This window comes from Myxococcus sp. AS-1-15, from assembly GCF_020037055.1.
GTDB classification, from domain to species: Bacteria; Myxococcota; Myxococcia; order Myxococcales; family Myxococcaceae; genus Myxococcus; species Myxococcus fulvus.
The window spans coordinates 111,713-169,383 of record NZ_JAIQDF010000003.1 but is presented as its reverse complement, the minus strand read 5'-3'; the positions used below and the strand labels follow the sequence as shown (position 1 = coordinate 169,383).

The window sequence follows — 57,671 nt, the reverse complement described above, 5'->3', positions numbered from 1 at the left end:
GTGGAACCGTGGGCCAGCGCACGCTGCGGGAAGAAGGGGCGGGCGCGCGCGCGGCAGGACGATTAGGGTAGGGGAGCCATGAACGTCCCCTTCGTCATCGAGACCACGCACCGCGGCGAGCGGGCGTACGACCTGTACAGCCGGCTCCTCAAGGACCGCATCATCATGCTGGGCACGCCCGTCAACGATGACGTGGCCAACATCATCGTCGCCCAGCTGCTCTTCCTCGAGTCCGAGGACCCCGACAAGGGCATCAACCTCTACATCAACTCGCCCGGTGGCTCCGTCACCGCCGGCCTGGCCATCTACGACACCATGCAGTACGTGAAGTGTCCGGTGTCCACCATCTGCGTGGGACAGGCCGCCTCCATGGGCGCGCTGCTCCTGCTCGCCGGCGCCAAGGGCAAGCGCTACGCCCTGCCCAACAGCCGCATCATGATTCACCAGCCGCTCGGCGGCGCCCAGGGCCAGGCCACCGACATCGACATCCAGGCCAAGGAAATCCTCCGCCTGCGCAGCTACATCAACGGCCTCATCGTCAAGCACACCGGCCACACCATCGAGCGCATCGAGAAGGACACCGAGCGCGACTACTTCATGAGCGCCGAGGACGCGCGCCAGTACGGCCTCATCGACGAAGTGGTGGAGAAGCAGCGCCTCATCTCCCCGACGCCGTCGAACAAGTAATCCGTCCCCGCACCCCCGCTCCTCATGGCGGAGCGGGGGCGCCTGGAGACGTCGCGCGGGATTCCCGACGCCCCTGGAGGCGCAGGTTCCGCGCTGGTGCTCCGAGCAGGCGCAAGACTCGCGCGCCTCCGAAGTCGCTCTCCAGGGATGCGGGTGGCACGTCCCATGCTCAACTTGTGGACATGTCCAGGCTCAGCTCGCGCCCCCTCCCTCGACTCCTGCTGATCGCCGCCTTCCTGGCCGGAGCGGGCTGTGTCGGGCCCACCGGCCGGCCGCCCCAGCCTCCCAGCTCGGCCTCCGTGCAAGCGGAGCTGGGCGAGCGTGACGTCATCCAGGCCGGCGAGGAATACGCCCGCAACAACAGCCTGGTGCTCTCCGAGGCCGGCGAGGCCGTGGAGATACGCCCCAACTACTGGCGCATCCGCTTCGGCCTCAAGGACCAGCCGGGCCGCGGCATCGAGCTGGAGTTCGACGAGGTGGCCCGGCGCGTGACGCGCACCCAGGAGATTGAAATCCTCCCGGGCTCCACCGTGTCGCCCGACAACGTGCCCGGACGGGGCGCGGATGTCCCGGCCGGGGGGCAGGGGCGCGGTCCCGTCCCCTGACTCAGGGCAGCGCGGTGATGCGGTCCAGCGCGGGCGCCGCCAGGGGGCTCGACTGGGAGCTGTGCGCTTTCAGGTAGGCCTCCAGCGCGTCACTGTCGATGGCGCCGCCCAGGCGGTTCGTCCCCTGCGTGAGCACCACGAAGCCATCCCCGCCGCCCGCGAGGAAGTTGTTCACCGTCACGCGGTAGGTCGCCGCTGCATCCAACGGCTCGCCGTCGAGGCGGATGGACGCCGGGTCGATGCGGCTGCCGATGGGCGCCGACGCGCTGAACGCGTACGTGAACCCCGCCGAGGGGTGGAGGATGCGGGTGACGACGTTGGGGCCCACCTGCTGCCACTGTCGCTCCAGCAGCTCCTCGATTTGCGCGCCCGTCAGCGTCAGGGTGACCAGGCTGTTGCCGAAGGGCTGCGTGGTGAAGGCCTCGCCGAAGGTGACCTCGCCCTGGGCGATGTCCGCGCGCACGCCGCCCGGGTTCATGAAGGCCACCCGCGCTCCGCCCAGGTTCGCCGCCCGCGTCGCCGCGAGCTGCGAGTCCGCGATGACGAAGCCCAGCGTGGACTGCCCCGCCGGGTCCGCCTGGGTGAAGGGCGTCTTGAGCGTCTCGGCCACCCAGCCGATGACCCGGTTGGCCAGGGGCGTGGCGAGCTGCTGGTAGCGCGTCACCAGCTCCTTCACCGGCCCGTCCTCCTTCACGTCGCGCGTGACGATGAGGTTGTTCGCCTTGGCCTCCACCACGTCGCCGGTCGCCTTGCTCAAGGTCAGGTCGATGTCGGTGACGAGCCGCCCCGCCGACGCGGCGCTCGTGACGACCTTGCCGTCGATGACGCAGTTGTAGGCCTGGTGCGTGTGGCCGGTGACGATGACGTCCACCGCGTCGTCGAGTCCCTTCGCGATGGCCACGATGGGCCCGGAGATTCCGCCGCCCTCGCCCTTGCCCCGGCACTCGTTGATGAGCGAGCCCGGCGCGGGCACGCCGCCCTCGTGCACCACGACGATGATGGCCTCCACGCCCTGCTGGCGCAGCTGGGGCACCAGCGCGTTCACCGTCTCCACCTCGTCCTGGAAGGCGAGGCCCGCGACGCCCGTGGGCGTGACGATTTGAGGTGTGCTCTCCAGCGTCATGCCGATGAAGGCGACCTTCACGCCCTCGAACTCGCGCACGTCGTAGCGGGGGAACAGCGTGCGGTCCGCGCCCGTGGCCACGTTGGCCGCCAGGAACTTGAACCGCGCGCCCCCGAAGGCGTCCCCGTCCTGACAGCCGTCCTGGGGATGGCAGCCGCCCGCCTGCATGCGCAAAAGCTCCGTGCTGCCCTCATCGAACTCGTGGTTGCCCACCGCGACCAGGTCCAGGCCGATGAGGTTCATCGCCTCGATGGTGGGCTCGTCGTGGAAGAGCCCTGACAGCAGCGGGGAGGCGCCGATGAGGTCTCCTGCCGCCACCACCACCGTGTTGGGGTTGGTGGCCCGGAGGTCCGCCAGGTGCTTCGCGAAGTACGACGCGCCGCCCGCGCTCACGCGCACCGGACCGCCGTCGGCGTCCACGCCCGTCTGAATCTGCCCGTTGCTGCCCCCGGGCGGCTCGAGCTGCCCGTGGAAGTCGTTGAACGCGAGGACCTGCACGCTCACCGTCTCGGAGCCCGCGTCCGCCGTGGGACGCTGGGCGCGCGCTGCGCCTTGGCAGCCTCCGTGGGCGAACAGGAGCACGCCGGTGAGGAAGGCTCCGGCGAGGAGGAAGACGCCGGGGCGCGCGCCCAGGCGCGGGGTGGACCGTGACATGAGGAGGGGGCTCTCGAGGGTCAGGACAGGGGCGGGAACCTACTCCGCCCGGCGCACCCTGGCGCGTCTTCGTGGAGGCCGCTCGAGGCCCGTGGCGCGCGGGGGACAGGGACACGGCCCCGTCCCCCGGAGCGACGCTACGGCAGCCGGGTGACGCGATTGAGCGCCGGGGCGGGGAGCGGGTTCGCCGCGCTGCTGCGCGCCTTCAGGTAGGTCTCCATCGCGTCGACGTCCATGGCGCCAGTCAGCCGGTTCGTCCCCTCGGTGAACACCGAGAAGCCATCACTCCCACTCGCGATGTAGTTGTTCGCGGTGACGCGGTAGTTCGCCGCCGGGTCCACCGTCACGCCGTTGATCCGGATGGACGCCGGGTCGACGCGGCTCCCGACGGGCGCCGACGCGCTGAACGAATAGGTGAAGCCCGCCGACGGAAGCAGCATGAGGGTGGCTCCCGACGGCCGCCACTGTTGCTCCAACACCCCATCGATTTGCGCGCCCGTCAGCGTCATGGTGACCAGGCTGTTGCCGAACGGCTGCGCGGTGAAGGCCTCGCCGTAGGTGACCTCGCCCTGGGCGATGTCCGCGCGCACGCCGCCCGGGTTCATGAAGGCCACGTGCGCCCCACCCAGGTTCGCGGGCTTCGTCGTCTCCAGCTGCGAGTCCGCGATGACGAGGCCCAGGGTGGACTGGCCCAAGGAGTCCGACTGGTTCCTGAGCGTCTGCGCCACCCAGCCGATGACCCGGTTGGCCAGGGGCGTGGCGAGCTCCTGGTACTTCGTCACCAGCTCCTTCACCGCGCCGACCTCCTGCACGTCGCGCGTGACGATGACGTTGTTCGCTCGCGCCGCCACGACGTCGCCCGTCGCCTTGCTCAACGTCAGGTCGATGTCCGTGACGAGCTGCCCCATCGACGAGGCGCTCGTGACGACCTTGCCATCGATGACGCAGTTGTAGGCCTGGTGCGTGTGGCCGCTGACGACGACATCCACCGCGTCGTTGAGTCCCTTGACCAGGCCCACGATGGCACCTGAGATGAGGCCGTCCGCACCCGCGCCCTTGCAATCGTTCACCAGGGAGCCCGGGGTCGCGACGCCGCCCTGGTGCACCACCACGATGATGGCTTCGATGCCCTGCTGCCGCAGCTCCGGCACCAGCGCGTTCACCGTCTGCACTTCGTCCTTGAAGGTGAGCCCCTCCACGCCCGAGGCAATGACGCTTGCCGGCGTTTCCTCCAACGTCATGCCGATGAAGGCGACCTTCACGCCCTCGAACTCGCGGATGTCGTAGCGGGGGAACAGCGTGCGGTCCACGCCCGTGGCCACGTTGGCCGCCAGGAACTTGAACTTCGCGCCCGCGAAGCCATCCCCGTCCAGGCAGCCATCCACCGGGTGGCAGCCGCCCGCCTGCATGCGCAAAAGCTCCGTGCTGCCCTCGTCGAACTCGTGGTTGCCCACCGCGACCAGGTCCAGGCCGATGAGGTTCATCGCCTCGATGGTGGGCTCGTCGTGGAAGAGCCCCGACAGCAGCGGGGAGGCGCCGATGAGGTCTCCTGCCGCCACCACCACCGTGTTGGGATTGGTGGCCCGGAGGGCCGCGATGTGCCGGGCGAAGTACGTCACGCCGCCCGCGTTCACCCGCACCGGTCCACCGTCGGGGGCCACGCCCGCCAGAACCTGGCCCGAGGGCTGCTCGAGCTGCCCGTGGAAGTCATTGAAGGCCAGGATCTGCATGCTCACCGTGGTGGGGCCTGAGTCCGGCGCCCCCGCGTCGGGCCTCCCCGCGTCGGGGCTCCCCGCGTCAGGCGTTCCCGCGTCGGGAGCCCCCGCGTCGGGCGTCCCCGCGTCCGTGCCCGCATCCGGGGGCGGCTGCTGGACGGGGTGCTGCACGCAGCGCTGTTCCTCGCAGGCCCACTCCTTGCCCTCGTCCGGTGCGCCGTTGTCGTAGCGGCAGTCGGTGGCGTTCCGGCAATCGCGCTCATCACCTCCGCAGCCGCCATGGACGAAGAGGAGCATGCCGGTGAGGAACGCTCCGGCGAGCAGGAAGGGGCTGGGGCGCGCTCCCAGAAGGGACGAGCGCGGTGTGGCTTGAGGCATCGAGAGAACTCCAACGCACGGGGGCGGTGAAACCTACCCCGGTTCGTGGATGGATGGCTCGACTTCACGGCGGAACGGTGGAACCCGTGTCTCGACACGGGGTTGCTGCTGTGGCCCTGCTTCAAGGAACGGGCGGCGGCGCTTCGCAGCCGCACAGCAGCAGCTCCGCGGGGCCTCCGGTGCGCCCCACCAGGATGGCCACCTGGCCATGGGCGCGACCGAAGCGCTCCGCCTCCGAGCGAGGCAGGCCCGGGACGAAGAGGCTCTGCTCGGACCAGCTCCCGTCCTCGGCCTCGCCGATGGCGGGGGCGATGACGAAGCCGCCCGCGACCAACTGGGAAATCAGCCGTTCCTGGGCTCGCTGGTTCTCGTCCCTGCCGCGAGGCCTTGAGCCTGGATTCCACGCGGTCAGGAACGCCCATTCGCGGTGGCCGCGCGCGGTCAGCTCCGCGTCGAGCGCGGGGTGGAGCCGGCCGACTCGCAGCACCTGCTCCACGCCTCCGGTGGAGGCATGAGGACGAATGACGTAGCGCGTGGCCCGGTATGCCCCCAACAGCCGCTCCTGGTCGAGCTGTCTCATTCCCGCATTCTCGCGTCGGGGCCGCCTCCGTGTCAGCCCCCCGGGCCTCTTCAACGTGAGCCGCGGTGTGTCACATGTCTTCCCCGACACGTGTCTTGAATCACGCAGTGGGCGGAGCGCTCTCGGGGACGCGCGCCGCGAGGGTGGGGGCCAGGTCCGGCCGGGGCGACGCTCCGGGAGCGCGGGCGGCCCGGTCCGCCTTCCGCTAACGTGCGGTGCGTCAGACGCGTGGAGCGCTCCGACGGGAGGCACGAAGATGGATTCGCTGGATGCTCGGTTGGAGCGACTGGAGCGCCGCTGCCGGCGGCTGCAGGGACTGACCTTCTCGGCGCTCGCGGTGGCGGGGCTCGGGCTGGGCGTGGCCGCGCTGAAGCCCGCGCCGGTGCTGGGCGGCGGAGAGCTGGTGGCCTCGCGTCTGGTGCTCAACGATGCGCACGGACAGCGGCGCGCGTCGCTCGGACTGGATGACGCCGGCACCACGGGCCTGGTGCTGCATGACCAGGCGGGGCGTCCGCGCGCGCTCCTCGGCGTGGCCCAGGACGGCTCGCCCCGGCTGCGCTTCTCCACCGCGGAGGGCGAGTCCCTCGCCGAGCTCACCGTCTACTCGGACGAGGCCCCGCGCCTCACCCTGTCCAAGCCAGGGGGCGTGGACCTGTTCGCGGTGGGCCTCCAGGTGGATGGCTCCTCGCGCCTGGAGCTGGCGGACGCGGATGGCCGACCCCGCGCGATTCTCGGCGCGGATGAGCACGGCTCCCCGGGCCTGCTGCTGGTGGACCGCCGGGGCCAGCCGCGCGTGGAGCTGCGCGTGAGCCCCTCCGAGGGCGCCAGCCTCCGCGTGGAGGGCCGCGACGGCGAGGTCTTCCAGGCGCCCGCCGTCCTTCAGTGAGCCGCCGCCCCGCTACGGCTGGGGCGGGACGACGCGGTAGCCGCGCTGGAGCAGGGGCGTGAGTCGGTCGGAGATGTCCCACGACTCGACCACCTTCCCGTCGCGCATCCGGTACAGCGAGTGCCCGGCGAGCGCGAGCGGCCGGGGCTTGCCCGCGTCGTCCAGGTTCAGCGGGTCCGTGCCGGCGGCCTTCCAGTGCACCAGCACCAGGTCCTGGTCCGCCACCACGTGGAGGATGTCGAAGCGCAGGTCCGGGAACGTCTGGAAGGTGGCCTCGGCCTGCTGGAGCACCACGGCCGGGCCCACCACGTCCTTGGGCGCGCCCTGAGAGTGGTCCACGTAGTCCTCGGCGAACAGCTCCGGGACGCGGTCCAGCTTGCGCAGGTTGTAGAGCTCCTCGGTGAGCAGCCGGGCCCGTTGACGGTTCTGCTCCTCCTGCTGTGCGGCGCGCTCCACCGGAGACACGGACGCACACGCGGACAACATTCCAAGAACGCAGAGCCACAGCGTCGTGGTGGTTTTCATGGCCCGGGAAGCTGGGCAGCCTCGCCCAGCCCGTCAGCCCCCCAGGGCCCCCAATTGTTCAGCGGGCGTCACGCCGACAGATGCCCCAGTCCGATGGGCGCCGCGATGCACGTGTCCGGAATCCCGAAGGCATCCACCAGCGCCACCGCGTCCGGCCGCAGCTCCGTGCACAGCTTCACGATTTCCTTGCGGATGGCCAGCGCCTTGCCGCCCTCCATGAGGCTGTTCTCCTGGAACCAGCCGCTCGCGGCCTCCAGGCAGGACAGGCCGTAGAGGTCGCACAGCCGCCCGAGCACCACCTTGAGGCCCGGGTCCTGGACCGTGTTCACCCCGTGGATGAACTGCTCGAGCACCACGCGCTCGATGTGCGCGTGCGCCAGGGCGACCAGGTGCGCCTGGACCTGGTTGAAGGCGGCGAAGGCCTCCACACCCGCCGTCAGCCGCTTGCGGATGCGCCGCGCCACCGAGGCGAGCAGGTCCTCCTCGCGGTAGCGCAGGAAGCGCAGCTGGAAGTCGTCGTCGCGCAGGTGCTCGCTGCCCGTGCGCCGCACGGCGATGGGGTTCTTGTCCGCCATGGCCGTGGCCTTGTCCGCGATGAGCTTGAGCACCGCGTAGACCCGGTCGTCCTCGAAGCGCTGGCGGTAGTCCGTCAGCAGGCTCTTGGCGACCAGCTGCATCAGCACCGTGTTGTCGCCCTCGAAGGTGGTGAAGATGTCGGTGTCGTCCTTCAGCGCCGACAGCCGGTTGGCCTCCAGGTAGCCCTGGCCGCCGCACGCCTCGCGCGCCTCCTGGAGCACCGCCGTGCAGTTCCAGGACGCATACGCCTTGAGGCCCGCCGCCAGCGCCTCCACCTCCATGGAGTCCTCCTCGGTGCGCTTCACGTAGCGCTCCACCAGGTGCTCCAGCGCGAAGTCGAGCGCGTACGTCTTCGCCAGCGGCTTGAGCAGCCGCAGCTGGTGCGTCTGGTGGTCGAGCAGCCGCACCTCGGGCGCGCCCGGCGGGCCGAACTGGCGGCGCAGGTCCCCGTAGCGCACCGCGATGGTCAGCCCGCTCTTGGCCGCGCTCAAGGACGCGCACGCCACGCTCACCCGGCCCGCCACCAGCGTGCCCAGCATGGTGAAGAACCTGCGCCCGTCGCTGGAGATGGAGCTGGTGTACTCGCCCTCGGCACTGACCTGTCCGAAGCGGTCCAGCAGGTTCTCCCGGGGCACGCGCACGTGGTCGAACCAGATGCGGCCGTTGTCCACGCCGTTGAGGCCCATCTTCCGGCCGCAGTCCTCGATGCGCACGCCGGGCAGCACCTGGCCGCGCTCGTCGCGCAGCGGCACCAGCAGCGCGTGCACGCCCAGCCCCTTGCCGCCGACCTCCAGCTGCGCGAACACCGTGGCGATGCGCCCGTGGCGCGCGGCGTTGCCGATCCACTCCTTGCGCGCGCCCTCGGACGGGGTGTGCACGATGAAGTCGCCGGCCTCCGCGTCGTAGCGCGCCACCGTCTCCACGTCGCGCACGTTGGAGCCGTGGCCCAGCTCGCTCATGGCGAAGCAGCCGGGCAATTCCAGCGTGGCGACCTTGGGCAGGTACTCGCGGTGGTGCTTCTGGGTGCCGAGAAAGAGGATGCTCGCGCCGAACAGGCCGAAGTGCACGCCCGCCTTCACCACGAGGCTCAGGTCGAAGAGGGCGAGCGTCTCGAACGAGGCGATGAAGGCGCCCAGGTCCGCGCCGGCCTCGTCGCCCTCCGGGAACGCGATGCGGCCCAGGCCCTGGTCGGCCAGCTGCTTGAGCCAGGCGAAGACCTGCTCGCGCTGCTTGTCAGTGTCGAGCGTGCGCTGATAGCGGAAGGTCGGGTCCTCCAGCCACTTGCGCACCTGGGAGCGGATCTCCGGGTACTTGCGGTCCAGCACCGCGCGCAGCGCCTCGGGGGCGAAGGAGGTGGGCTCGGTGGGGCCGATGCGGCGTGGCTCGTGCGCGGCGGAGGGCACCAGGGCGCGGACGGCCTCGCGTCCGGAGACGCCCAGCACGGCCTCCAGCGAGGCCAAGGCGCGCACCAGCTCCGGCATGCTCGAGGGCAGCTCCTTCGAGTCCGCGACGAGCTCTGTCAGCTTCGCGCCCAGCTCGGAGAGGCTCTCCTGGGGGCTGAGCCTCAGGCGCTCGGCGGAGGCGCGGATGTGCTCGCGCACCAGGGCCAGCTCGTTGGAGCTGGGTGGCATCAGCGGATCCAACCAGCGGGCGAGCACGGTGTTGGAGCGCAGGTCCAACCACGGCTGGGCGCGCGCGGCGGTGCCCAGCATCCGAATCTCCGCGGGCGTCAGCTCACCGTCCGTCCAGGCCACGTACAGCAGGGGGACCAGGGGGGCCAGGCGGGGCAGCGACAGCAACTCCTTCGCGGTTGGACGAATCTCTTCCACCATCAGTCGGCTCTCCAGCAAGCGAGGGAAGAGGCCCAGTGTGGCCAGCCCGGTGCCGGGCGGCAATGGGAGAGAGCACCTGCCTGTCGGGCAGGCGGCCAGGCCCTGCATGCCGGGGCCGGAAAGTGTCCCTAGCTTGCCACGTCATGGACGAGCCCCAGGACCTCTCGGAGACGGAGATTCTTCCCCAGCCCGGCGCCCACGGCTTCGATGCGGGGAGCGAGCGCGGCAAGCACGAGATGAAGGGGCCCTTCGAGCTGCCTCCAGGGCCTCAGGGCTTCTCGTTCTCTCTTTATCAGTCCACCGGCGCGGCGCTCATGACGGGCCACCGCCTGGAGCTCCTGGACAACGGCGCGGTGTTCGACCGCATGGTGGAGGACATCCGCGCGGCGCGGGAGAGCGTCCACATCCTGGTCTACATCTGGCGGCCCTGCGACGTGTCGGACCGCATCATCGACGCGCTGGTGGACCGCGCCCACGCGGGTGTGGCGTGCCGCGTGGTGGTGGACCCGGTGGGCAGCGAGGAGCTGAGTGGGGACAAGGACTTCGACCAGAAGGTGGAGAAGGTGCTCTCGGCCGCGGGCGTGGAGGTGCACTACTACCGGCTGCTCGCGGGCAAGGTGATGGGGCGGCTGCTGGGGCGCTCGCACCAGAAGCTGGTCATCATCGACGGGCGCATCGCGTACACGGGTGGCTTCGGCTTCTGGAAGGTGTGGGAGGGAGACGGGCTGTCGCCGGAGGAGTGGCGCGACACCAGCGTGCGTGTCGAGGGGCCGGCCGCGCGCGACATGCAGCTCTCCTTCTCGCGCTACTGGCAGGAGTCGGGCGGTGGGCTGCTGCCACCGGACACCTTCCCGGAGCCGATGCTGGTGGGGGACGCCGAGGCGTGCTTCGTGGAGAGCGCGGGCAAGCTGGGCATCACCGACGCGGAGCGGATGGTGCGCATGGTCATCGCCGCCGCGCGCGAGCGCCTGTGGATCGCCAACGCGTACTTCTCACCGCCCAACGAAATCCTGGAGCAGCTGGAGGAGAAGTGTCGCCAGGGCGTGGAGATTCGCGTGTTGGGGCCGGGGCCCGTGCATGACGTGAAGCTCATCCGCGCCTCGCAGCGCTCCACCTATGAGCGACTGCTCGACGCGGGGGTGCGCATCTACGAGTACCAGCCGTCGATGATGCACGCGAAGACGATGATCGTGGACGACTGGCTCGCGGTGGTGGGCTCGACGAACATGGACTCGCTGTCGCTCAACAAGCTGGGCGAGGGCTCGCTCATCATCCACGACAAGGAGTTCGTCCGGAAGATGGAGCGGTGCTGGGCCAAGGACCTGCGCGTGTCCAAGGAGATCTCGCTGGAGAACGGCGGTCGCACCAACCCGTGGCGGCGACTGGCTCGCCGGGCCACGCAGCTGGTGGGGCACGACCGGTAATCGTCAGCGAGGGTTCGTCACGCCGACCTGCCGGCAGGCGCTGAGCACCGGGCACGTGGAGCACCTGGGGCGCGAGCCCGTGCACACGTGCTTGCCGAAGGGTACCAGCAGGCGGTTGAGCTCCACCCAGTACCTGCGCGGGAGCTGGGTCTCGAGCGCGGTCATGGTCGCCTCGGGCGTGGTGGCCTTCACGTAGCCCCAGCGGTTCGTCACACGGTGCACGTGGATGTCCACGCTGATGGCCTCGTGCCCGCAGGCGATGCCGAGCGCCAGGTGCGCGCACTTGGGGCCCACGCCCTTGAAGGACTGGAGGACCCGGGCATCGCAGGGCAGGGTGCCCGCGAACTCGTCCCGCGTGCGCACGGCGATGGCGTGGAGTTGATGGGCCTTGGCTTCGTGGAAGGTGACGGGGCGGATGAGTGCGTCGATGGCGGCGGTGCCCAGGCGCGCGAGGGCCTTGGGTGTGGAGGCGCGCTCGAGCAGCCGGAGCGCCGCGGGCAGGCTGACTTCATCCAGGGTGCGGATGGAGAGGATGCAGGCGACGAGCTGCTCGAAGAGGCTGTCGTGGCCCCGGGCGGACAGCGCGAACATCGCCGCGTCCGCGAAGTCGCGCACCGTGTGACGTACGCGCGCGAGCACGTCGTCGATGTCGAAGGGGGCCTTGTCCGGGCGGGGCGCGGGCTCGGAGACCACGGCTGCTTCGGGCCGTGCCCTCGCGGTCCTCGCGCTCGTCGGTGACGGTGCCCTGCGGCGTCCGGGAGGCTTGGGTCCTCTTCCCGCCATTCAGTCCCCCTCCTTGTCCGAGAAGATGGGGACAGGGAGGAGCACTGACCCGAAGGGGCTCAGGGGACGGTGGCAGGGCAGGGGGGCGGGGGCGCTTCAGCTCGCGGGCTTCGTGAGGTCCAGCGCGTACCAGTGGTCGCAGCCGAAGTGGCCCGTGCTTCCCAGGGGGGCGCAGAGTGGCTCGAAGCCGAGGCGGCGGTAGAGCTTCTGCGCCTGTGTCATGGAGGCGAGCGTCTCCAGGTAGCAGCGCTGGAAGCCTGCCTCGCGCGCGAAGTCGAGACAGCGGCGCAGCATGCGCTCGCCCGCTCCCAGGCCACGCGCCTCGGGGAGGAAGTACATCTTGCGCAGCTCGCACACGCCCGGGTCTCCGCCCTCCAGCGGGGCGATGCCGCCGCCACCGATGACGCGGCCCGCGCGCTCCACCACGAAGTACGCGTGGCGCGGGCGCGCGTAGGCGGTGCTCATGGTGTCAACCTCGGGGTCGTGGATGGCGAAGCCGGGACCATCGGCTCCGAACTCGGGCATCACCGCGCGGATGACGCCCGCCACGGCGGCATCATCCGTGGGTCGGATGGGACGCAGGGTCAGCTCGTCGTTGCTCATGGGGGCGGACGCTCCCACGGAATGCGAGGTGGGGCCAGGGGGACTCCGGGCGTGACGGGTGCGTCGGAGTGCGTGCACCCGTTGTGCACCTGCCTGCACAGGTGCCACCCGGACGACGCACCTGGAATGAGGGGGCGGCTTTCCACGCGCTGGATATCCCAGGCATTCTGGGTGGCATGTCCGTTGTAGAGGGGGAGCTTCATGTACTGCCCTGATTGCCGACAGGAGCGCCTGGGTCAGTTCCACCAGTGCGCACTCTGTGGCACGGCGATGACCTCGCGGCCTCGTTCCGAGCTGGACGCGGAGCTCGCTCACGTCCACTTCCTCCTGTCCGAGCTGGCGCGCTGGGATGCCACCGAGGTTCCCCCCAACGTCCGTCGCTTCCTGTCCGAGCGCTACGAGCGTCAGGCCCGAATCCTCCTCTCCGTGCTCGCCGAGTCGCCGGCGCCGGTGACGGCGAGTCGGGTGGAGCCGCCGCGCACGGAGGACGGCGCCGCGGCGGCTGGCGGCAAAGCGCCTTCGCGCCCCGGTGAGTGGCCCGCGGTGGTTCCCGATGTGGATGGGGTGCACGCGGGGGCCACGGTGCTGCCCGTGACGGGCTTCGTGCAGGGAGCGGAGACGGTTGCCGCGGAGGCCGCGTGGCGGTCGAGCGAGGCCGTGACGCGCGATGCCGCGGAGCCGTTCGTGCGGGGCGCGGGAGATTCCGCGGCGAGCGGCGCTTCGGTGATTCGAGAGGCGGGCGGAGCGTGGGGCGCGGAGGCGTCCTCGCAGCGCTCGGGCGAGGCGGTGATTCGGGAGGCGGGCGGAGCGTGGGGCGCGGAGGCGTCCTCGCAGCGCTCGGGCGAGGCGGTGACTCGGGAGGCGGACGGAGCTTGGGGCGCGGAGGCGTCCGTGGCGAGTGGCGCCTCGGTGCTTCAGGATGCCCACGGCGCAAGGGGTGTCACGTCTGGCGCTGATGTGGCCGCGGAGCATCCGCAGGCGGGTCTGTCGTGGCGCGAGGGTGATTCTGTTCCTGGCGCGGACGCGTCGGTGGCGGGTGGTGCCTCGGTGGTGCGCGATGCTCACGGTGTGTGCGAGGTCACGCCGGGCTCGGAGCGTCCGAAGACGGGCCTGCCGTGGGGCGAGGGTGAGTACGTACCTCGTCCGGATGCCTCCGTGACGCGAGATGCGAGCGGCACGTGGAGCTCGGGTGAATCCGCGTCGCGTGCCGATGATGGGCACGCGTCGAGCACATCGGCGGCGTTGCGTACGGAAGGTGCTTCCTCTGCTTCGAGAGACGAGGCGAAGCGTGAGGCCGAGCGCGCCGCGAGGGCGGCATCGACGCGACGTCCAGGCGCTCGCGCGTCGCCGCATGCTCGCGTGTCCGGAGCGGGCGCCGAGGCGCATCCGCTCCCCGAGGACGCTTCCGCGCCGTCGTTCGAGGCGCCGCAGCCTGGGGGCCCGACGGCCCGGTTCGTCGAGCAGGCCTCGTCGTGGAATCGCGTGTGGAAGCCGTTCCTCTACGAAAGCATCATGTGGTTCGTCGGGGCCTTCCTCGTCCTCTCGGGCCTGCTCTACTTCGTGTTCGAGCGTTGGGCCGGGATGAGCTCCGTCAGTCGCTCGGTGGCCATCTTCCTGGCCACGGCGGGGGCCTCCGCGTTCTTCTCCATCATGGGCGCGGTCCTCGGGCGGCGCGAGGCCCTGCGCGGTCCGGGGCGCATCCTCGGGGTCATCGGCTCGGCGGCGGCTCCCCTCGCGGGCATTGCCTTGTCGCCCACCGGGTTCGGCGACGGCAACCTGGGGCCGTGGTGGCTCACTCCGGCGCTGCTGGTCTGGGCGGGAGTCTCGGCCTGGTTCGTGCGCAAGCCCGCGGAGGCCTTCGATGCCCCCTCGCGTCCCTTCGTCCAGGCCTCGCTCGTCGCCAGCATCTTGATGATGGGACTGGCTCCGCTGGCCGCGAGGCTCGGGGGCGCCGCGCTGTGGCTCAACCTCCTGCCGTGCGTGCTCTTCTTCCTGCTGTCCTCGCGCACCCCTTCGAGTCCTCGAGAAGGGAGCGCGCTGGCCTTCGCGCTCGCCGCGCCGCTGTACCTGCTCATCGCCTACGCGGTGCGCCTGCACCTGGCGCTCGTCCACGCGGGGGCTCCGCCCGACGCGGGCCTCTATGCGCCCTTCGTCGCGTTCCTGCTCGCCTCCGCCCATCGCTTCCGTGCCCTGCCCGCCGAGCGCGCGACGGACACGCTGTCGCTGGGCGTGGTCTCCCTCCAGGCGATGTGCCTGGTCGCCGCCATCGGTGCCCCGCCGCCCACGTTCTTCGTCACCGCCGCCGTCATCACCTGGACGCTGCTGTCGCTGGCGAGCGGCGCCCTCCATCGCCTGCCATGGGTGTATCCCGCCTATGCCGCGCTCTACTTCTCGTATGCCACCAGCGGCCAGCTGGTGCCGGGGCCGCTGAAGCGGCTGCTCGACACGCTCAAGGCCTCGCTCGGCTATCCCGTCGCGGAGCGGCTGCCCGTGCAGTACGGCGCGCTGACGGCGCTGCCCTTCGTGCTCGCGGGCGTGGTGCTCGCGGTGTCGCGGCTGTGGCGCGGTGAGCGCACCGGACAGGCGCGCGACGTCGCCTTCGCGGAGGTGCTGCTGCGCTGCACGGCCGTGGCCGGCGTCCTCTTCTCCTTCCACGGAATCGCCGGTCCCGACGCGCGCCCGGCCCTCTGGAGCGTGCTCGGCATGTCGGTGGTGTGTCTGGGCACCGGCCTGCTCGTGGACCGCTTCTACCTGAAGGTCGTCGGCGCGCTGCTGATGCTGGTGGTGCCGCCGCTGGCCATCCAGGTCCTCTCGGTCGAGGCCGCGTCCGTGGTGGCCGGATTGCTGGCGCTCGGACTGTCGGGCGTGTCCCTGGTGTGCACCGCGCGCACGCGGACACTGGTGGCCCCCGTGGGGGGATTGCTGGCCACGGCCGGCTTCCTGATGGGGCTGTTCAGCGACTTCGGCTTCACGCCGATGGCGGGCGCGGTGCTGTGTGGCGCGAGCATGCTCGTCATCGCGTGGAGCCTGCGCAACGCGTACGTCGTGGCCTACGCCGTCCTGCTGGCGGCCGCCCTGGTGCCGAAGCTCGCGCTCCAGGTGTCCGTCACGGCGATGGCCTTCTCGCTGGTCTTCGTCGCGCTGGCGCTCGCCGTCGTCGCCGAGCGGGGCCGGCTGCTGCGGCAGCTGAGCGGGGTGGCGGTCTTCTACGCGCTCTTCGGCTTCCTGGCGGGAATCATCGGCACCGTGAGTGGCCTGGGCGTGGTGATGCTCCTGTCGGCCGGAGCCATCGCCGTGGTGTCTCGCACGCTCCCCCTCGCGCGGCCCCTGGCGGTGTTCATCGCGGCCTTCGCGCTGCTGCCGGACCTGGGGCGCTCGTTCTCACCCTGGGGCGGGCTGATGACGCCGGCGATGTCCATGGGGGCGTTCATCCTCTGGGCCCTGGGGTCTTCACTGAGCGCGGCGCGCTGGGGGCGCAGCCCGAGCACCACTGTCGCGGCGCTCGTGGCGTGGACCTTCCCCTTCCTCGCGGTCGCGGAGGCGAAGTCCTGGCAGGAGAACACCTTCATCCTCGCCACGGCCTTCGCCGCGCTGCTCACCGCGAGGGCCATGCCCGCCGCGCTCAGCGTCGGCGTGGCCGCGCTGTATGCCGCCATCGGCCTGTACGCCACGGGGCCCATGGCGCTGCTGGGCCTGGCCACGGTGCTCGCCGTCCTCGCGGTGCTCGAGGAGGTCCCCGCGGTGCTGCGGGTGGGCGCGGGGGGCCGCCGCTTCGCGATGGTGGCGACGGTGGCCTCCGCGCTGGTGATGGTCCCCACGGTGGTGCGCTGGGACGATGCGCCCCCCGCCTGGATGGTCCTGGGCGCCATGGCGCTGCCGCTATTGTGGACGCGCGCCACGCGTCAGCCCTTCTTCGCGTGCCTCGGTGTGCCCTTCGCCTTCGTGGGCTTCCTGGCGATGGGTGGGGATACGCCCACGTGGGCCTTTGCGCTGCCGCTCTTGTCGCTGGCCGTGACGCGGGCGGTGGAGCATGTGCCCGGCTTCAGCACCCTGTTGCTGCGCTCGAACGAGGTGGCGGTCCGCAACCGGCTGTCGCTGGGCATGCAGGTCAGCCTCGCGCTGCTCACGCCGATGGTGCTGCTGACGTCGTGGATGGGGCCGCTGCCGGTGTACTTCCTCACGGCCTCGCTGGCGCTGATGCCCGGGCCCATGCCGTTCCTGCGCGTGTGCGGCGCCTCACTGCTGCTCATCACCGTTCCCGAGGCGCGGCCCATCGTCACGGTCCTCCTGCTGGCGCTCGCGCTGGCCGAGCACCACGTGGCGCCGAGGCTCTGGGCCTTCTTCCGCAGTCCGCCGGACGCGCAGCTGCGTCAGGTCTCCGTCATCACCGCGCTGGTCATCGCTGCGCTGCCCGTGCTGGAGGACCCGTCACCGTCGAGGCTCGCGGGCCTCGCGGGTGTGGTGGCCGCGTCCGCGTTCCTCCTGTCCCTGCGCTGGCTGTTGGTGCCGGCGCTCCTGGGACTCGCGCTCGCGTGCGTGGGGCAGACGGAGACACGCCACTTCCTGGAGTGGCGGCCCGAGGCGGGGCTGCCCATCGTCGCGCTGGCGCTGGGCGCCGCCGTGCTGTCCGCCTTCTGTCAGTCGGGGAGCGTGCAGCGCTCGCTCAACAAGGGGGTGGGGCGGTTGATGCCCGGCCTGGGCGGCACGTGGAGCGAGCCCCTGTGGGCAGGGAGCACGGGTGTATTGGGGCTGCTGCTCCTGGCGAGGCTCGCGGCCACGGGGCCTGGAGCGCTCGCGCCGCACGTGGCGCTGGGGGCCGGAGTGACGTCGCTGGTGTTGATGGCGACGCGCGAGCGGTGGATGGCGAATGTGGCCACGGTGCTGCTCGGGTTGTCGCTGGTGGCGGCGGTGCCCTTCGTGTGGGTGCCCGCCGCTGTCAGTGGCGCGGGGCTGGCGCTGTGCGTGGCGGGCATGTTCCTGGATGCGCGAGGGGTGCGCGTGGGCGCGGCCCTGCACCATGGCGGTTGGGTGCTGGCGCTGATGTCGTTGTCGGGGCTGCGCGACCTGCGGCACATCGGGACGCCGCTGTGCTTCGTGTTCGGTCTGGGGGCGGCGTGGGCGGTGGTGTGGCGCCGGAGCGAGCGCGAGGCGGCGGGCTGGCTGGCGTCGCTCGTGGCGGCGCATGGCGTGATGATGCACCTGGGCGCGGTGTTCTCCACGGGGCGTGGCTCGGAGTTCATCCTCCCGTACCTGGGCGCGCTCAGCGGGCTGCTCGCCGCGCTCGCCCTGTTCGTGGCGGGCCGGGAGGTGCGTCGGGGCGTGGGGCTGGGCTTCACCGTCGTGGCGCTGATGGAGGTGATGTTCGGCCTGGGGTTGCTGGGGCCGCAAGGGGACGCGCTGCGCGAGGCGCTCGTCGCGTGCGGAGCGCTGGCGGTGCTGCTCGTCGCGCTGGTGCGCCATGCCTCCAGGGAGGAGGACGAGCCCGCCGCGTTCCTGGCGCAGGCGGTGCTCGCGCTGGGGTACCTGTCCATGCGGATGCTCGGCATGGGAGCGCAGCCGAACTCCGGAGACAGCCTGGCGGCGCTGGTGGGCGGCGCGCTCTTCACGGGCCTGTACTTCTTCGTGCAGCGCGAGGGCTCGGGGCTCACGGTCTTCCGGAGGCCCGCCTTGTGGGGCGCGTACCTGTTCCCGATGGCGGGCCTGCTCTCCGCGCCGTGGGGCGAGCCGCTCCAGGTGGCCGCGCTGCTGGTGGGACACGCCGCGCACTTCGCCGCGCTGGCCTCGCATCCGACGCGCAGGGGCTCGGCCTCGCTCGCGTCGGTGGTGGCCTTCAACGTCGCGCTCTTCCTGGTGTGGCAGGGCACGGGGCACGGCGAGCCGCAGTTCTACGTCATCCCCGCGGGCCTCTCGCTGCTCGCGCTGCTGCGCGTGTTCCGGGGCGCCATCGAGCAGGACACGTATGCGCGGCTGCGCGCGGTGGCCGTCACCGTCATCTACGTGGCCGGCGCGTGGAAGCCGCTGATGTTCGACGACGGTGGGGCGATGCTCCTGTGCGTGTTCCTCTGCGTGGTGGGCGTGGGCTTCGGCATCGCGTTGCGCATCCGCTCCTACGTGTACCTGGGCACCGCGTTCCTGGTGACGTGTGTGGCGGCGAACCTGGTGCGCTTCGGCATGAGGGACCACCGCGTCGCGGCCGCCTCGCTGTTCATCATGGGCCTGTTCGTCATCGGCTCCATGGTGATGCTCAGCGCCCACCGTGCCGCACTCCTCCAGAGGTACACGCGGGTCCGCGCACTGCTGTCCACCTGGGAGGGGTGACACTTCGAGTTCTTGGCGACGGGCCCCACCTGTGGGATTGAATGCGGCCGCCTTTGTTGGAGGGTCGTCGGTTGTCCAGTCCTCGCCTGCTCGCCATCGTTCCGCTGTGTGCCCTCATCGGCTGCGCCACCGTGAAGTCCCGCGACGTCGGGACCGCTCCGGAGGTGATGCCTTCTTCAGTGCCGGAGTCCACCGGGGAGGGCACCCAGGTGCCCGCGTCCGACACGACTCCGGCAGTGGCCCCCGAGGCTGCGTCCGCGAGCGAGATGGTGGCACCGGTGGTCGCGGAGGCACCTCGCGGCGAGCGTGCGCCGGCCGTCGTCGCCACCGTGATGTCCGAGGAGAAGGCCCGGCCGCTGGTGACGGGGGTCATCTCCGCCGCGCTGGAGGCCGTCGCGCTGGTCACGAGTCCGGCGACGGACTCCGCGGGGTTCTGGGAGGCGTACCGCACGCCGATGCAGCTGGCGCGGCTCATCGTGTCGCGCTCGATGCAGCTCGTCGGTGAGCGCAACCTGGGGCGCGTGAGCCGGGGGATGCCGAACGACTGCTCGGGCTTCGTGCGGCTGGCGTATCTCTCCGCGGGCATTGATTTGGTGGCGCACGGCTTCCTCGCCGGGGAGAACGCCGTCTCGGCCATCTTCCGCCGCGCGACGCAGGGGGGCCGGCTGCACCAGCACGCGCCGCGTCCGGGCGACCTCGTCTTCTTCCGCGAGACGTATGACCGCAACCGCGATGGTCGCCGCAATGATGGGATGACCCACATCGGCGTGGTGGAGGCGATTGGAGAAGACGGCACCGTCACCTTCATCCACCGAGGCAGCAAGGGCGTGGCCCGCAGCCGCATGAACCTGGCCCATCCGGACAAGCACCAGCTCTCCCAGGGGGGCCCCGTGGTGAACGACTTCCTGCGCCCGGCGAGCAAGGGCTCTCGCGCCTATGTCACGGGGGAGCTCTTCGTCTCCTACGCGTCTCCCGAGGGGCTGTAGATTTCCAGTCGACATCCCGCACCCTGCGTGGCTTTGAAGCTCCGCGAGGTTGTTGCGTCATGTCGGGCATGAGAATCGCCCTGCTTGTCGGTGGTCTGTTGCTCGCCTCGGGCTGTGTCGTGCACTCGCGCTCCGAGCCGCGTCCCGGTCCCTCGCGGCCTCCGCCGCGCCCGTCCTCCATGTCCTACAAGGAGGCCGTGGACCGGGGCTTCGGGGAGTGTCGCTCGCGCCGCTATGACTGCCGCCTCAAGGAGGCGCACCGCACCGGACGCGATGTCTGGAAGGTGAAGTTCGAGGCCTCGGCGCCGGGCGCCCGGGGCCACCTGCACCTCGAATACGACGCCTTCTCCCGCAACCTGCTCAGGGTGGACGAGAAGGTGAAGGCACGCCGGGACAGGGACGACGATTGGGATGACGACGACCACCACCATCACGGTCGCGGCAAGGGCAAGAAGAAGGGGCACGCCCACCGCGACGACTGACGCGCGCCGCGCCGCGCCCGGGACGGGATTCCCGGGCCTTCAGCCGCCCTTCTTGTTCAGCCGCTGCAGGGCCCGGTTCGCCTCGGCCTGACCGCAGTCTCCGCTCTTGCCGACCTCCAGCTCCGCGAGGCGGACGAGGGCGGGGACGGCGTCCATGTTGCCCAGCACGCCCAGCCTCCGCGCGGCGAGCCGGCGCAGCTCACACTCCTTGGCCTCCAGCGCCTTGGCGTAGCCCTCGACCAGGTCGAACCCGTCCGTCTCCTTCGCGGCGTCCAGGTAGCGCACCGCGCCCCACTGCTTGAGCGAGAAGTCGCTCTCCACCAGGTCGATGAAGTACGGACGCACCCGCTCCCGGGGGATGTTGCTCAAGAGCTTGCGCAGGTCGTCGGAGTCCTTGCGGCCGTAGTCCTCCGCGAGCCCGTCCAGAATCGAGTCCTCCACGCCGGCGCGACCCTCGTCGTCCAACGTGGTGAGCAGCACCCGCTCCTTGTCGTGGTTGCCGAGCGCGTGGTGCGTCGCCGCGAGCGCACGCCGCACCGAGGCCTGCTTCTGCTCCTCGTTCGACGTCGCGTTCAGCAGCGCGAGCGCCTCCTCCGTCCTGCCGTCCTCCAACAACGACAGCGCCTTCACCGCGGGGCGGTTCAGGTGCCACACCCACGCGGCGACGAGCAGCAGGAGCACCCCCACCACCGCACCCGCGTGCTTCGGCTTCGCGCGTGCCAAGGCCACGGTGGCCTGGGCGCGTGCCTTCAACTTCGCGGGCGTCAGCTCCTCGCGCAACCACGGCCCCGCCACTCGCAGCGACTGTCGGGGCGAGAAGTCGCGCACGCGCTGGAGCCGCTCACGGGCCCGCTGGGTCATCGAGGCCCAGGCCACGCCCGTCCTGCGCAGCGCCGGAGCGATGTGCACCGCGAGCGCGCTCTGCTTCTCGAAGCGGCCACCGAAGGGCGGCCCCTCGGCCATCCGCAGGCAACGGTACAGCTGGAGCTGCTCCTCGCGGCCGGGCAGGGTGATGGAGCCACACGGCTCCACCTCCGCCTCGGCGCGGTTGCGCGCCAGGTTCACCGCCTCCGTGAAGGTGACCTCGCCCGCGGCGGCGACGTGCTCCACCGTCTCCACCACCTCCATGGGCTCGCCCAGCACGGTGTCGGCGGTGAGCAGCACCTCGCCCGCGTGCAGACACACGCGCACGTTCAGCCGCTCCCCGTCGGGCAGCGACTGGTTGTGGCGCCACAGCTTGTCCTGCATCGCCATGCCGCACAGCACCGCCGCGGTGGGCGAGCGGAACACCACCAGGAGCGCGTCCCCGCGCTTCTGCACCAGCCGCCCCTCGTGCTCCTTCACCAGCGGAATCAGCAGGCGGTCGTGCGTCTCCAGCATCCGCGCGTTCTCTTCGTGCGTCTGCCGGCTGGTGCGCTCGGTGAAGCCCTGGATGTCGGTGAGCATCACCGTCAGGTTCTGCGGCTTCACCACCGAGTTGCTGCCGGACAGGGACGGGCTCGCGCCCGACGGCCGGGTCCCGAAGGCCGCCGTGCCCGTGCGCGCCGTGCCCGGAGGCAGGCTGTGCGCGCCCGGGGTGGCCACCGCACCATACGCGGCCGTGCCCTGGCTGATGCGCTGGGACGTGGCGGGCACCGGAGCGTCCGCGCCGCCGAACACGGAGGTCCCGGTGGGGCCGGGCGTGGCCACCACGGGCGTCTCGCCCGTGCCGAAGACGGAAGTGCCCGAGGGTGAGGTGACGGTGGCGGGCATCCCGACGTAGGCGGGCGTGCCCAGCCCCGGCGTCAGCGCGGAGAGCGAGGCGTGGGCCGCGGCGAGCGCGTCCGCCAGCTCGTGCGCGCTCTGCGTGCGCTTGGCCGGGTTCTTCTCCAAGAGCTTCATCACCAGCGACAGCAGGCCGATGTAGCGCGACAGCGACGGGGCGGCCCGGTCCAACGGCAGCGGCGCGTGCGAGGCGTGCTGCGCGAGGAAGTGCCGCGCCTGGGGCCCGTCGAACGGCAGGCGCCCGGAGAGCACCCGGTAGATGAGCACGCCGAAGGTGTACAGGTCGCTGCGCGTGTCCACCTTCGCGCCCACCGCCTGCTCCGGCGACAGGTACTCGGGGGTGCCGAGCACCACGCCCACCTGGCTGACGTTGCTCTGCGCGTCCGGCTCCACGAGCCGCGCGATGCCGAAGTCGAGCAGCCGCGCCTGCTCACCGCGCGCGCCGGGGGAGATGAAGACGTTCTCCGGCTTCAGGTCGCGGTGGATGATGCCCTTGTCGTGGATGGCGGCCAGGCCCTCCGCGAGCTGGTGGAGCAGCGGCAGCGCGCGCCCCGGCGGCATGGGCCCCCGGGTGAGCACGTCGTAGAGGCTCTCGCCCTCCACGAACTCCATCACCAGGCAGGCGTGATCTCCCGACTCGCCGAAGTCGACGATGTGGACGACGGCGGGGTGCTCGACGGCGGAGAGGAGGCGGGCCTCGCGCTTGAAGCGCTCGGCCATGCCGGGCTGGGCGTTGAGGTCATGGTGAAGGACCTTGATGGCCACCTTGCGGCCCAAGGAGACCTGTTCACCCAGGTACACTTCCCCCATGCCGCCCGAGCCCAACGGACGGAGGACTCGGAAGCGACCGTCGAGGACGAGAGAGTCGGGAGCCAGCACGCCGGGCGCATCTTGTCCGACTTCGCGCTCGCGCGCATGACGAACCGCACGGGGGCGGCCCTGGGGCCGCTCTGCCCCTCCGGCTGCCCCCCGGGCGGGGGATTGCCATAAATTTCGGGGGCTTGGGCACCGTGGTAGCGTCCAGGCTCCCGCGATGGCCAACGAGAGCGACTCCCCCAAGCCCACCGCGGCGCCCGATGCGCGCGCCGCCGCACCCGAGCTGCGCCTGCTGGACCGCAGGGCCTTCGTGGGCTTCCCCGCGCTCGAAGTCACGCCCGGGCTGCGCATCTCCGACTTCGCCCTCCAGATTCCGGACGTCAGCTTCCCCTTCAACGTCAGCGCCGGGGCCACGCGTTATCAGCGCAAGAAGCTGAGCTTCGGCTTCCTGGAGCTGAGCGTCGACGCGGACCTCGTCACGCGGCGGGTGGCGGAGCTGGCCGGGAAGCTGGCGGGCATCGAGGAGCTGCGGCTGCACTTCCGTCCCGGCTACCTGGAGGGCCAGGGGCGGCTGCCCGCGCCGGAGCGCACGCCGTTCACGTTCAAGGTCGCCTTCGACGCGGATGGCGAGAAGCTCGCCATCTACCTGTACGACGTGCGGCTGTACGGCTTCTCGTCGACGCCGTCGGTGCAGGTGCCGGGGCTGTTGTCCGCGGCGGTGGGCGCGCTGGCGCTGGTGCCCGACGTGGAGGTGCGCGGGGCCTCGGGGTTCTCCACGCGCGTGCTGCCCGCGCTGTGTCAGCTGGCGGCGGTGAGTCGTGGCTACAAGATGCCGTCCCTGGACACGGCGCGGCTGTCCGCCGCCGAGGTGTCGAGCACGGGCCTGCGGCTGCGCTTCGCGGCGGGGGGCCTGCCGCCGCCGTCCGCGCCGGACGAGGAGCTGCTGCTCACGCTCGAGGGCGCGCGGGCGTTCGCGGACGCGGAGGGGCTGGTCGCCCAGGGCCGTCTGGCCGAGGCGCGGCAGGTGTATCTGCAGGCCGGGGACGCGCAGGACGCGCACCCGTTCGCGGCGGAGCGGCTGTTGTCGCTGCTGGTCGCGGACCCCCAGGCGCACGAGCTGGCCCTGGACGTGGCGGCCACGCTCCAGCGCAGGCGGGACCGGAGCCCCGCGGCGCTGTGGGGCGAGGCGGTGGTGCGCGAGCGCCGGGGCGAGGGGGCTCGCGCGGCCGAGCGCTATCTGGCGCTGTGCGCGCTGGCCCGGCGCACGTCCGAGGAGGCCGCGGCCTTCTTCTCCGCCGAGGCCGCCGCGCGCTGCTCGCGCGACACCGCGCCCCAGGTCGCGGTGAAGGCGCTGCACGAACTGCTGGGGCTCAAGCCGGACCACCTGCCGTCGCTCAAGGCGCTGGCGCGCGCGTCGGACCAGGCGCGCGACAGGGCCGGCGCGGTGCGCGCCTATCGCCGGCTGGCGGCGCTCGCTCGCGACCCGCACGAGGCCGCCGACGCGCACGTGCACCTGGCCCGGCTGTGCGCGCAGACGGAGGACGACATCGCCGGCGCGCGCCTGCACTGCGAGGCCGCGCTGCGACTGGCGCCGGACCAGGCCGATGCGCTGCTGCTACTCGGTGAGCTGTGTCACCGCGGCGGCGAGCACCTGCGCGCGCTGAAGGCGTTGGACCGCCTGCGCGAGGTGTCCATGGCCCGGCACGAGCTGGACCGGGTGGGCCACGCCGACCTGATGGCCGGCCGCGTGTGGGAAGAGGGCTTGAAGCAGCCGGAGAACGCGCTGCTGCGCTACCGCGAGGCGGTGTCGCTGCTGCCCGGCGAGCCCGAGCCGCTGTTCGCCGCCGCGCGCGTGGCGGAGGGACTGGGCCGGCTGCAGGAGGCGCTCGCGGGCTACCAGCAGGCGCTGGAGCTGGCGGGGCCGGCGCCGCGCTCGGAGGGCATCCGCCACGCGGCGCATGCCAGCCACCACGCGTTGGCCAGGCTGTACCGCTCACGGCTGGGAGACCCGGCGCGCTCGCGCGAGCACCTGGAGTCCGCGCTCGCGCTGGACCCTCGCGACGCGCTGGCGCTCGAGGAGCTGATTCCGTACTTCCGCATCACCGGCAAGTCGCTGGAGCTGGCCGACGCGCTGGAGAAGTCCGCCGCGCTCCAGGACGAGCCTGGCAAGCGCGCCGCGGCCTGGGCGGAGGCGGGCGAGCTGTACCGCGGGCGACTGCAGCAGCCGGAGAAGGCGGAGCGGCTGCTGCTGCTCGCGCTGGAGGCGGACGCCGACCACCGGCCGTCGCTGGAGTCGCTGCTGGCGCTGGCCGAGGCGCGCCGCGACGGTCCGCTGCTCACGCGGTGCCTGTCCGCGCTGGCGCGGCTGTCCACCGACGTGAAGGAGCGCGCGCAGAAGTACCGGCGCCTCGCGGTGGCCGCGCGCGACCTGGCGTTCGACCTGGACCTGGCGGTGCACTCGCTGCAGGAGGTGCTCCGCGCGGAGCCGGATGACCTGCCGGCGCTGGGGGAGCTTTGCGCCCTGCAGCGCAAGCGCGCGGACATGGCCGGGCTGGCCGTGGCGCTGGAGGAGCGCGCGCGGGTGGCCGAGGCACAGGGCGACAAGCGTCTGGCGGCGGCCGCGCTGCGAGAGCTGGCTGGAGTGCTGGAGGCCCGGCTGGGGCGCGTGGGCGATGCGCTGGTGGCGCTGGAGAAGGCGGCGCGGCTCGCGCCCGACTCCGCGGTGCTGCTGGACCTGGCGGACCTGTCCCTGCGCTGCGACCGTCCCGAGCATGCGCGGCGCGCGCTGGAGTCGCTCTTGTCCACGCTGCCTCGCACGGCGGCGCCGGAGAAGCTGGCGGACGTGCGGGCCCGACTGGGACGCGCGTGCGAGATGCTCGGCGACCGCGAGGGCGCCATCGCCGCGTACGCGCAGGCGTTGCCCTTGCGCCGGCTGGACGACGCGCTGGCCGCGCGGCTGGAGGCCCTCTACACGGAGGCCGGCGAGACGCAGGCACTGGCCGAGCTGTGGGCGGGCCGCGCGCAGGCCCTGATGGGCGCCGAGCGCGCCGAGGAGGCCGCGCCGCTGTTCCTGCAGAGCGCTCGCGCGCTGCTGGAGCGGGGCGAGAAGTCCGCGGCGCTGCTGCGCCTGTCCGCCGCGCTGGAGGCGAGCCCCGAGGGCCCGCTGGCGGCCGAGGTGCTGGAGTCGCTGGCCGAACTGGAGCTGGAGCGGGGCGAGAAGCTGGAGGCCGCGCGCCTGTACGCGCGCCGCGCCGTGCTGGTGCCCGAGGACCGCGCGGGCGCGCGGCTCCTGTTCCGCGCGTCGCTGCTGGCGGCGGGGACCAGTCGCGAGGAGGCGTTCCTCGCCGAGGCGCTGGAGCGCGATGCGTCCTTCGCTCCCGCGCGGCAGCGCCGGGGTGAGCTGAAGCTGCCCACCGATGCGCAGGCCGCGCTGGACGACTTCGAGGCGGTGCTGGCGCTGCCTCCCGTGGACGCCGACGCGCCTCGCGAGGCGGAGCGCGTGTCCCTCACGCGCAAGGCCGCGGGCGCCGCCGTGCGCGCGGGCCGGACCGACTCCGCGCGCCGCCTGTTGGCCGAGTACTGCATCCGCGCGCCGGAGGACCTGGACGCGCGCGTGGAGCTGGCCAGCCTGCACCGCAAGGCGGGCGCCCGCGAGGCGCTGGCGGACCTGCTGGTGGAGCTGTGGCCGCGCCTGTCCGGCGAGCCTCGCCGCGCGGCCCGTCGCGAGCTGGCGGAGCTGTCGCTGTCGCTGGGGCGCGCGGGCGCGGCGATGGACTCGCTGCGCAGCCTGCGCCTCGAGGAGCCGCACGACACGTGGGCGGCGCAGGCGCTGCTCGACTTGCTGCCCCCGCCGGGCACGGGCTCCGTGGAGGAGGAGGCCGAGCGTCTGGAGCTGTTGGGCGCCCTGGTGACCTCGTCGTCGGGAGAGGAGCGCGCGGAGTTGCTCGCGCGCCGCGCCGTGCTGCACCGCGCGGCCCACCGGGTGTCCGCCGCGCGAGAGGACTTCTCCGAGGCCGCCACGCTGTCTCGCCGCCCCGCGCCGCTGCTGCTGGCGCTGGCGGAGCTGGCGCGTGAGTCCGAGGACGAGGCGGGTGAGCTGGAGGTGTGGCGTCGCGCGGTGGTCGCCGATGCCCAGCTCGGCGCGCGCGCCCGCGAGCGACTGCTCGCCCTGGGGACGACGCTGGCGGAGAAGGACGTCCGGCCGCTGGCGCGCGAGGCGCTGCTCGCCGCCGTCGCCCTGTCGCCCTCGGAGGCGGAGCGCTGCGACGCCTGGTTCACCCTGGCCGACCTGGCCCGCCGTGACGAGCGTCCGGACGAGGAGGCCACCGCGCTGGCCGAGGCCGCGAGGCAGGGCCCCACGCCCCGCCGCGTCGAGGCGCACCTGGCCCGCGCCGCGCTGCTCGAGTCGCGCGGAGCGCTGGCCGATGCGCGCGAGAGCCTGCGGGCGGCGCTGGCGCTGGCGCCCCGACACGCGGGCGCCACGGCGTCGCTGCTGCGCGTGCTGCGCACCCTGGGAGACTGGGCCGCGCTGGCCGAGGTGCTCGCGGCCGAGGCGCCCCACGCTGGCGCGGGCGAGGCCGCGACGATGTACTCGGAGCTGGCGTCGCTCTACCTGGAGCGACTGGACCAGCCGGGCCCCGCCGAGGCGGCGCTGCGCCACGCGCTGCGGCTGACCCCGGACGACGCGAACGCGCGGCGCCAGCTGGTGTCCCTGGTCGCGGGCCGGGGCGAGCTGCGCGAGGCCGCGGCGCTGCTGGAGACCGCCGCCGAGAGCGCGAGCGCGACGGAGGCCGCCACGCTGCTGCGCGAGGGCGCCGCCTACGCGCGCGACGCGGAGGACCTGGAGCGCGCGCTGAAGCTGTCGCGCAAGGCGCACGCCCTGGTGCCCGCGCGCGGCGCGGAGCTGGCCTCGCTGGCGGAGCTGCTCTACCTGCGCGGCGCGGTGGTGGAGGCGCTGCCGCTCCAGGAGACGCTGGCGCTCGCGGTGGACTTCTCGGGCGACGCCGCGTCCGTCGACGCCGCCGAGGCCACCTGGCTGCGGCTGGGCGAGCTGGCGGAGAGCGCGGGCGAGACGAAGCGCGCGGTGGGCGCGTACCGGAAGCTGCTCGCCGAGCGGCCCCTGTGCGAGGCCGCGGTGCAGCGGCTCTCCGCGCTCCTGGAGAAGGACGACCCGCGCGGCGCCTTCGAGGTGCTCGTCACCCACGCGCGCTCGCTGGCGCCGTCCGAGGACACGGTGCGGCGGCTCGTGGTGCTGGCGGACAGGGCGCGCGCGTCGCTCGCGGACGCGGGCGTCGCGGCGTCGCTCTTGTCGCACGCGGCGCAGATGGCCCAGACGCCGCTGCCCCTGCGGCTGCGGCTCGCCGCGCTGTACCGCGAGACGGGTCGCTCGCTGGAGCTGCTCACGGAGCTGCGTCAGGTGGCCGCGCTCAGCCTCCAGGTGGGCGACGTGGCGGCGACGCTCGCGGCCTACGACGAAGAGGCCCGGCTCGCCGAGTCCACCGGCCGCGCGGACGACGCGCTGCGCGCGCTCGCGGATGCACGCGACCTGCTGGCGTCGCGTGGCCGTCCCGCCGAGGCCGCCGTGTCCGAGCGCCGCCGCGCGGAGCTCTTGCGCGACGTGAAGCTGGACCTCTCGGCCGCGGAGGGCGCGCTGGACCGGGCCTTCTCGCTGGCGGAGGACCTGGGCACCGCCCGACTGGGCGCCGCGCTGGCCGAGCGCCGCGACGACGCCGAGGCCGAGGCCCTGTGGCTGGAGCGCGCGCTGCCGCTGCTGGACGACGCCAGGCAGGCCGCGGCGCTGCGGCTGCGGCTGGCGAAGCTGCACCTGGGCGTGCTCGCGGACGCGGAGGAGGCGGAGCGCTTCCTGCGCGAGGCGCTGCGCGAGGACCGCTCGCTCGAGGAGGCCGAGTCGCTGCTGGCCCGGCTGCTGGAGCGCGACGGCCGCATGGCGGAGCTGGCCGCCTGGTACGAGGAGTGCGCCGAGGGCGAGCCGGACGCGGAGCGCCGCGCAGAGCTGCTCCAGCGCGCCGCCGTGCTTTACCGCGACAGGGCGGGGCGCCCCGACGCGGCCGCCGCGGCCTTCATCGCCGCGCGCTCGGCGCGCCCGGACGACCTGGACCTCACCGCGCAGGCCGCGGAGCTGTTGCACGAGGTGAAGCGGCACGCGGACGCCGCCGAGTTCGACGCGGTGCTGCTGGAGGCCGACCCGTTCCGCGAGCCCGTCTTCACCCGGCACCGGGCCTTCCTGGAGGAGTCCGAGGACAACCAGTCGCTCGCGGAGTTGATGTTGCGGCGCGCCCAGCGTCAGTCCGACGTGGACGCCGCGGCCAGCTACCTGGCGGCGGCCCGGGCCTTCCGCGCGGGAGGCGCCCGCGAGCGCGCGCTCCTGTGCGAGGACCGCGCCTTCGAGCTGGACCCCGCGAGCGTCGAGGCCTTCGAGCAGGTGCGCGAGCGCGCGGCCACGGACGTGCGCCGGTTGTCGGAGCTGCTCGCCCAGCGCGCGCGAGCCCTGCCTCGCGAGCAGTCGCTGCCCCTCCTGCGCGAGCGCGCCACGCGCCTGCTGGACGCGGGAGAGGCGCTGCTGGCCGCCGAGGCCTTCGACGTGTACCTGGCGAGCGCGGGCGACGATGTGGAAGCGCTGTCCGCCCGCGCGGAGCTGGCGGCTCGCAGTGGTGGCCCCGCCGCCGCGCGGCCGTATGACCGGCGGCTCCTGGACGCGGGGGGAGACGCGCTGCCGGTGCCGGTGCGCGCGCGGACCTGGCTGCGGCTGGGCCACGCGTCGCTGGGGGCGAACGCGTACCACGACGCGGCGGATGCCTTCGAGTCGGTGGTGTCGCTGGAGCCCGACGGCGAGCGCGGCCGCGAGGCGCTGTCGCTGCTGGCGGAGGTGCACTCGCGCACGGGCAACGCGCCGGGCCTGTACCGCGCCTCGCTGCAGCTGGCCCGGCGCGCGGAGGACACGGCGACGGCGGAGGTGCTGTACCGCCGCGCGGCGGACCTGTTCGAGGACCCGAGGGAGGCCATCGACGCGCTGCTGCCCCTGGCGCGGCTGCGTCCCGCGGACGCCTCCGTCATCGACCGGGCCGTCGCGGGCCTGCGCGCGATGGGCCGCCACGGCGACCTCTTGGCGGTATACGAGTCCGGCGCCGAGGCCGCGGGAGGCGCACGCGCCGCCGAGCTGCTCCTGGCCGCCGCCACCGTGGCCGCCGAGTCGCTCGCGGACGCGGACGCGGCGTGGGAGCTCACCCAGCGCGCCGCCGAGGCCGCGCCCGAGGACGTCACCGCGCTGCGCGCCCTGGTGACGGGCCTGCGCGAGCGGCGCGAGACGGCCCGGCTGCGTCAGGCCCTGGAGCGGCTGGTGCCGCGCCTGGAGGAGGCGGACGAGGCGGCCCTGCTGCGGCTGGAGCTGGCCGCGCTGCTGGAGGCCGAGGGCGAGACGTCCACGGCCCGCGAGGCGCTGGAGGCGGTGGTGGAGCGCGGCGCCGCGGGCGCGGGCTACGCCGTCGCGCTGGAGGAGCTGGAGAAGCTGCTGACGGACGCGCCCGGGCGCCGGGCCGAGGTCCAGGTGGCCCGCGCCGAGCTGACGTCGGGGCGCGAGCGTCGCTCGCTGATGCTCGCGGCGGCCCGTGCCTTCGAGAGCGCGGGGCGGCTGCCGGACGCGCTGAAGGCGGCCAAGGCCGCGGCGGCCGTCGAGCCGGACGTGGACGCGACGCTGCGGGTCGCCCACCTGTACCGGGCCTCAGGCGAGGCGCCCAAGGCCGCGACGGCGCTGCTGCAGGCGGCCCGGCTCGCGTCTCCGGACGAGCGTCCGCCGCTGCTGCTGGAGGCCGCGGACCTCTGGGAGAAGGCGGGCGAGCACGGCGAGGCGCTGGAGGTCATCGAGCGCATCGCCACCGAGGCGCCGGACATGCTCGCGCCGTCGGAGCTGGCGGAGCGCTTCGGACGGCTGGGCGCCTTCGCCCGCGCGCTCGAGGTCGGCTTCGCGCCCGCGATGCTGGCCGGCGAGCTGACGGACGCGCTGGCCATGGCCGCGCAGGCCGGCGACGCGGCCCGCACGCGCGAGGCGCTGTGGGCCCTGGTCGCGCAGGCGGACGCGGACCCCGCCCACGCGTCCGCGCTCGCGGACGGGCTGCGCGCGGAGCATGACGCGGAGGGGCTGCTGGAGCTGGCGGCCCTGTCCGTGTCGAGGGACGCCGCCTTCGCCGTGGCCCTGCGCGACGAGGTGCTGCGCGACCCGGACGCGCCCGAGCTTCAGCGCCTGCGCGCGCTGGAGGAGCTGTCGACCGACGCGGGCTTCGCGGCCCGGCTCACGCTGCTGTTGCCCGGCCTGGAGAAGCACCCGGAGGTGTTCTCGGAGGCGGTGCTGAACCGGGTGCGCGCGCTGCCGGACGCGTCGCGTGTGGAAGCGCTCGCCATGGCGGCGGAGGGCTGGACGTCCCGCCGCAAGTCGCTGCTGCTCGAGCGCCACATGCTGGAGTTCAGCCTGGGCCGCTTCGACGCCGCCGCGCGCACGCTGGGCCAGCTCATCGAGGTGGAGGAGGACGCGCGCGCACGCGCCACCCTGCACCTGGAGCAGGGCGAGCTGTTGCTCAGCCCGCTGGAGCGGACCGACGAGGCCCGCGCGGCCTTCGAGCGCGCGCTGGAGGACGACGCCACCTGCGTGACGGCGCTGCACAACCTGCTCGCGCTGGTGGACGAGGCCGAGGACCCGGCCGTCTTCGTGTCCCTGGCCGAGCGCCTGGTGGCGACCGAAGGGCCCGCCGCCGCGACGCAGCACCGCGAGCGCTGGGCGGACGCGTACGAGATGCTGGGCCAGGTGGCCGAGGCCGCCGCCCAGCTGGAGGCGCTGCCGGAGACCGAGGAGCGCCTGGCCCGCCGCGCGAGGCTCGCGGAGGAGCGGGGTCTGACGGGCGAGGCGCTGCGGCTTCGCGAGCGGCTCACCGACGAGCCAGGGATGCTGGAGTCCATCCTGCGCGGCTACCTGGACGCGCAGTTGGTGGCGCCCGCGGCCCGGCTCGCCGAGCGCCTCTTCGACGGCGCCGGCCTGTCGCCGGAAGTCCTCCGCCTGGCCTGTGAGCGGCTGTCGCCCGTGTCCGAGGGCGCCGTGTTCGCCACGCGCGTGTGGCCGGGGCTGTTGCGCGCATCCCCGCTGGACGTGGATGGCTGGACGCTCTACGCCGAGGCCCTGCGGCTCGTCGGACGTCAGGACGCGGCCGAGCGCGCGGATGGCCTCGGCGCGGCGCTGTCCTCCAGCACGGCGCTGGTGACGCGCGTGCCGGTGTCGCCGCTGCCTTTGCCCTCGGGCTTCCAGCACGCGCCGCCCGCCCGGGTGCTGCCGGTGACGACCGAGAGCTTCCCGCGCCTGTTCGCCGCGCTGCGGCCCGCGCTGACGTCCCTGGGCGCCGGGGCGCTGTCGGTGGGCGTGGACCCCATCGGCGGGGTGGAGGCGTACCTCACCGCGCCGGACGCCCTCGTGCTGGGCGCGGGCGCGCTCGCGTGCTTCGACGCGGTGGAGCTGGGCTATCTGTGCGCGCTGGCCCTGACGCTCGGAGAGGCGGGCGTGAAGCTTTCCCGCCCGGGCGAAGTCCCCGGCTTCGACGAAGCGGCCGTGGCGGCCTTCCGCGCGGTGCCCTCGTCGCTCGCGGCGGGGCGCGTGCTGGCCCGGCTGGATGGCAAGGTGCGCGGGGGTGACCCGGCGCGGGTGGATGTGGGCGCGGTGCTCGCACAGGGGGAGACCTTCCGGGCGGTGGCCCTTTGCGTGCTCGACCTCGGGTAGCCGTGTAGCCTGCCCGGCCGTATGCGCCTGAAGCCCCTGCTGCTCTCCGTCCTCCCCGCCGCCGCCGTCGTCGCGGCCATGGCCTGCAACACGGACCCGGTGTACCCAGGCAACCAGTTCCTGGGCACCTTCCAGTTCGAGGCCCGACTGGACCCGGCGAACACCACCTGCGACGCCTCCATGCCGGAGTTCGCGCAGGTGGACGACGCGGGCGTGTTCCGCTTCGAGGGCACGTTCTCCCGCAACGAGGACGGCGGCCCGGGGTGGTTCACCGTGCAGGGCTTCAACCGCGACGCGAAGTTCGAGGGGCAGCAGGTCGACTCCATGCTCCGCGCGACGTCGCTGCGCGCGTCCTGTGGCAGCACCTGCAAGGACTCCCAGATTGAGGAGTCACTGAAGGTGACGCTCTTCAGCGACAGCCAGGCGCGGCTGCTCAACCGCGACTGCAACGGCTTCGACGGCGGCATCCCCGACGCCAGCCCGCCGGCCCCCACGGAGAGTGGCTACGACGTGGCGCTCGCGTGTGGCGCGCTGACGGACGTCTTCCTGCCGGGCTCGTGTACGTGTAATCCGACGACGTGCAGGACTGCGTACAAGGTGCAGGGAGTGCGGAGGGACTGATGACGAAGCGTGCGGTGGTGCTGACCTCGGGGGGCCTGGACTCGACGACGTGCGTGGCCATGGCGAAGGCGAAGGGCTTCGAGCCGGTGTGCCTGGCGGTGGCGTATGGCCAGCGGCACGCGGTGGAGCTCGAGCGGGCGCGCGAGGTGGCGACGGCCCTGGGCGTGAAGGACTTCCGGGTGGTGGGCATCGACCTGCGCCAGGTGGGCGGCTCCGCGCTGACGGCGGACATCGACGTGCCCAAGGACCGGCCTGCGGACGAGATGAGCCACGGCGTCCCGGTGACGTACGTGCCCGCGCGCAACGCGCTGTTCCTCTCGCTGGCGCTGGGACTGGCCGAGGTGGTGGGCGCCACGGACATCTACATCGGCGTCAACGCGGTGGACTACAGCGGCTACCCCGACTGCCGGCCGGAGTTCATCCGCTCCTTCGAGGCGATGGCCAACCTGGCGACGAAGGCGGGCGTCGAGGGCGCGCGCTTCACGGTGCACGCGCCGCTGTCCGGCCTGACGAAGGCGGACATCATCCGCGAGGGCGTCCGCCTGGGCGTGGACTACGGCATCACCCACTCCTGCTACGACCCGGACGCGCAGGGCCGCGCCTGCGGGCGCTGTGACAGCTGCCTGCTGCGCAAGAAGGGCTTCGAGGAGGCCGGCGTGCCGGACCCGACGCGCTACACGGTGGAGGCCGGAGCATGAGGACGTGGGTACTCGTGGCGGCGCTGGGCCTGGCGACTGCCGCGCTCGCGGAGGAAGCGGGGGCCAGGAAGGCGAAGCCCACGAAGGCCCCGGGCACCTCGCCGCTGGTGGACGCCTCCACCGTGGTGGAGGACCTGGCGCTGGACCTGCGCTACGCGACGGAGGACAACTTCCTGAAGAAGAGGGTGTACCCGGACACGGCGCGCTGTCTGCTGCTGCCGGAGTCCGCGCGCAAGCTGAAGGCGGCCGCGGACGTGCTCCGGCCCAAGGGCTACCGGCTCAAGGTCTACGACTGCTACCGGCCTCGCGCGGTGCAGTGGGAGATGTGGAAGATCATGCCCGTGCCCGGCTACGTGGCGGACCCGCGCAAGGGCTCCAACCACAACCGGGGCGGCGCGGTGGACCTGACGCTGGTGACGCTGGACGGGCAGGAGGTGGAGATGCCCACCGCCTTCGACACCTTCACGCCCGCCGCGCACCACGGCTACGCGGGAGGCACCGAGGCGTCGCGCCGTCATCGCGAGGTGCTGCGCGAGGCGATGCTGGGCGCGGGCTTCACGCCCAACCGCATGGAGTGGTGGCACTACGACTTGCCGGACGCGAAGTCGCGGCCGGTGCTGGATGTGCCCTTCACGTCGGAGAAGCAGGGCGGGCAGGCGGGCTGACGGCGCCATGATGGAACCGTGATGATGCCGGCGGGCCGCCTGCGGCAGGCTTCGCACCATCCCAAGGAAGGCCGTGCCCGGTGTCCGCGTGAAGCCCTCGACGAAGAGCGCCCTGCTTCGCTCCCTCTGCGGAGTCCTCCTGTGCCTCGCCGCTCCGGCGTGGGCCCAGGTGGGCGAGGTGACGGGCGTGGTCTCCGAGGCCAAGGACGCGCGTCTCCTGGCGGGCGTGAAGGTCCACGCCACGTCCCCCGCGCTGCCCTCACCGCGCACCGTGACGACGGATGAGCGGGGCCAGTATCGGCTCGCGTCCCTGCCGGTGGGGCTCTACACGCTGCGCTTCGAGAGGGAGTCCTTCCAGCCCGTCACCCGCGAGGGCGTGCGCGTGGAGGCGGGACGGACGCTCGGCGTGGCGGTGGCGCTCCAGGCGCTGCCCGTGTCGCATCATCCCTTCGCGTCCCTGACGCCGTTCGCGCCGCCGCTGCGACTGGAGTCGGACGGAGTCGCCTGGATGGCGGTGCCCCGCGAGGGAGACATCCGGGACCGCGCGCCGCCGTGGGCGCTGCCCCAGGTGTCGCTGCTCGCCGCCGAGGGCTCCGGTGAGCGCCGCTATGTGCCGGGCAGCAAGTTCCTGCGCGACTCGGACCTGCGGGGCCATGGCGTCAACCCCACCATCGACACCGAGGAGGAGAACGCCTCCACGTACCCGCTGCGGGTGAGCACGGCCTCGTACGCGCTGACGCGGGGCCACCTGGAGCGGGACTCGCTCCCGGCCGAGGAGGCGGTGCGGGTGGAGGACTTCGTCAACAGCTTCTCTCCCAAGGAGGGCGGCGAGAACGCGGGTCCGTTCATCGTCGACGTGGAGGGGTTCCCCTCGCCCAGCCGCAAGGGCTACCACGTGGTGCGCGTGACGCTGCGCACGCGCGCGGCCTTCAGCGACGTGGGCGTGCAGCTCGAGTTCGACAAGCGCGCGGTGGCCCGCTATCGCCTGGTGGGCTACGAGAATCCGTCCGCGACCCCTCCGGAGCCGCTCGGCGACGACGTGACGCCGGACCCCGTGCCCCTGGCCGCGGGCGCGACCGTCACCGCCATCTACGAGGTGAAGCTGATTGCTCCGGCCATCGCCTTCGGTGTCCTGCGCATCCTCTACGAGGAGGGCGAGGACACCATGTGGCGCCGCGCGCACAAGCTGTTGCCCTCCAGCGCCCTGCGCTCGTCCATGGCGCGTGCCTCGCCCGACACGAGGCTCACCTACGTGGCCGCCGCCTTCGCGGAGAAGCTGCGCGGCTCGCCCTGGACGCGCTCGCTCGACTGGGCGCGGCTGCACGCGCTCTGGCAGGACCTCGGCGAGCCGCTGGTGAGCCGGCCGGACGTGGCGAACCTGGGCGCGCTCATCAAGCAGGCGGGGACGCTCGACGCGCGCAAGGAGCGCCCCGGCGCGGACGGCGCGAGCCTGGACCCCGACCTGCTCCCGAGCTCCGGGAGGTAGCCGCGACGATGCTCCGCCGGCTGCTGCCCATGCTCGTCGCGCTGGTGCTCGGCCTCCTCGGGCTCGCCTGGGGACTGGGCTCCCTGCACCGCATCTTCGCCGAGGAGCGCGAGGACGCCCGGCGCTCGCTCGACTCGCGGCGCGAGGCCCTGGAGCAGTACGCCCGCGCGTCCCTGACGCAGACGCTGAGGGACCGTCTGGAGGCGGCGCGGCCCGCGCTGGAGGCCGCGGTGACGGACCCGCTGGCGCCCGCCACGGGACTCTACCTGCGCGAGCGCGGCACCCAGGTGCTGCCCCGGCTGGCGCTCCACGACACCGGCGAAGACGCCCCCGCGAGCGAGCGGTACGCGCGGCTGCGCGCGGGCACCGAGGTGGCGGAGGACAAGGACGACCCATGGGCGGAGCGGCTCGCGAGGACGCGCGCGGTGGAGACGGCGCTGGCCCGAGGCGACCGACGCGCCTCCACGGTGGCGCTGATGGCGCTGCTCCAGCACCGCTCGCAATACGTGCTCGCCTCGACCAGGGATGTGCCCGGTCTGCTCGTGGTGCTCGAAGCCCTGGCGGAGAAGGGCGACCCGGTACCGCAGCTCATGCAGGCCCTGGTGCGCGAGGGCCTGTCGGACGGCCGCGGGGGCCGGTTGGACGGCTTGCAGCGCCTGCTGTTGTCGCGCCGCTCGCGCTTCACGCCCACGGACTTCCAGTTCCTGCTCACGCGCGTGGCGGCGCTCTCGTCGAAGGTGGGCGCGCCCGTGGAGGACTTGCGGGCCCGCGCGAGCGAGCTCGTGAAGAGCCCCTTGCCGCTGCCGGACTCGCTCCCCGGCCCGGCCCTGGTGCGCGCGGGGTGGTACCTGGAGCCGCGCGGAGGCAACCAGGTGCGCGGCGTGGCGGTGGACGCGGGTGTGCTGCTCGCGTCGCTCACGCGGGAGATGCGCGAGCGCGGGCTCCTGGACGTCGAAGGAACGGTGAAGCTGCTCGGTGACGCGCCCGTGGTGGCCGTGGACGCGCTGCCCTTGTCGGTGGTGACGCCCGAGTGGGGCCGCGCCGAGACGGCGCTGGAGCGGCGCTACCGGCTGAAGACGGGCATGGTGCTGTTGTGCGCGGGGCTGGCGGTGGGCATCGCCGCGCTGGCCTTCCTCGCGCAGCACCGCAAGTACCGCTTCCTGGAGCTGAAGAGCGACTTCGTGGCCACGGTGTCCCACGAACTGCGCACGCCGCTGGCCTCCATCCGCCTGCTCGCGGAGACGCTCGAGTGGCGGCTGGCCGAGGGCGCCGAGGCGCGTGACTACCCGGGCCGAATCGTCCGCGAGGCGGACGGCCTGGGCTTCCTGGTGGAGAACCTGCTGTCCTTCAATCGCATCGACAAGGGCCGCTGGGTGGCGCGGCTGGAGCCGGTGCGCCTGGAGGAGCTGGTGGCGCTGATGCGTCGTGACTTGGAGGCCTGGTCCAAGGTGCCGGTGGAACTGGAGGCGCACGTGGGCGAGCTGTCCCTGCGCGCCGACTCCCAGCTGCTGCGCCTGCTGCTCTCCAACCTCGCGCGCAACGCGTGCGCCTACAACACCCGGCAGCCGGTGCGCCTGCGCGTGGAGGCGCTGCCCGGCGGGCGCGTGCGCTTCTCCGACAACGGCGTGGGCATTCCGCCCCAGGACTGGGAGCGCGTCTTCGGCGAGTTCGTCCGCCTGCCCGGCCAGGGCCGCGAGGTGCCCGGCAGCGGCCTGGGCCTGGCGCTGTGCCGGCGCATCATGCGTCTTCACGGAGGCACCCTGCGCGTGGTGGCCTCCAGTCCTGAAGGCACCACCTTCGAGCTCTCGTTTCCTCCGACTGCGACGATATGAACCCCACCCAGCCCACCATCCTCCTCGTGGAGGACGACCCGAACCTGCGGCTCGCGCTGCGTGACAGCCTGGAGCACCAGGGCGGCTACGCCGTGGAGGAGGCCTCCTCCGTGCGCGAGGCCCGCGAACACCTCTCCCGCGGCGCCTTCCAGCTCATCCTCCTGGACGTCATGCTGCCGGACGGCGACGGCTACTCGCTGTGCCGCGCGCTGCGCGAGGAGGGCGTCGGCACGCCGGTGTTGATGCTCACCGCGCGCACGCTGGAGGACGACGTGGTGCGCGGCTTCGAGGCGGGCGCGCAGGACTACCTGGGCAAGCCCTACCGGCTGCGGGAGCTGCTCGCGCGAGTGGGCGCGCTGGTGCGCCGCGCGGGAGGCGCCGCGCCCGCCAAGCAGGTGCGCTTCGGCGGCTACCGGATGGACCTGGACCGCCGCAAGGTGGAGAACCCCGACGGCGCGAGCGTGGAGCTGACGCGCACGGAGTTCGACCTGCTGGCCTTCCTGGTGAAGGAGCGCGAGCGGGTGCTGCGCCGGGACGACATCCTGGACGCGGTGTGGGGGCGCGACGTCGTCGTGGACCCGCACACCGTGGACAACTTCGTCTCCAGCTTGAAGAAGAAGCTGGGGTGGAACAGCGCCTCGCGCTTCGCCATCCAGACGGTGCGCGGGGTGGGCTACCGCATGGAAATCGAGGCGCCCTGAGGTCCCTCAGCGCAGCGGGTTGTTGACCACCTGCCGCTCCAGGGACTCCAGGCCCGCGCGCTGCGCATCCGGCGTCCGCGTCCGGGCTGTCTGGACGAGCGTGAGCGTCTCCGGCGCGTCCACGCGCAGCACCGCCTGGGTGAGGGCGCGCTGGGTGTCTCCCGAGTAGTCCGTCCACGCGTGGACCAGGGCCTCCGCGGCCATGCGGCGCACGGCGCCTTCCTCCTCGCGGTGCTTCACCTGCGGCGTCTTCCAGGCCCACGCGGAGCCGATGTCACCGAGTGCCTGCGCGACGCGGCGGGCGACCTCCGGCTCGGGCCGTGCCGCGAGCGCCTCCGCCAGCCGCTGCGCCACCGTCAGCCTGCGGCAGGACCCCATGGCGCGCAGCACCGTGAGCCCGCGAGTGCCCGACTCGCCAGACAGCGTGATGAGCAGCGTCGCGGCCTCGTCCGACTCCAGCTTCGCCAGCGCGGTCGCCGCCGCACGGCGCGCGGGACGTCGGGTCTCCGGACCTTCGAGCAGGTGCTTCCACAGGGGCAACAGCCGCGCGTCCCGCAGCTCGCCGGTGGCTTCAATCATCCCCACTTGAAGGGCCAGCTTCGCGGAGTCGCGCTCGGGCTGGGATGCCTGCCCCGTGTCGAACGCGAGCCGCTCCACCATGGGCCACAGCCCCTGGGGACCGAGCTGACGGAACAGCGGCGCGACGGCGGCAAGGGTCCCGCGCTTGCGCGCATCCCAGACGCCCACCTGGGCGACGGCCGCCTCCAGGCGCGTGAAGGCCTCGGGCGTCTGCTGCCGCGCCTTCGCCACCTCCTCGCGCAGCGCGCCCAGGCCGTCCGTCTGTGCGAGGGCGGGCAGGGTGAGCAGCATCAACAGCAACGACACGGCGGCGCGCGGGCCGCGTGACAGCGAGGCGCTCATCGACCGCCCTCCCACCACTTCACGGGGGACGGGACGCGCGCGGCGTTCGTCGCGCAATGCACCTCACCACCCCCCACGTGGTAGAGGTCCCAGGTGTCGGACCAGTGCACGCGGATGCCGTGCGGTGCCAGGGCCTGCTCCAGTTGCGCCTTGAAGAGGTCCTTCCCGTTGATGACGGGGCCATGCGGGTCCGGCGCGATGACGAGCGAGCGGGACACCGACAGCAGGTTCACCGTGCCGGGCTGCAGCGCCGTCGCGCCGTTGGTTGAACCCTGGAACAGGAAGGGCACGCGGACGACCTCCGCGTCGGTGATTCCCGTCTCCTCGCGGAGAACGGCCAGCTGCTCCTCGATTTCGAGCGCGGCCATCGCGTTGGTGTCCATCACCCCGGCGTGGTCCAGCAGCGTCGACACCGTCATCTCCGCCGGCTGCTCCATCACCCAGCGCTTGCCCTCGAAGAGCTTCGCCTCGCCATGTCCGCGCGCCTGCGCGTCCATCAGCATGCGCCGCGCCAGGGCGGGGTCGGCCACCAGGGCAACCCAGCCGCGCGGCGAGTCCACCGGCAGGAAGCTGACCGTCTCATCGACATGCGCCACGGCGAGCCACGACGTGTCCAGGTACACCACCGGCTGGACGGCCTGCGCGTCGAGCATCCGCGTGAAGCTCGGGTCCAGTTGGAAGTCGGGCTCGGAGTCGGGGCCCCGGCCGCGCAACAGCCGCCCCAGCGGATACTTCACGCCGTCCTTCTCGTAGGGTGGGATGACCTCCGTGTTGCCCATGGAGTTGAGCGTCTGCGATTCGGGCGACAGGCCCGACTGGTACTGCTGCACCGCCGCCTGGTCCCGGCCGCGCAGCCAGTAGACGATGCGCCCGGCCTCGCGCAGCGGCACCGGGCGCTCGTTCGTGTTGACGTTGGCCGAGCGGAGGTTGACCTGGATGACATGCTGTCCGCCGCCCTCGGTGGGCAGCGCCATGTACGCGGGCTCGAAGTAGTCCTGGGCCCACAGGTCATCCACCGCGAACTCGGAGAAGAGCGTGGGCTCCCGCGAGCTGACGAGCGCGCCGCCCAGGTCCTCGCGGAAGAGCGCAGACGCCTCGGTGTCCAGGCGCGACACGTAGACGTTGCGCACCGGCGTCAGGTGATGGAACAGCACCACGGGCGCCACGCGCATCATCACCGTGTCCCGGAACAGCTCCTGCGGCCGGTCCACGTGGTAGATGGTCAGCGTCACCTCCACGCGGCCATCCCACACCGCGGCGTCCCGGACGATGTCGTTCGCTTCGATGGCCAGGTCCACGCCCTCGCGCAAGTCCCGGGCCGACAGCGGCAGCACGTTGGCGATGCGGAACGACAGGAACTCCCCATCCATGCGCTTGAACAGACGCACCTTGTCCGAGCCCGCGCCCGTCACGGACACGCTGCCCACCGCGTAGCTCGGCGCTCCGGGCCACGGCGCGACACGCAGCCGCGCGAGGTCCTTCAAGTCCTCCTCGCCGTTGACCTCGGTGTCCTGGGAGTCGTTGCAGCCGGCGAGCTGCTCGTCGCTGAGCTGGGTGAAGGACGGACTGAAGGGACAGGCCTTCTGGTCGTCGTCGATGTTGGCCAGGAAGATGGCGCCACGCTCGGCGCTCCAGGTCTCCTCGCCGGCTTCGTCCCGCTCGTCGACCACGCCGTCGCGGTTGACGTCCGCGAGCAGGTCCACGTGCGGCTCGAACGGCGCGGTGAGCCGGTCCGAGTTGCTGCCGGTATCACCACCGGAATCGAAGAGGGCGGAGCACCCGCCGAGCATCACCAGCGAGAGCAGCCACCCCAGGGGCGCGGGGGTCTTCATCGTTGGCCTCCATACGAAAAGCAGCGGGGCTCGGGTACAAGCAACGGTTGGTGCGAGCCAGCAGGTGTTCAGGAGGCAAGGGATGTTTGACAGGGTGGGCGAGCAGGCCTCTCGGAGCGCGGGTCGTAACCTCGCGCGTGCTCGTGGGTTCTCGGAGGCAGCCATGCGCCTCGTGTCCCTCGGTTTCCTGTCGGCCTTGCTGCTCTCATGTGCGAGCACTTCACACCCGGCGCGGAGTGAGGCGCCTGTCGAGGACTTCGGACCGGGCGCGGAGGTGCACCTGCTGCAGCGATGGGCCTTCGGTCCGTCGGCGCGGGAGCTGGCGGAGGTGCGTCGCCTGGGCGTGCGCGGTTGGGTGGAGGCGCGGCTCGTGCGTCGGGACGCGCCGATGTCGCCGGCGCTGGCCGGGAAGCTCCAGGCCCTGCCCACGTTGGAGATGTCGATGTCCCAGCTGCTCGACGCGTACCCGAACCGGAAGGAGCGGGAGCAGGCGCTCCTGGATGGCCGCGAGCTGGAGCGCCCGGCGCGAATCGGTGCGGAGCTCTCCGCGGCGAAGCTGCTGCGCGCCGTCGAGGGACCGAATCCGCTCGAGGAGGTGCTGGTGGACTTCTGGTTCAACCACTTCAACGTCTCCGCGGACAAGGGCGTGGTGCGGTGGATGGTGACGTCGTACGAGCGCGACGCCATCCGTCCGCATGTCTTCGGGCGCTTCCGGACGTTGCTCGGCGCCACGGCGCGCCACCCGGCGATGCTCGTCTATCTGGACAACTGGAGGAGCACGCGTGACGGCATGCCGGAGCGGGGCCGCGCGCGGAGGGACGTGGAGGACGAGGGCGAGGCGGAGATGGACGCCGAGCCCAGACCGGGGCTCAACGAGAACTACGCGCGGGAGCTGCTGGAGCTGCACACGTTGGGCGTGGAGGGCGGCTACTCGCAGACGGACGTGCGCGAGGTGGCGCGGTGCTTCACGGGGTGGAGCGTGAAGAAGCCGCGCGAGGCGCCCCAGTTCGTCTTCCGTCGTCGGGCGCATGACCCGGGGGCGAAGCGTGTGCTGGGGCAGGAGTTCGCGGCGGGAGGTGGGGAGGCGGATGGGGAGCGGGTGTTGGACGTGCTCGCGCGGCATCCGTCCACGGCGCGGCATCTGGCGACGAAGCTGGCGCGGCGCTTCGTGTCGGACTCGCCGCCGCCGGCGCTGGTGGACCGGTTGGCGAAGGTGTTCCTCGACACGGACGGGGATTTGTCGTCGGTGTATCGCGCGCTGTTGGATGCGCCGGAGTTCTGGGCGCCCGAGGCGCGTGGGGCGAAGGTGAAGACACCCTTCGAGTTCGTGGTGTCCGCGTTGCGTGCGACGGGGGCGGAGGTGCAGGTGCAGCCCCGGCTGGTGCAGGCGGTGGCGAAGATGGGGGAGCCCCTGTACCGGGCGCCTGCGCCCACGGGCTTCCCCGAGGTGGCGGCGCCGTGGGTGAACAGCGGCTCGCTGGTGGCGCGGCTGAACTTCGGGTTGGACCTGGTGTCCGGCAGGATGCCTGGAGCGCGCGTGGTGATGGAGACCGTCGCGTGGCCCGCAGCGCCCACGGCGGAGGCGTGGCTGGAGGCGCTCGGGCTCGCGCTCCTGGGCACACCGCCGTCGGAGGCGACGAAGGCGACGGTGCTCGACGCGCTCTCCCGCCGGAAGGAATCGGCGAGCGCCGAGGCGGAGCGAGGGCCCGTCGACGTGGCCCTCATCGCCGGCCTGCTGCTGGGCTCACCGGAGTTCCAGCGGCAGTAGGGGCAGTCACTCCGCGGACGCGCCTTGCTGGAACCCCTCGCCTCGGGACTTGAAGGGCGTGGTGCCACCCGCGATTTCATTCCGGGGCGGAGGGGTGTTCGTGGGGCACTCGACGTCGGAGAGGTAGTCGAGCCCGTGGAGGTCGTGGTTCTGGAGGAAGCGGCGGATGAGGTCGGCCATCTCCTCGGGACGCTCCATCAGGACCAGGTGGTCGGCTTCCCGGATGGTGGTGAACAGCGCGCCGGGAATCGTCGCGGCCAGGTTGCGCACATGGGCTGGCGGAGTGAGCGGGTCGAACTCGCCGGTGAAGGCGAGGACGGGGCGCTTCAGGATGCGCAGGCTCGGGTCCCGGGCCTCGGCGATCAACCGGTTCTGCACGTCGGCGTAGCGAAGCGCCTCGCGCGGCGTGACGGCATGGAAGGCCTTCTCCACCAGCACCCGCGTGGCCTCCGCTTCACGCACGTGGTTGCGCGGGTCCTGGTTCATGGTCGCCTCCACCAGGCCCTGGACGAACGTGTCGAGCTCTCCCTCCAGGATCTGCTCGGCGCGGATGTCGATGCGCACGGCGGACTGGTCGGGAAGCTCCGTCGCCGCCCCCACCAGGATGAGGCGGTCGATGCTGTCCGGATATCGGTGCGCGAACTCGTAGGCCGTCGAACCGCCGTAGGAGATACCGATGACGTTGATGCGCGGATGGCCCAGGTGCGCGCGCAGGTGCTCCAGACAATCCGCGAGGAAGTCGAAGCCGAACTCCGGCGCCAGGTCGTCCGCCACGCCCGTGCCGGGCAGGTCCGCCATGATGAGCGTGCCGAGCGGATGCAACAGGTGCTCGAGCTTCGGCAGCGCATACATGTCCTGGAAGGCGCCGCTGATGATGAGCAGCGGCGACTCGATGAGCGGCTTCTCGGGACCCGGCACCACGCGGTAGGCGTAGCGCAGCCCCCGGAAGCTCACGAACTGCGTCTCGGACGTCGAGTCCCCCGCGAGCAGCGCCGCGAGCGCGTTGACCGTGCGGCAGCGCAGCACCTCCGCCCACCGGACCTCGCGCTCGAAGGCCGTCTCCAGTGCCCGGTGCAGTTGCGCCAGTTGGATGGAGTTGCCGCCCACATCGAAGAAGTCGTCGTCGACGCCGACGTCGGGCTGTCCGAGCGCGTCGGCGAAGAGGCGGCGAATCTTCCGCGTCGAGTCCGTCGCTTCCACCACCGGCTGGATGGCCTCGGTGGCCTCGGCCGCAGAGATGGAGACCGGAACCCCCGCCGCGTCCACGATGCGAATCGGCGCGAGGGAGATCTTCGCCAGCTCGACATGGCGCGAGGCGCCCCGAGCGACGATGCGGCGCAGCGCGCGCGGACGGCCGTCCAACCTCGCGCGGAAGTGATGTCCTCCCGAAAGGAACCCGACCCAGCTGACGGTGTGCGGCGCGGCGGCGGCGATGGCCAGCGACTCCAAAGCCTGCGCGGGCTCCATGATGGCGTGGCCCCGCGCCGCGGCCTGCCCCGTCACCTCCAGGTCCGCGGTGCGCTCATCGCGCCAGTAGCTCCAGCCGATGCTCTGGCAGACGGGCGCATCCGTCGCGCCACGGCCCTGGGCGTGGCACTGCTCGGCGAAGGCATCGAGCGTGGCGTTGCTGGCGGCATGCGCGCCCTGGAGCGCCCCGCCCACGGCGCCGACGACGGAGGAGAACAGGATGAGGCGACAACCAGGACGGTGCTTCGCGACGCGCCACAGACTCCATGCACCCGCGAGCTTCGGGTCCAGCGCGGCGGCCAGGTCTCCGGGCGCGAGCTGGAGCAGGGTCTTCTCCGCGTAGTGCCCCGCCAGGTGCAGCATCCTGTCGACCGGCCGCGACCAGTGCGCCTCCGCCTGCTCGATGGCGGCGCGCACGGCGTCCGCGTCTCCGACGTCGACGGCGCGATACAGCACCTCGCCTCGACTCCGCAGCGCCGCCAGGGCCGCGCGTGACACCTCGGGCAGGCCCGCCTCGGGCGTACGGCCGAGCAGCAGCACCCGGGCCTGGTACCGGGTGACGAGCCACTCGGTGAGGACCCGACCCACGTGACCCAGCCCCCCGGTGATGACGAACAGGCTGTTCGGCTCGAAGCCGGGCACGTCGATGAGCGAGCCCTCCGCGTGCGTGGGCACCATCCTCGCCACGTGGCGACCCTCCGCCCTCCAGGCGACGAGGGGCTCGACGCTGAGCGCATCGACCTCGGCCAGGATGCGGCGCGCGTTGCCCTCCGAATCTCCAGCGGGCAGGTCCACGTGGCTCGTGCGAAGCCAGGGCAGCTCGAGCTGCGCGGTCGCCAGCAGGCCGCGCAGGGGCGCGTGATGCACGGCGACCTGGTCGTCCTCCCCGACGCGCAGGCTGTGGCTGGCGATGACCTTCAACAGCACCTGCTCGGGCCGCTGCGCATCGAGCGCACCGAGCAGCGGGACGAGCCAGCCACACGCCCGCAGGCAGGCCTCACGCTGCGCCTCGAAGGACTCGGGGACGCCCATCGCGGAGGGCGCGGAGAGGTGGAGGATGTGTCGGGGCAGCAGCCCCTCCTCGCGCAGCTGCTTGAAGAGCTGGAGGTGGTGGACCGGGTTCTCCACATCCAGGCGATAACGGCGCGGTCCCTCTTGGATGAGCCCGGGCGTCGAGGCCGGGATGAGGGTGACATGCGGCTGGTCGCGACGCTCCAGCTCCTGGCGGAGGGCATCACCCAGTCGCGCGTCATCCTCGATGAGGAGCGCCACGGAGGTCCGCTCCGCGCCATGCACGTCGGTGTCCAGCGGCGCCGCGGGCCAGGTGGTCCGGTAGAACCACGCGGGCAGCCGCTCGTGCGTGTCCGCGCGAGGCTTCGCCGCCTCCAGCTTCGCCGCGTAGCGACTGGCGAGCTGCGTGCGCTGAATCTTGCCCAGGTCCGTCTTGGGGATGTCCGCGCGCTCGACGGGGACGAGGTGGTGGGGCTGGACGCCATGGTTCCTGGCCACCGCGGCGCGGATGCTGCGCAAGGCCTCCTGCTCGTTCGTGCCCGGCAGCAGGTGGAAGAAGAGCGCGAGCTGGTCCGTCGACGCTCCACTCAAGCGGAGCGCACACGCGGCGGTGAACGAGCGGTCGATGAACGGCAGCTCCTCCACGGTGGCTTCAATCTCGTGGCCGAAGTGGTTGGCGCCGTTGATGATGATGGTGTCGCGCGAGCGGCCGGTCAGCGTCAGGCGCCCGTCGCGCAGGAAGGCGCGGTCCCCGGTGCGGAACCAACCATCCTGCGTGAAGGACTCGCGGTTGACGGCGTCGTTGTCGACATAGCCGCGCAGCACCGACGGCCCCTGAATCTGCAGGGCGCCAATCTCCCCCTCGGGCAGCACCTGGTCCTCGTCGTCCACGATGCGCAGTCGCACGCCCGGGATGGGCGGCCCGAGCGCGACGACGGAGTCCTCATCCGACGACGTGGAGAGGTTGAAGTCGGAGTGGTAGGTGACGCCCGACGAAGTCTCCGACATCCCCCATGCCGGCCATATGGCGGAGTCGCGCAGGCCGTGGGACGAAAGGGCCCGCAGGAACTCCCGCGCCGTCCTGGAGACGATGGCCTCGCCCCCGTTGACCAGGATGCGGACCCGGGAGAGGTCCCACCGCCGCGCCGACGGCTTGCGACCCAGCTCACCGACAATCAACCCGAAGGCGAAGTGGGGCGCCCAGCTCAGCGTGGCGCCGTGGCGCTCCATCCAATCGAGCCAGCGCAGGGGCTCGCCGAGGATGAGCTGCGTGGGGACATGCACCTCGGCGCAGGAGGAGAGGATGTCCCGGGTGTGGACCATCGCCAGGCTGCCGCCGTGCTCCAGCGGCATCCAGTGGAAGGACACGTCCTTGGGGCCCGTGTTCATCACCCGCGCGGTGCCACGAGCCTCGGTGAGGATGGCCTTGTGGCTCAGGGGCACTGTCTTGGGCGTGCCCGTGCTGCCGGAGGTGAACAGGAGCAGCGTGATGTCGTCGGGCGTCGCGTCCAGGTGCGGCTTCGCCGGCTCATGGCGGGCGAGCTCCTCGACGGTGGCCGTCCTCACCGTGTGGCCGTGGCTCGTGGCGAACGCCTGGAGTGAGGCCTGTTGCGAGGCGTCGATGAGGACGAGGGGCTCGCGCAGCGCCTTCCAGGCCGCCAGCAGCTTGCTCACCCCGGGAATCCCCTCGGCGTACTCGGCGGGAGTCGCGATGGGCGCGGGCACCAGGCCCGCGAGGATGCAGCCCCAGAACGCGGTGATGAAGTCGCGCGTCCCCGGCAACTGGAACATCACCCGCTGGCCCGCCGTGAGCCCCTCACTCCGCAGCCCTCCGGCGACTCGCAGGGCCCTCGACAGCAGCTCGCGGTAGGTGTCGGTCCGCTCCACGCCCTCCGCCTCGACGTGGACGATTCTCTGCTCCGGCGTCCGCGCCACCGCCGCGAGCAGGACCTCGGTCAACGTCCGCTCCGCGCCAGAAAGGGCCGGGCCACCGTCGGCGAGCGCTTCCCGGACCGAGTGTCCGGCAGTGCTCGTCGCGATGGCCGGAAGGTTGCTCCGGTCAACCATGGGGGAGGAGTCCGGCGCGCGTCGGAGCCTCAAGGCTCCGGGCGTGGAGTCCGCGTCGCCGACGGACACCTGGAAGTGTCCGGAGCCCAGCAGGGCGTCGACGACGCGTTGGCAGTGCATGACGAGTGTCTCGTCGAGCACCGCGAGGCCCAGGTCCTCCAGGTCACCTGGACGTCGCGAGGGCGGCAGGGCATGGACGAGGACGATGTCCAGGGGCCCGAGCTGTCGAGGACAGTGGGCGCGCAGGTGCTCGAGGACGGCTTGCTCGGTCAGGGGGCCTCGGGTGGCCACGTGGACCCGGAACCCCTCCTGGGCCGTCCCCGAGCTGGCGGTGCGAGGGGTGACGACACAATCCGCGACGGTCCTCATCTTCAAGACTGCGGCGCGAACGACGGCCTGCGTTTCGGGGTCCTGGTTCGACGACAACCGCATGGGCGCTCCCCCTCGAAGAATTTTGAGGGGGGATGGATAGGCAAGGCCTTGGGCACCGCCTACCGGTCCTGGCGTACGAGGCGGGTATCCGTGATTCCTTTCCAGACACGGCCGCTCCGCGCCCCGTCGGAGATTCGACGCTCCGGTGGGCCGTGACAGAACCCTTCATGCACGCTGGACACGTCTGTCTTTCGCAAGGAGCCAGTCGCGGACCGCGAGGAATCGCGCGGTGGGCGCGGCGGCCTTGCGCCAGGCCACCCAGAGGGTCCCTGAGGGACGACGCGCTGCGCGTCGCGGTGCCTCGAGCGCTGCGACTCGGCCCTCGCGCAGTGCCGGCTGGACCAGGTAGTCGGGCAGCACCGCCAACCCCACGCCCGCCTCCGCCAGCGCGAGCATCTCGTCGAGGTTGGCGATGCGGCAGACCACCTGCGTCGGCAGCGGCTCCTTCGCGCCGAAGGCCGCGCGCCACCAGGGCAGGAGCATGGCCAGGTCCGCGTCGAAGGCGACGAAGCGATGCGCGGCGAAGTCGCGGGCGCTCCTCGGTGTCCCCCAGCGCTTCAGGTAGCCGGGGGAGGCCACGGCGACGAACTGCTCCTGGGCCACCGGGTGCAGCTCCAGGCCCGGGGCCTCGGGCAGCAAGCCGACGATGCCCAGGTCCAGCTCGCCGTCGAGGAGCCTGCGCGCGACGCGGCTGGGGACATCGAAGCGGACGTCCAGTCGCAGCTCGGGATGCGCCGCCAGGAGGGACGGCAGCCGCGGGCGCAGCCAGTAGCGGAAGAAGGGCCAGGGGCCGCCCAGCGCCACCTCGCCGCGCACCACGCGATGCGTCTCGGAGGCCTCCTCCACGGCGGCGTCCAGCGCGGGCAGGTGCTCTCCCAGTCGAGCGACGAGCGCCGCTCCGGCGGAGGTGAGTCGGGCCCTGCGCCCCACGCGCTCGAACAGCGCGACACCCGTGTGTCGCTCGAGCGCCTTGAGCTGCTGTCCCACGGCGGACGCGGTGATGCCCAGTCGCGCCGCGGCGGCGGCGTGGGTCCCCGCGCGGCTGACTTCCCACAGCGTCCAGAGGGCTTCACGATTGCCAAGCATGGCTTGAGCTTATGTGAAGAAGCCCTCGGTTTTCTGGGCGGACCTCCAGGCGTATCCCTTTCGCCGTGGGGCCCCTCCTCGTGGGCCCGCGAGGGAGCCGTGTCATGGAAGAGATGCTGACCGCCGTGAAGATTTTGCTGATTGTCACCAGCCACTCGCAGTTCGGGGACACGGGAGAGAAGACCGGCTTCTGGCTGGAGGAGCTGGCCGCGCCCTACGAGGCGTTCGTCGACGCGGGGGCGCAGGTGGACATCGCCTCGCCGGAGGGCGGGGCCGCGCCGGTGGACCCTCGCAGCGAGAAGGAGCAGACCGAGTCCACGAAGGCGTTCCTGTCGGATGCGCGGGCGAAGAAGAAGCTGGCGAACACGCTCGAGCTCGCGAAGGTGAAGGACTCGTACGACGCGTACTTCGTCGTGGGCGGGCACGGCGTGATGTGGGACCTGTCGAAGCACGCGCCCACGCACAAGCTGTTGTCCGCCGGGTACGCGCGGGGCGCGGTGGTGGCGGCGGTCTGCCACGGGCCCGCGGCGCTGGTGGGGGTGAAGGGGCCGGACGGGCAGCCGCTGGTGAAGGGCAAGCGCGTGGCGGGCTTCAGCAACGCGGAGGAGAAGGCGGCGAAGTTCGACGCCATCGTCCCGTTCGCGCTGGAGACGCGGCTGAAGGAACAGGGAGCCCGCTACGAGTCGGGCCCGCTGTGGGAGAGCTTCGTCGTGGCCGACGGCCGGCTCGTCACCGGGCAGAACCCGGCGTCGTCCGCCGCCACCGCGCGCGAGGTGCTCCACCAACTGCGCGAGAAGAAGCAGCCCTGACGGAGGCTCGAGGCGGCGCCACCTGAACGATGTGCCGTCATGGGGGCGGAGGTGCGCTCGTAACTTCCGGACCGGACGGGTGTTGAATGGGCGGACCTCGCCGCCTCGCGGGGCCGACCACCCTGGAGTCCCAGCCGCATGCCCCAGTCCCTCTCTCGACGCCGCCTGCTGCACGCGCTGGGTCTGTCCGGAGTGGGGCTCCTGTTCACGCCAGGTCTCCTGCGTGGCGTCCAGGCGGCCACACCTCCTTCCAGGCGCACGTTGGTGACGGTGTTCCTCCGGGGCGGAGTGGACGGACTCTCGCTCGTCCCGCCCGTCGAGGACGGGGCCTACCACCGCGCGCGCCCCTCGCTCGCGCTGAAGCCCACGGGCGAGGGCGCCGCGCTGCCCCTGTCCTCACCCTTCGGCCTGCACCCACGTTTGGAGCCCCTGCTCCCGCTGTGGAAGGAAGGACAGCTCGCGGTGCTGCACGGTGTGGGACTGCCCACCCCGGTCCGCTCGCACTTCGATGCCCAGGACTTCGTGGAGTCCGGAACGCCGGGCCGCAAGTCGACGCCGGATGGTTGGCTCAACCGCGCGCTGGGCTCCGAGGCGCAGGTCCCCTCCGCGCCGCTGCGCGCCGTGGCGCTGCAGTCCACGCTGCCCCGAGCACTCTTTGGTGACGCGGGCGCGCTGGCCATGGGGCGACTGGAGGAGTTCCGGCTGCGCGTGGGCAACCGAGGAGCACGGGCCACTCGCGGCTTCGAGGCGCTCTATGCCGGCGCCGTGGACGACGCGCTGCGGACCACGGGGCAGGGCGCCTTCGAGGCCCTCTCGCACCTGGACGAAGAGCAGCTCGCCCGGCTGCCGCCCACCTCCGGCGCCGAGTACCCACGCGCGCCCCTGGGCCAGCGACTGGCGGACATCGCCCGGCTCATCAAGGGCGACGTGGGCCTGGAGGTCGCCGCCACGGAGATGGGCGGCTGGGACACCCACGCGGCGCAGGGCGCGGCCACGGGCACCTTCGCCAATCGCTGCGCGGAGCTGTCCGGCGCGCTGTCCGCCTTCGCGCGCGACCTGGGTCCACGGCTCGAGCACGTGACGGTGGTGGTCCTGACGGAGTTCGGCCGCACCGTGCGGGAGAACGGCAGCCGAGGCACGGACCACGGCGTCGGGAGCGCGATGCTCGTGCTCGGCGGCGGTGTGCGCGGAGGTCGGGTGTACGGCCGCTTCGAGCCCCTCACCGCGGACCGGCTCCAGGACGGCCGGGACGTGCCCGCGTGGACCGACGTGCGCGCCCCGCTGTCGGAGGCCCTGCGCGCCTGCCGCCCTGGCGTGGACCTGACCCGGGTGTTCCCGGGGTACTCCCCCGGCACCGCGCTGGGCCTGTTCACATAGCGCGGTCCGGAATCGGGCAGACTGGGCGGGGCCATGGTCCGCCTCCGCCGCATGCTCACCCTCCTCCTCTCCGTCCTCGCGGTCCTCTACGTCGCGCTGTGCGTCGCGGCCTTCGTCTTCCAGCGCTCGCTGCTCTTCCCCGCGCCGAAGGCCGCCACCCTGCTCCCCGCGGCGCACGGCTTCAGCCGTCTGCCGTTGAGCGCAGGGGCCTACGTGGACCTGCTCCAGTTGCCAGGGCCCGAGGGCGCGCCGACCGTGGTGCACTTCCACGGCAACGGGGAGCAGCTCCTCGACCAGCTCGACCTGGGCCTGTTCCTCCAGGCGAACGGCCTGGGCTTCCTGGCCGTCGAGTACCCGGGCTACGGCGCCTCCCCCGGAGCGCCCTCCGAGCAGGGCATCTACGCGGCGGCGGAGGCCGCGCTCGCGCTGCTGCGCACCCAGGGGGTCCCGCCGGAGCGCACGGTGCTCAGCGGCCGCAGCCTGGGCACGGGCGTCGCGGTGGAGATGGCGCGCCGGGGCCATGGCGCGCGCATCATGCTGGTGGCGCCCTACACCTCCATCCCCGACATGGCGGCGACGATGCTGCCCTTCCTCCCCACCTCGCTGCTCGTGAGGGACCGCTTCGACACCCTGTCGAAGGCGCGGGGGCTCGACCTGCCGGTGCTCATCATCCACGGTGAGCAGGACACCCTCATCCCGGTGGAGATGGGGCGCCAGCTGGGCACCCGCTTCCCTCGCGCCACGGTGGTGACGGTGCCGGACGCGGGGCACAACGACGTGCTGGAGCGCTCGGGGCCGGACCGCGTGCAACGCATGGCCGCGTTCGCGCTCGGCGGCGACTGAGGCTCCAGCGCACGCCGTCGTCAGTGCACCTGCGACGCGGACTGCGTGTCGATGGAGACCTCGCGCATCAGCTCGGCGGTCTCCTCCGCGCCCAGACGCTTCACCAGGTCCGCCTGCGCCACCATGCCGCAGACGGTGTTGTCGTCGTCGAGCACCACCATTCGCCGCACCTGGTTCTGCTCCATCAACGCCAGGCAGTCCTCCAAGGGGGTGTCGCGGTACACGGTGGCCGCGGGCGCGCTCATCGCCGCCGTCACGTCCAGCATGTAGGGGTCCTTCCCCTTGGCGATGATGCGGCAGGTGATGTCCCGGTCCGTGATGATGCCCAGCGGCCGGTTGTCGGCGTCGATGACGGGCAGGGCCCCGCAGTCACACTCGACCATCCATCGCGCCGCCTGTTCGATGCCCGTGTCGGGCAGACAGGTGACGGGATTGGCGGTCATGGCTTCTCCGACCTTCATGGCGACCTCCCAGGGAGAATGAGTCTCCCCAGGAAGGTGCGCCTCGAGGTCTCGAGCCGCGGCGGGCAACAAGGCGAGGGCCCGTCACGCGCCGAGGACTTCAATCCCGAGGGAAGCGCTCCTCGTACTCGGCCTCCAGGCGTGCGTGGGTGGACCAGAAGCCGCGAGGCGTCTGTCCGCGCAGCTGGTCCTCGAGGATGCCCAGGTGGGTGTCCCAGCCGCTCGCGACGCTGACGCGGTCCTCGCGCGTGACGAGGCGCCGGTGCGTGACGACGAGCAGCACGTCCGAGCCCCGAGCGCTCAGCTCGAAGGTGACCTCGGAGGGGGCGCCCGTCTGCTCGGCCCAGGTGTAGCTCAGCACGTGTGGCGGCTCGCAGCGGAGCACGCGCCCCGTGTGGCGATGGCCATCGCGCATCACCTGATAGCGCTGGGGCACCGGCTCGTGGGAGAGGTGGGCGTGCTGGAAGCGCAGCTCGACGCTTCCACCTTCGCGCAGCTCCATGTCCCCGGCGGCGAGCCACTTCCCGCGCAGCTCCGGGTCCGTGAGGAACGCCCACACGCGCTCCAGCGGACCCGGCAGCACGCGCTCCAGGCGCACCGTCTGGGGCTCGGTGACGACGCCGTGTTCAGCCATGGCGCGGGGTCTCCACGGCCAGCTCGCGCGCCAGGGTGGTGAGCATGGTGGCCCAGCCCGCCTGCGTGCGGTCCGCATACTCGGCCCACGTGTCCGACATGACGTGCGTCAACGTCAGCTCACAGCCCGCGTCCCTCGGCCGGAAGTCCAGGGTGACGCGGCTGATGTTCTCCTCGCTCATCGGCTCCTCGCGGATGGCCCACGTGAAGACCAGTCGCTGGGGACGGGCTATCTCCAGATAGGTCCCGATGTGGTCGATGTCCTGACCCTTCCTGCGCACGAGGAAGGAGAAGCCGCCGCCCACGCGCGCGTCGAGCCGCAGGTGCACCACCTCCTCGTCGCGCACACCCGGGCCCCACATCCACCGGCCGAGCGTCTCGGGGCTCAGCCACGCGTCGAAGACGCGCTCGGCGCTGGCGGGGAAGAAGCGGGTGAGCTGGACCTGGACCGTCTTCGAGGCATTCACCGGGTGCGTCCTTTCTTGGGGGAAGGGGGCGTGGGAGCCTCGCCGCGCAGCAGGCTCTCCAGCATGTCGAGCCGCTCGCTCCAGAAGCGCTCGTAGTAGCGAATCCAGTCCTGCGCGTCCGACAGCGGCCGGGCGTTGAGCCGGCAGACGTGCGTGCGGCCCTTCACCTCGCGGTGCACCAGCCCCGCACGCTCCAGCACCTTGATGTGCTTGGACGCAGCGGCCAGGGACATCTGGAAGGGCGCCGCCAGCTCTCCGACGCTGCGCTCGTGCACCGACAGGTTGCGCAGCATCGCCCGACGTGTCGGGTCGGACAGCGCATGGAACGTGTGGTCGAGCTGGCTCGCGTATTGTTCAACCATGAGGTTGAATATAGAGTCGCGCGTGACGCTGTCAACCCACGTGGGCCGCGGGGAGGCTGGTACGCTGGTGGTGTCCCTCGACCCCGGAGAAGACCCATGTCCCGAGCCCCCGCGCCCGTCATCGGCATCATCGGTGGCAGTGGCCTGTACCAGATGGATGGCCTGAAGGACGTCGCGTGGAGGAAGGTGTCGTCGCCCTTCGGCGAGCCCTCCGACGAGCTGTGCTTCGGCACGCTCGAGGGCACGCAGGTGGTGTTCCTGCCCCGCCATGGCCGCGGGCACCGCATCGCCCCGAGCGACATCGACTTCCGGGCGAACATCGACGCGCTCAAGCGCAGCGGGGTGACGGACCTCTTGTCGCTGTCCGCGGTGGGCAGCCTGCGCGAGGACCTGCCGCCGGGCACCTTCGTGGTGGTGGACCAGTTCGTGGACCGCACCTTCGCGCGGGAGAAGAGCTTCTTTGGCACGGGGCTGGTGGCGCACGTGTCCATGGCGAAGCCCACGTGCTCGCGCTTGGGGGAGGCGGTGGTGGCCGCGTGCGAAGCGCTGGGCGTGGCCGCGCACCGGGGCGGCACCTATCTGGCGATGGAGGGGCCGCAGTTCTCCTCGCTCGCGGAGAGCCGGCTGTATCGGACGTGGGGCTGTGACGTCATCGGCATGACGAACATGCCGGAGGCCAAGCTCGCCCGGGAGGCGGAGCTCTGTTACGCGACGGTGGCCATGGTGACGGACTTCGACTGCTGGCACCCCGAGCACGACGCCGTCACGGTGGACCAGGTCGTCTCGGTGCTCGTGGGCAACGCGGGCAAGGCGCGCTCGCTGGTGAAGCAGGTGGTGCCGCTGCTCGGAGGACACGAGGGGCCCTGTCGGCAGGGGTGTCAGCGCGCGCTGGAGCACGCGCTCATCACCGCGCCGGACGCCCGCGACGCGGCGATGGTGGAGAAGCTGTCCGCGGTGGCCGGACGGGTGCTCGGGCGATGAAGGTCCACGGCAAGCCCACCCGCGCCGTCTGGCTGGAGCCGGATGCCCGCGCGGTGGGCATCATCGACCAGACGCGGCTGCCCCACGCCTTCGTCACCGCGCGACTGGAGACGCTGGACGAGGCCGCGCACGCCATCCGCGCGATGCGGGTGCGGGGCGCTCCGCTCATCGGCGCGACGGCCGCCTACGGGGTCTGGCTGGCCTTGCGCGCGGATGCCTCCGACGCGGCGCTGACGCGGGCCCTCGCGGTGCTGGGTGAGACGCGGCCCACCGCCGTGAACCTGCACTGGGCGCTGGAGGAGATGCGCCGTGTGCTGACCCCGCTGCCGCCCGCCGAGCGCGTGGAGGCGGCGAAGCGGCGCGCGGCCGAGCTGTGCGACGAGGACGTGGCCATCAACCGGGCGCTGGGCGAGCACGGCCTGAGGCTCCTGGAGGCCGCGTGGGAGAAGAAGGGGAGGAAGGGCCGGCTGGAGGTGCTCACCCACTGCAACGCGGGGTGGCTCGCGACGGTGGACTTCGGCACGGCGCTCTCGCCCATCTACCTGGCGCACGACGCGGGCCTGCCCGTGCATGTCTGGGTGGACGAGACGCGCCCGCGCAACCAGGGCTCGCAGCTGACGGCGTGGGAGCTGGGGCAGCATGGTGTCCCGCACACCGTCATCGCCGACAACGTGGGCGGCCACCTCATGCAGCACGGGCAGGTGGACCTGTGCATCGTCGGCACGGACCGCACCACGGCCCACGGTGATGTGGCGAACAAGATTGGCACCTACCTCAAGGCGCTCGCGGCGAAGGACAACGGCGTGCCTTTCTATGTGGCCCTGCCCTCGCCCACCATCGACTGGAGTCTGCGCGACGGCGTGCGGGAGATTCCCATCGAGCAGCGCGATGGCTCCGAATTGAGCGACGTCACGGGCCGGCTCGCCTCGGGGGAGGTGGCCACGGTGCGGGTGACACCGGAGGGCAGCCCCTCCGCCAACTACGCCTTCGACGTGACGCCCGCGCGATTGGTGACAGCGCTCATCACCGAGCGGGGCGTGTGTCCGGCGAGTGAGGCGGGCCTGCGCTCGCTGTTCCCGGAGCGCGCGAGGATGGGCTCATGAAGGACGAGCGCGTCGTGCGAGAGGCGATGATCGCCACCTGCCGCAAGATGAACGCGGCGGGGCTCAACCAGGGCACGAGCGGCAACTTGAGCGTGCGCGTGGACGGGGGCTTCCTGCTGACGCCCACCGGCATGGACTACGAAGTGCTGGTGCCCGAGGACATGGTCCTCATGCGCATGGATGGAAGCCACGAGGGCCCACGGCGTCCGTCGTCCGAGTGGCAGCTCCACCGGGACATCCTGGAGGCCCGTTCGGAGGTGGGCGCGGTGCTGCACGCGCACTCCATGTTCAGCACCACGCTGGCGTGTCTTCGCCGGGGCATCCCGGCCTTCCACTACATGGTCTGCGCGGCGGGCGGCGTCGACGTGCGGTGCGCGCCGTACGCCACCTTCGGCACCGCGGAGCTGGCGCGAAACGTCCTGGACGCGCTGGAGGGCCGCAAGGCGTGCCTGATGGCGAACCACGGCATGCTGGCGCTGGGGCGGGACCTGCCCTCGGCCTTCAAGCTGGCGGTGGAGGTGGAGACGCTCGCGGCCATGTACTGGCGAGCGCTCCAGGTGGGAGAGCCCGTGCTGCTCGACGACGCGGAGATGGCGCGCGTGCTGGAGAAGTTCAAGACCTACGGCCAGCAGTCCGCGCTCACGCCGAGCGGAGCGTGAGCACCGTCACCTCGGGCGGGACGCCCAGGCGGAAGGGCAGCCAGTGTCCGGTGCCGCCGGACACGTAGAGCTGGTGGTCGCCCCGGCGGTAGCGGCCGAGCATGTACTGGAAGGCGAAGAAGAAGAACGGCATCCCGAAGAAGGCCACCTGGCCACCATGGGTGTGGCCCGCCAGCGTCAGCCGCGCGCCGCGCTCGGCGGCGTGGTCGAAGAAGTCCGGGTGGTGCGTGAGGCACAGCACCACCTCGTCGGGAGAGACGCCCTGGAAGGCCTGCTCGGCGGACTGCTTCATGCGCGCGGCCTTCACGCGGTGGCTGCGGCCGGACATGGGGTAGTCCACGCCCACCACGCGAACGCGCTGGCCGCCGTGCTCGAAGGTGTGGGACTCGTCCACGAGCAGGCGCACCGGGCTGCCCCGCGACTGGGACTTCGCGTAGGCCTCCACGACCTCGTCCAGCCCGCGCCAGTGCTCGTGGTTGCCGAGCACCGCCAGCATTCCGTGAGGCGCGCGGCACTCCTCCAGCGCGGCCATGGTGGCGTCGAGCTGGTCCAGGTCATCGATGAGGTCCCCCGTCATCACCTGGAGGTCCACCTTGGCCTCGTTCATCGCGGCCACCGTGTCGCGCAGGTACTGGGTGTCGATGAAGGTGCCCACGTGTACGTCGGTAATCTGGCCGATGCGGAAGCCATCCAGCGCGGCGGGCAGGCCCGGCAGGCGCACCTCCACCGACTCCACCTTGAAGCCCATGGAGCCGCTGGCCAGGCCCGCCGTGCTTGTCCCCACCGCGAGCAGCGGCACCGCGCGCCCCGCGTTCGTCAGGAGGTTGCGCCGGCTCATCCTCGCGGACGTCAGCGACTCCAGGGCGCTGGCCTGCGT

General features: G+C 72.3%; 38 protein-coding genes (1 of these 38 cut by a window edge). 21 read left to right on the top strand and 17 right to left on the bottom strand.

What is annotated here, in order from left to right:
* Positions 1–78 precede the first annotated feature (78 nt).
* Both clpP and K8625_RS10175 read left to right on the top strand, forming a co-directional pair.
* Positions 79–687 (top strand): ATP-dependent Clp endopeptidase proteolytic subunit ClpP, encoded by a 609-nt coding sequence (clpP, locus tag K8625_RS10180; protein ID WP_141325392.1) that lies wholly within the window; start codon positions 79–81, stop codon positions 685–687.
* A 182-nt stretch (positions 688–869) separates the two neighbouring features.
* Positions 870–1,292, top strand: coding sequence for a hypothetical protein (locus K8625_RS10175; RefSeq protein ID WP_223782582.1), 423 nt, complete (start codon positions 870–872; stop codon positions 1,290–1,292).
* Between the two features lies 1 nt (position 1,293).
* Here the strand turns inward: K8625_RS10175 and K8625_RS10170 are convergent, their stop codons facing one another.
* The 3 genes from K8625_RS10170 to K8625_RS10160 all read right to left on the bottom strand — a co-directional run bounded on the left by K8625_RS10170 (position 1,294) and on the right by K8625_RS10160 (position 5,742).
* The gene (locus K8625_RS10170) at positions 1,294–3,069 is read right to left on the bottom strand and encodes a bifunctional UDP-sugar hydrolase/5'-nucleotidase (protein WP_223782581.1); all 1,776 of its coding nucleotides are present in this window, start codon (positions 3,067–3,069) and stop codon (positions 1,294–1,296) included.
* Between the two features lie 137 nt (positions 3,070–3,206).
* Positions 3,207–5,162 carry a bifunctional UDP-sugar hydrolase/5'-nucleotidase gene (locus tag K8625_RS10165; RefSeq protein ID WP_223782580.1) on the bottom strand — a complete coding sequence of 652 codons (1,956 nt, stop codon included), beginning with the start codon at positions 5,160–5,162 and terminating at the stop codon, positions 3,207–3,209.
* A gap of 121 nt (positions 5,163–5,283) precedes the next feature.
* Positions 5,284–5,742, bottom strand: a complete 459-nt coding sequence (locus K8625_RS10160; protein ID WP_223782579.1) for a DUF3293 domain-containing protein — start codon at positions 5,740–5,742, stop codon at positions 5,284–5,286.
* 256 nt (positions 5,743–5,998) lie between these two features.
* Between K8625_RS10160 and K8625_RS10155 the strand changes: the two genes are divergently transcribed.
* The gene (locus K8625_RS10155; protein ID WP_223782578.1) at positions 5,999–6,628 is read left to right on the top strand and encodes a hypothetical protein; all 630 of its coding nucleotides are present in this window, start codon (positions 5,999–6,001) and stop codon (positions 6,626–6,628) included.
* 12 nt (positions 6,629–6,640) lie between these two features.
* Here K8625_RS10155 and K8625_RS10150 read toward each other — a convergent pair whose 3' ends face one another.
* Both K8625_RS10150 and K8625_RS10145 read right to left on the bottom strand, forming a co-directional pair.
* Positions 6,641–7,153, bottom strand: a complete 513-nt coding sequence (locus K8625_RS10150) for an ester cyclase (RefSeq protein WP_223747088.1) — start codon at positions 7,151–7,153, stop codon at positions 6,641–6,643.
* Between the two features lie 68 nt (positions 7,154–7,221).
* Complete coding sequence (locus K8625_RS10145) at positions 7,222–9,561, bottom strand: acyl-CoA dehydrogenase (protein ID WP_223782577.1); 2,340 nt, start codon at positions 9,559–9,561, stop codon at positions 7,222–7,224.
* Positions 9,562–9,704: 143 nt separating this feature from the next.
* Between K8625_RS10145 and K8625_RS10140 the strand changes: the two genes are divergently transcribed.
* Entirely contained in the window at positions 9,705–10,985 is a 1,281-nt protein-coding gene (locus K8625_RS10140; protein WP_223782576.1) for a phosphatidylserine/phosphatidylglycerophosphate/cardiolipin synthase family protein, read from the top strand.
* Positions 10,986–10,988: 3 nt separating this feature from the next.
* On the opposite strand, the gene nth is transcribed toward K8625_RS10140, so the two are convergent.
* Together nth and K8625_RS10130 are read right to left on the bottom strand one after the other, a co-directional pair.
* Positions 10,989–11,678, bottom strand: a complete 690-nt coding sequence (nth, locus tag K8625_RS10135; protein ID WP_223747091.1) for an endonuclease III — start codon at positions 11,676–11,678, stop codon at positions 10,989–10,991.
* Positions 11,679–11,864: 186 nt separating this feature from the next.
* A complete protein-coding gene (locus tag K8625_RS10130; protein ID WP_223747092.1) occupies positions 11,865–12,371 on the bottom strand; it encodes a GNAT family N-acetyltransferase in 507 nt (168 codons plus the stop codon).
* Between the two features lie 201 nt (positions 12,372–12,572).
* Between K8625_RS10130 and K8625_RS10125 the strand changes: the two genes are divergently transcribed.
* From K8625_RS10125 to K8625_RS10115, 3 genes are all read left to right on the top strand, one after another.
* Positions 12,573–18,689: a hypothetical protein gene (locus K8625_RS10125; RefSeq protein WP_223782575.1), complete on the top strand. Its 6,117-nt coding sequence runs from the start codon at positions 12,573–12,575 to the stop codon at positions 18,687–18,689.
* Between the two features lie 71 nt (positions 18,690–18,760).
* Positions 18,761–19,675: an NlpC/P60 family protein gene (locus K8625_RS10120; RefSeq protein ID WP_223747093.1), complete on the top strand. Its 915-nt coding sequence runs from the start codon at positions 18,761–18,763 to the stop codon at positions 19,673–19,675.
* A 59-nt stretch (positions 19,676–19,734) separates the two neighbouring features.
* A complete protein-coding gene (locus K8625_RS10115) occupies positions 19,735–20,157 on the top strand; it encodes a hypothetical protein (protein ID WP_223747095.1) in 423 nt (140 codons plus the stop codon).
* A 39-nt stretch (positions 20,158–20,196) separates the two neighbouring features.
* Here K8625_RS10115 and K8625_RS10110 read toward each other — a convergent pair whose 3' ends face one another.
* Positions 20,197–22,731 carry a protein kinase gene (locus K8625_RS10110; protein ID WP_255665599.1) on the bottom strand — a complete coding sequence of 845 codons (2,535 nt, stop codon included), beginning with the start codon at positions 22,729–22,731 and terminating at the stop codon, positions 20,197–20,199.
* Between the two features lie 223 nt (positions 22,732–22,954).
* Here K8625_RS10110 and K8625_RS10105 point away from each other — a divergent pair, with 223 nt between their 5' ends.
* The 7 genes from K8625_RS10105 to K8625_RS10075 all read left to right on the top strand — a co-directional run bounded on the left by K8625_RS10105 (position 22,955) and on the right by K8625_RS10075 (position 38,515).
* On the top strand, positions 22,955–32,512 hold the full coding sequence (locus tag K8625_RS10105; protein WP_223782573.1) for a flagellar hook-length control protein FliK: 9,558 nt from the start codon (positions 22,955–22,957) through the stop codon (positions 32,510–32,512).
* Between the two features lie 21 nt (positions 32,513–32,533).
* Entirely contained in the window at positions 32,534–33,133 is a 600-nt protein-coding gene (locus K8625_RS10100; protein WP_223747098.1) for a hypothetical protein, read from the top strand.
* Complete coding sequence (gene queC / locus K8625_RS10095; RefSeq protein WP_141324036.1) at positions 33,133–33,831, top strand: 7-cyano-7-deazaguanine synthase QueC; 699 nt, start codon at positions 33,133–33,135, stop codon at positions 33,829–33,831. The genes K8625_RS10100 and queC overlap by 1 nt, the downstream gene beginning before the upstream one ends.
* A complete protein-coding gene (ddpX, locus tag K8625_RS10090) occupies positions 33,828–34,496 on the top strand; it encodes a D-alanyl-D-alanine dipeptidase (protein ID WP_223782572.1) in 669 nt (222 codons plus the stop codon). The genes queC and ddpX overlap by 4 nt, the downstream gene beginning before the upstream one ends.
* 73 nt (positions 34,497–34,569) lie before the next feature.
* Positions 34,570–35,982 (top strand): von Willebrand factor type A domain-containing protein, encoded by a 1,413-nt coding sequence (locus K8625_RS10085; protein WP_223782571.1) that lies wholly within the window; start codon positions 34,570–34,572, stop codon positions 35,980–35,982.
* Positions 35,983–35,990: 8 nt separating this feature from the next.
* Positions 35,991–37,814, top strand: a complete 1,824-nt coding sequence (locus K8625_RS10080; protein WP_223747101.1) for a HAMP domain-containing sensor histidine kinase — start codon at positions 35,991–35,993, stop codon at positions 37,812–37,814.
* The gene (locus K8625_RS10075; RefSeq protein WP_223747102.1) at positions 37,811–38,515 is read left to right on the top strand and encodes a response regulator transcription factor; all 705 of its coding nucleotides are present in this window, start codon (positions 37,811–37,813) and stop codon (positions 38,513–38,515) included. Before K8625_RS10080 ends, K8625_RS10075 begins: the two co-directional genes overlap by 4 nt.
* Before the next feature lie 6 nt (positions 38,516–38,521).
* On the opposite strand, the gene K8625_RS10070 is transcribed toward K8625_RS10075, so the two are convergent.
* On the bottom strand, positions 38,522–39,436 hold the full coding sequence (locus K8625_RS10070; RefSeq protein ID WP_223782570.1) for a hypothetical protein: 915 nt from the start codon (positions 39,434–39,436) through the stop codon (positions 38,522–38,524).
* Positions 39,433–41,268: a protein-arginine deiminase domain-containing protein gene (locus K8625_RS10065; protein ID WP_223782569.1), complete on the bottom strand. Its 1,836-nt coding sequence runs from the start codon at positions 41,266–41,268 to the stop codon at positions 39,433–39,435. The genes K8625_RS10070 and K8625_RS10065 overlap by 4 nt, the downstream gene beginning before the upstream one ends.
* Positions 41,269–41,431: 163 nt before the next feature.
* On the opposite strand from K8625_RS10065, the gene K8625_RS10060 reads away from it, so the two are divergent.
* Positions 41,432–43,036: a DUF1800 domain-containing protein gene (locus tag K8625_RS10060; RefSeq protein ID WP_223782568.1), complete on the top strand. Its 1,605-nt coding sequence runs from the start codon at positions 41,432–41,434 to the stop codon at positions 43,034–43,036.
* A 6-nt stretch (positions 43,037–43,042) separates the two neighbouring features.
* Here the strand turns inward: K8625_RS10060 and K8625_RS10055 are convergent, their stop codons facing one another.
* A complete protein-coding gene (locus K8625_RS10055) occupies positions 43,043–47,872 on the bottom strand; it encodes an alpha/beta fold hydrolase (protein WP_223782567.1) in 4,830 nt (1,609 codons plus the stop codon).
* Positions 47,873–48,178: 306 nt separating this feature from the next.
* Positions 48,179–49,099 carry a LysR family transcriptional regulator gene (locus K8625_RS10050; protein WP_223782566.1) on the bottom strand — a complete coding sequence of 307 codons (921 nt, stop codon included), beginning with the start codon at positions 49,097–49,099 and terminating at the stop codon, positions 48,179–48,181.
* A gap of 104 nt (positions 49,100–49,203) precedes the next feature.
* Between K8625_RS10050 and K8625_RS10045 the strand changes: the two genes are divergently transcribed.
* From K8625_RS10045 to K8625_RS10035, 3 genes are all read left to right on the top strand, one after another.
* Entirely contained in the window at positions 49,204–49,908 is a 705-nt protein-coding gene (locus K8625_RS10045) for a type 1 glutamine amidotransferase domain-containing protein (RefSeq protein WP_223782565.1), read from the top strand.
* A 138-nt stretch (positions 49,909–50,046) separates the two neighbouring features.
* A complete protein-coding gene (locus K8625_RS10040) occupies positions 50,047–51,285 on the top strand; it encodes a DUF1501 domain-containing protein (RefSeq protein WP_223782564.1) in 1,239 nt (412 codons plus the stop codon).
* Positions 51,286–51,318: 33 nt separating this feature from the next.
* Complete coding sequence (locus tag K8625_RS10035) at positions 51,319–52,128, top strand: alpha/beta hydrolase (RefSeq protein WP_223782563.1); 810 nt, start codon at positions 51,319–51,321, stop codon at positions 52,126–52,128.
* Positions 52,129–52,148: 20 nt separating this feature from the next.
* Here K8625_RS10035 and K8625_RS10030 read toward each other — a convergent pair whose 3' ends face one another.
* From K8625_RS10030 to K8625_RS10015, 4 genes are all read right to left on the bottom strand, one after another.
* On the bottom strand, positions 52,149–52,589 hold the full coding sequence (locus K8625_RS10030; protein ID WP_223747111.1) for a CBS domain-containing protein: 441 nt from the start codon (positions 52,587–52,589) through the stop codon (positions 52,149–52,151).
* Positions 52,590–52,689: 100 nt separating this feature from the next.
* Positions 52,690–53,223, bottom strand: coding sequence for an SRPBCC family protein (locus tag K8625_RS10025; protein WP_223782562.1), 534 nt, complete (start codon positions 53,221–53,223; stop codon positions 52,690–52,692).
* Positions 53,216–53,689: an SRPBCC domain-containing protein gene (locus tag K8625_RS10020; RefSeq protein WP_223747113.1), complete on the bottom strand. Its 474-nt coding sequence runs from the start codon at positions 53,687–53,689 to the stop codon at positions 53,216–53,218. Before K8625_RS10020 ends, K8625_RS10025 begins: the two co-directional genes overlap by 8 nt.
* A complete protein-coding gene (locus K8625_RS10015) occupies positions 53,686–54,051 on the bottom strand; it encodes a helix-turn-helix transcriptional regulator (RefSeq protein WP_223782561.1) in 366 nt (121 codons plus the stop codon). The genes K8625_RS10020 and K8625_RS10015 overlap by 4 nt, the downstream gene beginning before the upstream one ends.
* Positions 54,052–54,147: 96 nt before the next feature.
* Between K8625_RS10015 and K8625_RS10010 the strand changes: the two genes are divergently transcribed.
* Genes K8625_RS10010 through K8625_RS10000 form a run of 3 tightly spaced genes read left to right on the top strand, consistent with a single transcriptional unit; the run spans position 54,148 to position 56,794 of the window.
* Complete coding sequence (locus K8625_RS10010; protein ID WP_223782560.1) at positions 54,148–55,032, top strand: S-methyl-5'-thioadenosine phosphorylase; 885 nt, start codon at positions 54,148–54,150, stop codon at positions 55,030–55,032.
* On the top strand, positions 55,029–56,135 hold the full coding sequence (mtnA, locus tag K8625_RS10005) for an S-methyl-5-thioribose-1-phosphate isomerase (RefSeq protein ID WP_223782559.1): 1,107 nt from the start codon (positions 55,029–55,031) through the stop codon (positions 56,133–56,135). Before K8625_RS10010 ends, mtnA begins: the two co-directional genes overlap by 4 nt.
* Entirely contained in the window at positions 56,132–56,794 is a 663-nt protein-coding gene (locus tag K8625_RS10000; RefSeq protein WP_223747117.1) for a class II aldolase/adducin family protein, read from the top strand. The genes mtnA and K8625_RS10000 overlap by 4 nt, the downstream gene beginning before the upstream one ends.
* On the opposite strand, the gene K8625_RS09995 is transcribed toward K8625_RS10000, so the two are convergent.
* Positions 56,775–57,671: the 3' portion of a metallophosphoesterase gene (locus tag K8625_RS09995; RefSeq protein WP_223782558.1), read on the bottom strand. The gene runs 372 nt beyond the window's last position; 897 of the gene's 1,269 nt are visible here — the last part of the coding sequence; its start codon lies beyond the right edge, outside the window; its stop codon occupies positions 56,775–56,777. The two genes, K8625_RS10000 and K8625_RS09995, sit on opposite strands and share 20 nt — an antisense overlap.

Excerpts from the sequence above, each read along its gene's own strand:
- clpP (WP_141325392.1), top strand. The coding sequence starts at position 79 with ATGAACGTCCCCTTCGTCATCGAGACCACGCACCGCGGCGAGCGGGCG.
- K8625_RS10175 (WP_223782582.1), top strand. The coding sequence starts at position 870 with ATGTCCAGGCTCAGCTCGCGCCCCCTCCCTCGACTCCTGCTGATCGCC.
- K8625_RS10170 (WP_223782581.1), bottom strand. The coding sequence starts at position 3,069 with ATGTCACGGTCCACCCCGCGCCTGGGCGCGCGCCCCGGCGTCTTCCTC.
- K8625_RS10165 (WP_223782580.1), bottom strand. The coding sequence starts at position 5,162 with ATGCCTCAAGCCACACCGCGCTCGTCCCTTCTGGGAGCGCGCCCCAGC.
- K8625_RS10160 (WP_223782579.1), bottom strand. The coding sequence starts at position 5,742 with ATGAGACAGCTCGACCAGGAGCGGCTGTTGGGGGCATACCGGGCCACG.
- K8625_RS10155 (WP_223782578.1), top strand. The coding sequence starts at position 5,999 with ATGGATTCGCTGGATGCTCGGTTGGAGCGACTGGAGCGCCGCTGCCGG.
- K8625_RS10150 (WP_223747088.1), bottom strand. The coding sequence starts at position 7,153 with ATGAAAACCACCACGACGCTGTGGCTCTGCGTTCTTGGAATGTTGTCC.
- K8625_RS10145 (WP_223782577.1), bottom strand. The coding sequence starts at position 9,561 with ATGGTGGAAGAGATTCGTCCAACCGCGAAGGAGTTGCTGTCGCTGCCC.
- K8625_RS10140 (WP_223782576.1), top strand. The coding sequence starts at position 9,705 with ATGGACGAGCCCCAGGACCTCTCGGAGACGGAGATTCTTCCCCAGCCC.
- K8625_RS10130 (WP_223747092.1), bottom strand. The coding sequence starts at position 12,371 with ATGAGCAACGACGAGCTGACCCTGCGTCCCATCCGACCCACGGATGAT.
- K8625_RS10125 (WP_223782575.1), top strand. The coding sequence starts at position 12,573 with ATGTACTGCCCTGATTGCCGACAGGAGCGCCTGGGTCAGTTCCACCAG.
- K8625_RS10115 (WP_223747095.1), top strand. The coding sequence starts at position 19,735 with ATGTCGGGCATGAGAATCGCCCTGCTTGTCGGTGGTCTGTTGCTCGCC.
- K8625_RS10110 (WP_255665599.1), bottom strand. The coding sequence starts at position 22,731 with ATGGGGGAAGTGTACCTGGGTGAACAGGTCTCCTTGGGCCGCAAGGTG.
- K8625_RS10105 (WP_223782573.1), top strand. The coding sequence starts at position 22,955 with ATGGCCAACGAGAGCGACTCCCCCAAGCCCACCGCGGCGCCCGATGCG.
- K8625_RS10100 (WP_223747098.1), top strand. The coding sequence starts at position 32,534 with ATGCGCCTGAAGCCCCTGCTGCTCTCCGTCCTCCCCGCCGCCGCCGTC.
- queC (WP_141324036.1), top strand. The coding sequence starts at position 33,133 with ATGACGAAGCGTGCGGTGGTGCTGACCTCGGGGGGCCTGGACTCGACG.
- ddpX (WP_223782572.1), top strand. The coding sequence starts at position 33,828 with ATGAGGACGTGGGTACTCGTGGCGGCGCTGGGCCTGGCGACTGCCGCG.
- K8625_RS10080 (WP_223747101.1), top strand. The coding sequence starts at position 35,991 with ATGCTCCGCCGGCTGCTGCCCATGCTCGTCGCGCTGGTGCTCGGCCTC.
- K8625_RS10075 (WP_223747102.1), top strand. The coding sequence starts at position 37,811 with ATGAACCCCACCCAGCCCACCATCCTCCTCGTGGAGGACGACCCGAAC.
- K8625_RS10070 (WP_223782570.1), bottom strand. The coding sequence starts at position 39,436 with ATGAGCGCCTCGCTGTCACGCGGCCCGCGCGCCGCCGTGTCGTTGCTG.
- K8625_RS10065 (WP_223782569.1), bottom strand. The coding sequence starts at position 41,268 with ATGAAGACCCCCGCGCCCCTGGGGTGGCTGCTCTCGCTGGTGATGCTC.
- K8625_RS10060 (WP_223782568.1), top strand. The coding sequence starts at position 41,432 with ATGCGCCTCGTGTCCCTCGGTTTCCTGTCGGCCTTGCTGCTCTCATGT.
- K8625_RS10050 (WP_223782566.1), bottom strand. The coding sequence starts at position 49,099 with ATGCTTGGCAATCGTGAAGCCCTCTGGACGCTGTGGGAAGTCAGCCGC.
- K8625_RS10045 (WP_223782565.1), top strand. The coding sequence starts at position 49,204 with ATGGAAGAGATGCTGACCGCCGTGAAGATTTTGCTGATTGTCACCAGC.
- K8625_RS10040 (WP_223782564.1), top strand. The coding sequence starts at position 50,047 with ATGCCCCAGTCCCTCTCTCGACGCCGCCTGCTGCACGCGCTGGGTCTG.
- K8625_RS10035 (WP_223782563.1), top strand. The coding sequence starts at position 51,319 with ATGGTCCGCCTCCGCCGCATGCTCACCCTCCTCCTCTCCGTCCTCGCG.
- K8625_RS10030 (WP_223747111.1), bottom strand. The coding sequence starts at position 52,589 with ATGAAGGTCGGAGAAGCCATGACCGCCAATCCCGTCACCTGTCTGCCC.
- K8625_RS10025 (WP_223782562.1), bottom strand. The coding sequence starts at position 53,223 with ATGGCTGAACACGGCGTCGTCACCGAGCCCCAGACGGTGCGCCTGGAG.
- K8625_RS10015 (WP_223782561.1), bottom strand. The coding sequence starts at position 54,051 with ATGGTTGAACAATACGCGAGCCAGCTCGACCACACGTTCCATGCGCTG.
- K8625_RS10010 (WP_223782560.1), top strand. The coding sequence starts at position 54,148 with ATGTCCCGAGCCCCCGCGCCCGTCATCGGCATCATCGGTGGCAGTGGC.
- mtnA (WP_223782559.1), top strand. The coding sequence starts at position 55,029 with ATGAAGGTCCACGGCAAGCCCACCCGCGCCGTCTGGCTGGAGCCGGAT.
- K8625_RS10000 (WP_223747117.1), top strand. The coding sequence starts at position 56,132 with ATGAAGGACGAGCGCGTCGTGCGAGAGGCGATGATCGCCACCTGCCGC.